This is a genomic window from Gordonia metallireducens, assembly GCF_021245825.1.
Lineage (GTDB): Bacteria > Actinomycetota > Actinomycetes > Mycobacteriales > Mycobacteriaceae > Gordonia > Gordonia namibiensis.
In genome coordinates this window covers 1-57671 of sequence record NZ_JAJQJP010000030.1, presented here as the reverse complement: position 1 = coordinate 57671, position 57671 = coordinate 1, and the positions used below count along the sequence as shown (strand labels likewise).

The 57671-nt window shown below is 67.1% G+C and carries 49 protein-coding genes, 1 tRNA gene and 1 other RNA gene (1 of these 51 running past the window's edge); 22 read left to right on the top strand and 29 right to left on the bottom strand.

The window, feature by feature from the left end; translation table 11 throughout:
- From LQD00_RS11670 to LQD00_RS11660, 3 genes are all read left to right on the top strand, one after another.
- Window positions 1-682: the final stretch of a nuclease-related domain-containing DEAD/DEAH box helicase gene (locus LQD00_RS11670; protein WP_232717357.1), read on the top strand. It extends 989 nt beyond the left edge of the window; the window shows 682 of its 1671 coding nt (coding positions 990-1671); its start codon lies beyond the left edge, outside the window; the stop codon is at window positions 680-682.
- A gap of 26 nt (window positions 683-708) precedes the next feature.
- Window positions 709-1389 carry a DNA alkylation repair protein gene (locus tag LQD00_RS11665; protein ID WP_232717355.1) on the top strand — a complete coding sequence of 227 codons (681 nt, stop codon included), beginning with the start codon at window positions 709-711 and terminating at the stop codon, window positions 1387-1389.
- Between the two features lie 220 nt (window positions 1390-1609).
- Window positions 1610-2455, top strand: a complete 846-nt coding sequence (locus LQD00_RS11660; protein ID WP_232717353.1) for a DUF5995 family protein — start codon at window positions 1610-1612, stop codon at window positions 2453-2455.
- Window positions 2456-2518: 63 nt separating this feature from the next.
- On the opposite strand, the gene LQD00_RS11655 is transcribed toward LQD00_RS11660, so the two are convergent.
- Complete coding sequence (locus LQD00_RS11655; protein WP_006867184.1) at window positions 2519-2743, bottom strand: amphi-Trp domain-containing protein; 225 nt, start codon at window positions 2741-2743, stop codon at window positions 2519-2521.
- A 124-nt stretch (window positions 2744-2867) separates the two neighbouring features.
- Here LQD00_RS11655 and LQD00_RS11650 point away from each other — a divergent pair, with 124 nt between their 5' ends.
- Entirely contained in the window at window positions 2868-4463 is a 1596-nt protein-coding gene (locus LQD00_RS11650) for an alkaline phosphatase D family protein (protein ID WP_232717351.1), read from the top strand.
- Window positions 4464-4491: 28 nt separating this feature from the next.
- On the opposite strand, the gene LQD00_RS11645 is transcribed toward LQD00_RS11650, so the two are convergent.
- The 17 genes from LQD00_RS11645 to LQD00_RS11565 all read right to left on the bottom strand — a co-directional run bounded on the left by LQD00_RS11645 (window position 4492) and on the right by LQD00_RS11565 (window position 24670).
- Entirely contained in the window at window positions 4492-6264 is a 1773-nt protein-coding gene (locus tag LQD00_RS11645) for a penicillin-binding transpeptidase domain-containing protein (protein ID WP_232717349.1), read from the bottom strand.
- An 89-nt stretch (window positions 6265-6353) separates the two neighbouring features.
- Complete coding sequence (locus LQD00_RS11640) at window positions 6354-7280, bottom strand: serine hydrolase (protein WP_232717348.1); 927 nt, start codon at window positions 7278-7280, stop codon at window positions 6354-6356.
- Window positions 7277-8158, bottom strand: a complete 882-nt coding sequence (locus LQD00_RS11635) for a LysR family transcriptional regulator (RefSeq protein ID WP_232717347.1) — start codon at window positions 8156-8158, stop codon at window positions 7277-7279. Before LQD00_RS11635 ends, LQD00_RS11640 begins: the two co-directional genes overlap by 4 nt.
- A gap of 116 nt (window positions 8159-8274) precedes the next feature.
- Window positions 8275-10038, bottom strand: a complete 1764-nt coding sequence (gene nuoN / locus LQD00_RS11630) for an NADH-quinone oxidoreductase subunit NuoN (RefSeq protein WP_232717346.1) — start codon at window positions 10036-10038, stop codon at window positions 8275-8277.
- A complete protein-coding gene (locus LQD00_RS11625; RefSeq protein ID WP_232717344.1) occupies window positions 10035-11672 on the bottom strand; it encodes an NADH-quinone oxidoreductase subunit M in 1638 nt (545 codons plus the stop codon). The genes nuoN and LQD00_RS11625 overlap by 4 nt, the downstream gene beginning before the upstream one ends.
- Window positions 11669-13582, bottom strand: a complete 1914-nt coding sequence (gene nuoL, locus LQD00_RS11620; protein ID WP_232717342.1) for an NADH-quinone oxidoreductase subunit L — start codon at window positions 13580-13582, stop codon at window positions 11669-11671. The genes LQD00_RS11625 and nuoL overlap by 4 nt, the downstream gene beginning before the upstream one ends.
- A 10-nt stretch (window positions 13583-13592) precedes the next feature.
- Window positions 13593-13892: an NADH-quinone oxidoreductase subunit NuoK gene (nuoK, locus tag LQD00_RS11615; protein ID WP_005200546.1), complete on the bottom strand. Its 300-nt coding sequence runs from the start codon at window positions 13890-13892 to the stop codon at window positions 13593-13595.
- Window positions 13889-14704 (bottom strand): NADH-quinone oxidoreductase subunit J, encoded by an 816-nt coding sequence (locus tag LQD00_RS11610; protein WP_232717340.1) that lies wholly within the window; start codon window positions 14702-14704, stop codon window positions 13889-13891. The genes nuoK and LQD00_RS11610 overlap by 4 nt, the downstream gene beginning before the upstream one ends.
- Complete coding sequence (gene nuoI / locus LQD00_RS11605; RefSeq protein ID WP_154881961.1) at window positions 14701-15270, bottom strand: NADH-quinone oxidoreductase subunit NuoI; 570 nt, start codon at window positions 15268-15270, stop codon at window positions 14701-14703. The genes LQD00_RS11610 and nuoI overlap by 4 nt, the downstream gene beginning before the upstream one ends.
- The gene (nuoH, locus tag LQD00_RS11600; RefSeq protein ID WP_232717339.1) at window positions 15263-16597 is read right to left on the bottom strand and encodes an NADH-quinone oxidoreductase subunit NuoH; all 1335 of its coding nucleotides are present in this window, start codon (window positions 16595-16597) and stop codon (window positions 15263-15265) included. The genes nuoI and nuoH overlap by 8 nt, the downstream gene beginning before the upstream one ends.
- Window positions 16594-19005 carry an NADH-quinone oxidoreductase subunit G gene (locus LQD00_RS11595; protein WP_232717338.1) on the bottom strand — a complete coding sequence of 804 codons (2412 nt, stop codon included), beginning with the start codon at window positions 19003-19005 and terminating at the stop codon, window positions 16594-16596. Before LQD00_RS11595 ends, nuoH begins: the two co-directional genes overlap by 4 nt.
- Window positions 19002-21053, bottom strand: coding sequence for an NADH-quinone oxidoreductase subunit NuoF (gene nuoF, locus LQD00_RS11590; RefSeq protein ID WP_232717337.1), 2052 nt, complete (start codon window positions 21051-21053; stop codon window positions 19002-19004). The genes LQD00_RS11595 and nuoF overlap by 4 nt, the downstream gene beginning before the upstream one ends.
- Window positions 21050-22414: an NADH dehydrogenase (quinone) subunit D gene (nuoD, locus tag LQD00_RS11585; protein WP_232717336.1), complete on the bottom strand. Its 1365-nt coding sequence runs from the start codon at window positions 22412-22414 to the stop codon at window positions 21050-21052. The genes nuoF and nuoD overlap by 4 nt, the downstream gene beginning before the upstream one ends.
- Window positions 22414-23103: an NADH-quinone oxidoreductase subunit C gene (locus LQD00_RS11580; protein WP_154881965.1), complete on the bottom strand. Its 690-nt coding sequence runs from the start codon at window positions 23101-23103 to the stop codon at window positions 22414-22416. The genes nuoD and LQD00_RS11580 overlap by 1 nt, the downstream gene beginning before the upstream one ends.
- On the bottom strand, window positions 23100-23654 hold the full coding sequence (locus LQD00_RS11575) for a NuoB/complex I 20 kDa subunit family protein (RefSeq protein WP_154881966.1): 555 nt from the start codon (window positions 23652-23654) through the stop codon (window positions 23100-23102). Before LQD00_RS11575 ends, LQD00_RS11580 begins: the two co-directional genes overlap by 4 nt.
- Before the next feature lie 39 nt (window positions 23655-23693).
- Window positions 23694-24101: an NADH-quinone oxidoreductase subunit A gene (locus LQD00_RS11570; protein WP_006866513.1), complete on the bottom strand. Its 408-nt coding sequence runs from the start codon at window positions 24099-24101 to the stop codon at window positions 23694-23696.
- Between the two features lie 158 nt (window positions 24102-24259).
- Complete coding sequence (locus tag LQD00_RS11565; protein WP_232717334.1) at window positions 24260-24670, bottom strand: hypothetical protein; 411 nt, start codon at window positions 24668-24670, stop codon at window positions 24260-24262.
- Window positions 24671-24928: 258 nt separating this feature from the next.
- On the opposite strand from LQD00_RS11565, the gene LQD00_RS11560 reads away from it, so the two are divergent.
- The 6 genes from LQD00_RS11560 to LQD00_RS11535 are packed head-to-tail and all read left to right on the top strand — an operon-like array spanning window position 24929 to window position 31938.
- Window positions 24929-26581 carry an ABC transporter substrate-binding protein gene (locus LQD00_RS11560; protein ID WP_232717333.1) on the top strand — a complete coding sequence of 551 codons (1653 nt, stop codon included), beginning with the start codon at window positions 24929-24931 and terminating at the stop codon, window positions 26579-26581.
- 1 nt (window position 26582) lies between these two features.
- Window positions 26583-27605, top strand: coding sequence for an ABC transporter permease (locus tag LQD00_RS11555; protein ID WP_232717331.1), 1023 nt, complete (start codon window positions 26583-26585; stop codon window positions 27603-27605).
- Window positions 27602-29311, top strand: a complete 1710-nt coding sequence (locus LQD00_RS11550) for a dipeptide/oligopeptide/nickel ABC transporter permease/ATP-binding protein (RefSeq protein ID WP_232717330.1) — start codon at window positions 27602-27604, stop codon at window positions 29309-29311. The genes LQD00_RS11555 and LQD00_RS11550 overlap by 4 nt, the downstream gene beginning before the upstream one ends.
- On the top strand, window positions 29308-30072 hold the full coding sequence (locus LQD00_RS11545; protein ID WP_232717328.1) for an ABC transporter ATP-binding protein: 765 nt from the start codon (window positions 29308-29310) through the stop codon (window positions 30070-30072). The genes LQD00_RS11550 and LQD00_RS11545 overlap by 4 nt, the downstream gene beginning before the upstream one ends.
- 7 nt (window positions 30073-30079) lie before the next feature.
- Window positions 30080-31435 (top strand): ThuA domain-containing protein, encoded by a 1356-nt coding sequence (locus LQD00_RS11540; RefSeq protein ID WP_232717326.1) that lies wholly within the window; start codon window positions 30080-30082, stop codon window positions 31433-31435.
- Complete coding sequence (locus LQD00_RS11535; RefSeq protein ID WP_232717325.1) at window positions 31432-31938, top strand: hypothetical protein; 507 nt, start codon at window positions 31432-31434, stop codon at window positions 31936-31938. Before LQD00_RS11540 ends, LQD00_RS11535 begins: the two co-directional genes overlap by 4 nt.
- A gap of 71 nt (window positions 31939-32009) precedes the next feature.
- Here the strand turns inward: LQD00_RS11535 and LQD00_RS11530 are convergent, their stop codons facing one another.
- The gene (locus LQD00_RS11530) at window positions 32010-33086 is read right to left on the bottom strand and encodes a D-alanine--D-alanine ligase family protein (protein WP_232717324.1); all 1077 of its coding nucleotides are present in this window, start codon (window positions 33084-33086) and stop codon (window positions 32010-32012) included.
- 357 nt (window positions 33087-33443) lie between these two features.
- Between LQD00_RS11530 and LQD00_RS11525 the strand changes: the two genes are divergently transcribed.
- Window positions 33444-34757 (top strand): UDP-N-acetylmuramoyl-tripeptide--D-alanyl-D-alanine ligase, encoded by a 1314-nt coding sequence (locus tag LQD00_RS11525; protein ID WP_232717323.1) that lies wholly within the window; start codon window positions 33444-33446, stop codon window positions 34755-34757.
- A 19-nt stretch (window positions 34758-34776) separates the two neighbouring features.
- Here the strand turns inward: LQD00_RS11525 and LQD00_RS11520 are convergent, their stop codons facing one another.
- From LQD00_RS11520 to LQD00_RS11500, 5 genes are all read right to left on the bottom strand, one after another.
- Complete coding sequence (locus LQD00_RS11520) at window positions 34777-35829, bottom strand: helix-turn-helix domain-containing protein (protein WP_232717322.1); 1053 nt, start codon at window positions 35827-35829, stop codon at window positions 34777-34779.
- A gap of 58 nt (window positions 35830-35887) precedes the next feature.
- Window positions 35888-36562: a hypothetical protein gene (locus LQD00_RS11515; protein ID WP_232717320.1), complete on the bottom strand. Its 675-nt coding sequence runs from the start codon at window positions 36560-36562 to the stop codon at window positions 35888-35890.
- A gap of 94 nt (window positions 36563-36656) precedes the next feature.
- Window positions 36657-38066 (bottom strand): glutamate decarboxylase, encoded by a 1410-nt coding sequence (locus LQD00_RS11510; RefSeq protein ID WP_232717318.1) that lies wholly within the window; start codon window positions 38064-38066, stop codon window positions 36657-36659.
- A gap of 112 nt (window positions 38067-38178) precedes the next feature.
- Window positions 38179-40056: a YhgE/Pip domain-containing protein gene (locus tag LQD00_RS11505; RefSeq protein ID WP_143933729.1), complete on the bottom strand. Its 1878-nt coding sequence runs from the start codon at window positions 40054-40056 to the stop codon at window positions 38179-38181.
- A 4-nt stretch (window positions 40057-40060) separates the two neighbouring features.
- Entirely contained in the window at window positions 40061-40792 is a 732-nt protein-coding gene (locus LQD00_RS11500) for an ATP-binding cassette domain-containing protein (RefSeq protein WP_006866521.1), read from the bottom strand.
- Window positions 40793-41462: 670 nt separating this feature from the next.
- Between LQD00_RS11500 and LQD00_RS11495 the strand changes: the two genes are divergently transcribed.
- Window positions 41463-42278: a tyrosine-protein phosphatase gene (locus LQD00_RS11495; protein WP_232717316.1), complete on the top strand. Its 816-nt coding sequence runs from the start codon at window positions 41463-41465 to the stop codon at window positions 42276-42278.
- Between the two features lie 23 nt (window positions 42279-42301).
- Here LQD00_RS11495 and LQD00_RS11490 read toward each other — a convergent pair whose 3' ends face one another.
- Both LQD00_RS11490 and LQD00_RS11485 read right to left on the bottom strand, forming a co-directional pair.
- A complete protein-coding gene (locus LQD00_RS11490) occupies window positions 42302-43099 on the bottom strand; it encodes a MerR family transcriptional regulator (RefSeq protein WP_308195961.1) in 798 nt (265 codons plus the stop codon).
- 49 nt (window positions 43100-43148) lie between these two features.
- Window positions 43149-43658 carry a hypothetical protein gene (locus LQD00_RS11485; protein WP_232717315.1) on the bottom strand — a complete coding sequence of 170 codons (510 nt, stop codon included), beginning with the start codon at window positions 43656-43658 and terminating at the stop codon, window positions 43149-43151.
- Window positions 43659-43775: 117 nt separating this feature from the next.
- On the opposite strand from LQD00_RS11485, the gene tgt reads away from it, so the two are divergent.
- From tgt to LQD00_RS11470, 3 genes are all read left to right on the top strand, one after another.
- The gene (gene tgt, locus LQD00_RS11480; RefSeq protein ID WP_232717314.1) at window positions 43776-45032 is read left to right on the top strand and encodes a tRNA guanosine(34) transglycosylase Tgt; all 1257 of its coding nucleotides are present in this window, start codon (window positions 43776-43778) and stop codon (window positions 45030-45032) included.
- Between the two features lie 286 nt (window positions 45033-45318).
- Complete coding sequence (locus tag LQD00_RS11475; protein ID WP_232717313.1) at window positions 45319-46743, top strand: hemolysin family protein; 1425 nt, start codon at window positions 45319-45321, stop codon at window positions 46741-46743.
- Window positions 46736-47746 (top strand): hemolysin family protein, encoded by a 1011-nt coding sequence (locus tag LQD00_RS11470; protein WP_232717312.1) that lies wholly within the window; start codon window positions 46736-46738, stop codon window positions 47744-47746. The genes LQD00_RS11475 and LQD00_RS11470 overlap by 8 nt, the downstream gene beginning before the upstream one ends.
- Window positions 47747-47749: 3 nt before the next feature.
- On the opposite strand, the gene gluQRS is transcribed toward LQD00_RS11470, so the two are convergent.
- On the bottom strand, window positions 47750-48667 hold the full coding sequence (gene gluQRS / locus LQD00_RS11465) for a tRNA glutamyl-Q(34) synthetase GluQRS (protein WP_232717310.1): 918 nt from the start codon (window positions 48665-48667) through the stop codon (window positions 47750-47752).
- A gap of 145 nt (window positions 48668-48812) precedes the next feature.
- On the opposite strand from gluQRS, the gene LQD00_RS11460 reads away from it, so the two are divergent.
- Window positions 48813-49865, top strand: a complete 1053-nt coding sequence (locus LQD00_RS11460) for an ATP-dependent DNA ligase (protein ID WP_232717308.1) — start codon at window positions 48813-48815, stop codon at window positions 49863-49865.
- A gap of 3 nt (window positions 49866-49868) precedes the next feature.
- Complete coding sequence (locus LQD00_RS11455) at window positions 49869-50951, top strand: DNA polymerase domain-containing protein (protein ID WP_232717307.1); 1083 nt, start codon at window positions 49869-49871, stop codon at window positions 50949-50951.
- A gap of 31 nt (window positions 50952-50982) precedes the next feature.
- Here the strand turns inward: LQD00_RS11455 and LQD00_RS11450 are convergent, their stop codons facing one another.
- Together LQD00_RS11450 and LQD00_RS11445 are read right to left on the bottom strand one after the other, a co-directional pair.
- Entirely contained in the window at window positions 50983-51939 is a 957-nt protein-coding gene (locus LQD00_RS11450) for a calcium/sodium antiporter (protein ID WP_232717305.1), read from the bottom strand.
- Between the two features lie 101 nt (window positions 51940-52040).
- Window positions 52041-52889 carry an NmrA/HSCARG family protein gene (locus tag LQD00_RS11445; RefSeq protein ID WP_232717303.1) on the bottom strand — a complete coding sequence of 283 codons (849 nt, stop codon included), beginning with the start codon at window positions 52887-52889 and terminating at the stop codon, window positions 52041-52043.
- An 80-nt stretch (window positions 52890-52969) separates the two neighbouring features.
- Here LQD00_RS11445 and LQD00_RS11440 point away from each other — a divergent pair.
- The 5 genes from LQD00_RS11440 to LQD00_RS11420 form a co-directional block, all read left to right on the top strand.
- Window positions 52970-53058: transfer RNA gene (locus LQD00_RS11440), tRNA-Ser, on the top strand.
- Window positions 53059-53216: 158 nt separating this feature from the next.
- Window positions 53217-53311, top strand: an RNA gene (gene ffs / locus LQD00_RS11435) — signal recognition particle sRNA small type.
- 71 nt (window positions 53312-53382) lie between these two features.
- Complete coding sequence (locus tag LQD00_RS11430) at window positions 53383-54657, top strand: aminotransferase class I/II-fold pyridoxal phosphate-dependent enzyme (protein WP_232717302.1); 1275 nt, start codon at window positions 53383-53385, stop codon at window positions 54655-54657.
- A 112-nt stretch (window positions 54658-54769) separates the two neighbouring features.
- Window positions 54770-56230 (top strand): glycosyltransferase 87 family protein, encoded by a 1461-nt coding sequence (locus LQD00_RS11425; protein WP_232717301.1) that lies wholly within the window; start codon window positions 54770-54772, stop codon window positions 56228-56230.
- A gap of 43 nt (window positions 56231-56273) precedes the next feature.
- The coding region (locus LQD00_RS11420) for a DNA polymerase III subunit gamma and tau (protein WP_232717300.1) at window positions 56274-57671 on the top strand (1398 nt) is incomplete at its 3' end.

Here is a 57671-nt window from a genome sequence, read left to right as displayed (position 1 = left end):
CGACTCGATAGTGGTCGACGAGGCACAGGACTTCGCCGACGACTGGTGGAAACCGATGCTCGCGTGCCTGCGCGACCACGAGTCCGGCGGCATCTACGTGTTCAGCGACGAAGCGCAGCGTGTCTTCGCCCGACAGGGGTCGCCGCCGGTGGACCTGGTGCCGCTGGTCCTCGACCACAACCTCCGCAACACCAAGCAGATCGCCGAGACCTTCAAACCGCTTGTGGGACAGCGAATGCAGTTGCACGGTGGCAACGGACCGGCCGTGACCTTCGTGCCGTGCGCGGCAGCCGACGCGCTCGACGCCGCCGACGACCAGATCGACCCGCTGCTCGACAAGGGATGGCGGCCCGAGGACATCGCGCTGCTGACCACCGGGAGCCGCCACTCCGAACAGAAAGCACGCCAGGCCGAGGGTACCCGGGAGTACTGGGAGTCGTTCTGGGACGGTGAGCAGGTCTTCTACGGTCACGTCCTCGGTTTCAAGGGACTGGAACGACGCGTCGTCGTGCTGGCGCTCAACGAGACGAAGGCGTGGGATCGGTCTCGCGAACGCCTCTACGTCGGATTGTCCCGCGCCCGTGATGAACTGGTGGTCTGTGGTGATCCCGAGTTCGTTCGGGAGGTCGGTGGACCCCAGGTCGCTCGCCAACTCGGCATCGCCGACACGGAACCGCAGTGATGACAACGGAAGAGTGGAGACCGGACATGGCAGCGGTGGACGACGTACTCGCGGAACTGGAATCCCTCGGTTCCGAGCAGACACGCAAGACCTACAGCCGGCACGGGGTCGGCGACAACCAGTTCGGTGTCAGCTACTCCGCGCTCGGGAAGCTCAAGAAGCGGATCAAGACCGACCACGAACTGGCTCTGGGGTTGTGGGAGAGCGGGAATCACGATGCGCGGGTTCTGGCCGCCATGATCGCCGATCCCGATAGAGCCGACCCGAAGCTCCTCGACGCCTGGGCGCACGTCGTCGACAACTACACGCTCTCCGACGCGGTGTCCGGGTACGCCTCGTCGACCCCACTGGCGAAGGACACTGCCGAGCGTTGGATCGAATCGGGCCACGAGTTCGTCGCCGCGATGGGATGGGGGATCCTCGCCACCATCGCGACGAAGGACAAGAAGCTGCCGGACTCCTACTTCCGACAACTGCTCTCGCGGATCGAACGCGACATCGCGAGCGGTCAGAACCGCGAGCGGTACTCGATGAACACAGCCCTCATCGCGATCGGGGTACGGAACGACGCTCTCGAATCGGAGGCGTTGGCTGTGGCTGCCCGGATCGGCACCGTCGTCGTCGACCACGGCGACACCAATTGCAAGACGCCGGACGCCGCGGCCTACATCGCGAAGACGAAAGAACACCGCGCGCGGAAGCGCTGACCCACTTACGACCGACTCTGGGGCCGCGTTGGCAGGCTTTCGACCAGGACATTTGCCCCACTTGCGGCCCGCTGTCTCGCGCGTCGGGACCTTGGTCCCGACCATAAGTGGACTTATGTCCCCCGGCTGTAGGGACCTAGTTACCCGAAGTGAGAAGATCTGAGCCGACCCCGTCTCAGACCGTTTGGTCCGGCTGAAGGCCTCCCTACGCTCCGCAGGCATGAATGCCAGACGCGCCCTCTGTGCGGGCCTCGCAGCAGTCGCTGTCCTCGTCGGTGGTGCCGGCGTACTGACCCCGGCGGCCACTGCTGCTCCCGCAAGTCGCTGTGCCCCCGCCTCGACCCCTGAGACGAAACAGCGGCTCTCGGAACTGACCGACACGTCCGAGATCAAGACGTTCGACGATGCGCGCTCCACGATCAGCGACTTGCGCAAGGAGCTCAGCAAGTCGGACAACTATCTCGGCACGTTCCCGATCGCCTTCGACAACATCCTCGAACTCGTCGGACCCAGCATCGAATCCGGAATCTATGAACATCCGGAGTGGGCGTCGGATCTCGCGGTGGAGGTCGTCCGCCTGTACGTCGGGAACCTTCACGAATACGTCACCGGCGGTGAGCCGCAGGCGCATTGGGCGCAGGCCTTCGCTCTCACGACCGCGTGCGACCGCAGTCCCGGACGGGTCCTGCTCGGGCAGATCTTCGCCCATCTCCTCGTCGACTTCCCCTACGCCCTGGAGAACATCGACACGACGGCCGGCCACACCCGGGACTTCTACACCTTCGGCGGTGCGCTCGTCGACGCCACACCGACGATCGTCAAAGACGTCAAGCACACCTACGGTGTCGACCTCGGCCCGCTCTTCACCGCGTGGTTCGTCGGAGACCTGATCGGCGACAGCCAGGCCACGACGCTCCTCTTCCAGTCGACCCAGACCGCTGCGCTCGTCAACAGTTTCGGCTTGCAGAACCCGGCAACCCGTGGCGTGACCGTGGCCGAGATCAATGCACTGTTCCAGACGGCAAATGGCGCGCTCGACGTGATGGAGAAGCTCGGCCAGATCTGAGAGAAGAACGCGAGCCGGTGACAACCGGTCACCGGCTCGCGTCTTGGTTCTCGAAGAGAAGAACTACCAGGAGATCTCGATCTCGATCTCGGATTCGTCCTCACCACGCTCGAACTCGACCTTCAGATTCACCTGCGCGGGGATGTCGATGCGCACGGTCTTGTCGTTCTCGACGTACGACACCTCGTTGTGCCGGGCGATCGCGTCGGCGAGGTCGTGAAGCCGTTGCGCCGCCTCTTCGCGGGTCAGCGTGGACTTGGTCTCGTGCTCGAACAGTTCGTCGCTCATACGTTCATCTGAGCGGATCGGGATGGGCCGGTCAAGCGTGCCGCATCGACAGGTCGACGGACGGGCATCCGGTCGTCACCCGCAGTTCTCCTGCGCGTCGAACCGTTGAGCAAATCTGACCCGAGTGACCTCAGCGCCCTTTCTCTCCCAGCATCTCTCCCGCCGCACGGTCCTACGCACCGCCGGGGCGGGGGCCCTCCTGATCCCGGTCGGAGCCGCGGCCGCATGCGGATCGCCGGACTCGGGTTCCGGTGCAGGTCTGATCAGGTCGCGTCCGACGCTCACCCACGGCGTCGCCGCCGGCGAGGTCACCAGCAGTGGCGCACTGGTGTGGGCACGATCGGACCGGACGGCGACGATGATCGTCGAGACCGCCTCGTCTGAGTCGTTCCGGGGTGCTCGACGCATCCGCGGACCTGTGGTGACGCCGGGTACCGACGGGACCGGTCGCGTTCGTGTCGCCGGCCTCGAACCCGGGCAGACCGTTCATTACCGTGTGACCCTCGAGGGTGAGGACGGCGCAGTCGGTGAACCGGTCGCCGGGACCTTCACGACTGCCCCGGTTCAGGCGCGAGACATCACCTTTCAGTGGTCGGGCGACGTCGCGGGACAGGGGTGGGGCATCAACCCCGACCTCGGCGGGATGCCGATCTTCGCCACGATGGCCGAGCGCAACCCGCTCTTCTTCATCCACTCCGGTGATGCCATCTACGCCGATGGGCCCATCAGCGCGACCCAGGAACAGAACAACGGCGAGATCTATCGGAACGTGACCAGTGCGGCGAAACAGCAAGTCGCCCAGAGCGTTGACGATTACCGGGGCAATTACGCCTACAACCTCACCGACGAGCACTTTCGACGGTTCGTCGCGTCGGTGCCCCAACTCGTGCAATGGGACGACCACGAGGTCGTCAACAACTGGTTCCCGGGCGAGAACCTCGCCGGTCAGGGGCGCGATGGTTACACCGAGACCGACGTCGATGTTCTGGCCCGCAATGCGCGACAGGCCTGGCAGGAGTGGCAACCCGTCGATGCGTCGAGGTCGAAGCGCCTGTACCGCAGGGTCTCCTATGGGCCCCTGCTCGACGTCTTCCTCCTCGACATGCGCACACACAAAGACCCCAATCCCGATGCGTGGTCGAGGGTCAATGTCGACGGTGTGCTCGGGGCGGAACAGACCCAGTGGCTCATCGACGGGCTGAAGGGGTCGACGGCGACCTGGAAGGTTGTTGCCAACGACCTCCCGCTGAGCATCGTCGTCGCCGACAAGAACACGACGCCCGAGAACGGCCCGACGGCGATGGAAGCTGTGGGCCAGGGTGATCCGGGTGCACCCCTCGGACGCGAGATCGCATTCTCACGCATCCTGTCGCAGACGAAGAACGTGCCGAACATCGTGTACCTCACCGCAGACGTGCACTACACGGCGGCGATCTCCTATGAACCCGATCGCGCTGCTTTCAAGGACTTCTCGCCGTTCTGGGAGTTCGTTGCCGGGCCGCTGCACGCGGGTGCGTTCCCGCAGAGCCCGTTGGACGAGACCTTCGGCGCGAAATACGAGTTCGTGCATGCGCCCACCGAGGAGAACGTGTCCCCGGCCGAGGGATACCAACACTTCGGCGAGGTGTCGATCGACGGAAGGACTCGCGTGCTGTCCGTCCAGCTCGCCGACGCCTCGGGAAGGGCTCTGTACACGAAGCAATTGGCGCCGGCGAGATAGGCGCGGCGTCGACGCGGGACGGACGCCGTCAGTTGGTCAGCGGCCGCAGGAATTCCCCGCTGACCTGAACCGCGGGCCCCGACGACCCGCCGCCGACGACCAGCGTCGCGAAGGCGAGGTCGCCGACGATGCCGGCGAACCAGCCGTGCGGGTTCTTGTTGTCGCCGTACTCGGCGGTGCCGGTCTTGCCGCCGAGGCCGGGGACATCTTGGAGCGCGGTGGCGGTTCCGCGGGTGACGGTGTCGCGCATCATGCTTCGCAGCGCACGGACAACGTCACCGGGGATCGGCTGGGAGTCGGTGTCACCGGTGGTCGCCTGTCCCTCGACCAGCGTCGGGGTGACGGTCTCGCCCCGAGCGAGACTCGCCTCGGCCAGCGCCAGTCCGAACGGGCTGACCGTGACCGTGCCCTGGCCGATGCCGTTCTCGACACGAAGCGCGGGGGAATCGGCCTTCGGCACAGAACCGGTCACGGTCGTCAGCCCGGGCACGGTGTAGTCGGCGCCGATGCCGAACTTGCGGGCCATCGAGGTCAACGCGTCGGCGGGGAGTTTGTTGGCCAGCGCGCCCATGGAGGTGTTGCACGATCGGGCGAATGCCGTTGGCAGAGGGACGGTCCCGAGATCGAAGTCGTTCTCGTTGGGGATCGTCCGGCCCTCGATGGTCGCGCGACCCGGACACGGGACCTGCGATGTCGGCTGCACCCCGCCCGACGCCAGGGCCGCAGCGGTGGTGATGGTCTTGAAGGTCGATCCCGGCGGGTACAACCCACTGAGGGACACTGCGCCGGACTTGTCGGCGGCGTCGTTCTGGGCGACGGCGACGATCCCGCCGGTCGACGGGGTGATCGCGACGATCATCGCGGGGCGTCGTTCTCCGTCGACGGCCCGCTGTGCCTGGGCCTGGATGTCGCGGTCGAGCGAGGTGCGGACCGGAGACGTCTGACCGGGCTGCGCCGAGTCCACGAGATGCGTTGGTGCGCCGTCCCGGTCGACGATCTGGATCGACCAACCGGCGGTGGCGTCGATCGCCTTGCGCCAGATGTCCTCGAGTCCTGCCATAGCCGGGGAGTGGAGTGCCTTGGTCGCGCTGAGGAGTGCGCCCTGCTCGGTGGTCGTGACACCGGGGATCGAACCGATACTGCGCTGGACGCGCTTGAGATCGCTTTCCCGCAATCTGATCACCGTCTGGCTCGGGGCGTTGTTGCCGTCGAACAGTTTGCGGATGGTTGCCGTCGTGATCGAGGGCTCGATCGGCCGCAGTGCGCGGGCCAGCTGACCGGCCGACGCGAGCTGTGCCCGTTCGAGATCGATCAGCGCCACCGGCTGCCAGGTCATCAGCGGCCGGGCGTTGGTGTCGAGCACGGGAGTGCGGTAGGCGCGATCGTCGCTGTAGGAGAAGGACTGTCCCTCGCGGAGTTGCCGGTGCATGACCGACGGCTGCCACCGAATGCGCCAACCCGAATCCGTCTCGGCGAGAACAACCGACGTCTGGTAGGCGGTGTTGGTGTCCCGGATCTGCCACTGATGGTCGAGAGTGCCGGTGACCTTCTTGTCATCGACGAGGTCGGGGGTGACCGACAGCTTCGGGGTGGAACCCATGCCGTCGAAGATCGACTTGATGGTCACGCGCGCCGCGACCGGATCGTCGGTGAGGTCGGCGGCAGCGTCGGCGTCGCCCCGCTGGAGCGCCTCCGCGAACGACTGCAAGGTGTCCTCCGGCGAGTCCTGGGTCAGGAAACACCCGGACAGCGTGCCGACCAGCACGGTTAGAACACTGAGGACGACCAACCACCGACGCATGTGGCCAGACAACCGACCCGGGGGCGTCCACGCAAAGTCGCGACGCGCAATGACCCGATAGCGATCCGCTATCGCGCCAGGCCGAGTGGCTACTCGGCGGGGACGCGGAGCTGAGTCACGACTGTCCGGGCCGCCTCGCCGATGGCGCGGTCGACCTGCGGCAATGATTGCTCCGACCGGGCGCTCAGGGTGAAGACGGCGGCCGCGACCGGAAGTTCTCCGGGGAACTCGACGACGCCGATCTCATTGCGGATCGCGACGAGGGTCCCGGTCTTGCCCGCCACGGTGACCCGCCGGAAGGGAAAGCTCGACGCCAGGCGGGCGGTGAAGACCTGGCGGCGCATCGTGTCCCTGATGAACGCGCACATCTCCGGCGACGCAGCGCGATCGGTCCAGACCGCGGACAACAGCGCCGTGCAGTCCCGGGGCGTCGAGGAACTCGAGTAGGCGGCGTCGTAAGCGCTCACCGATGCGTCGCTGTCCGGGTCGGCGAGGGCGGCGAAAGCCTCTGCCACCGTGCTGGTTCCGGTCTCGCGCTGGAGTCGTTCGTGTAGTTCTGCGACGCCGCCGACGATCCGCGTGCTCTCGGCGCCGAGGGAGACGAGATCCTCACGTACGCGGTCGAGGCCGAGCTCGTCGAGGAGGACGTCGGCAGCGACGTTGTCCGAGACGGTCATCATCGAGATGGCGAGGTCGCGCCGGCTCAGCGTGACCGGGTCGCCGAAGGCGGCCAGCCCCGTCGGGCCCTGCGCCCATAGCGTCGGGTCGACCGTGATCGAGGAGGCGAGGTCGATGTCACCGCGATCGGCACTGCGACACAACGAGATCAGGACGGCGAGCTTGTAGACCGAGGCCAGGACGACCGGTGCGTCGGCGTCGAAGGAGTACTCGATCTGCGGTGAGCCGATCGTCGTGGCATGTACCCAGCCGGAGCAGCCGGCGTCGGCGAGGGTTTCGGCGACCTCGCGATCGACTCGCTCCCGCACGTGGTCGGGGAGTGTGGCCGGGGCGCTCAACCGGACGCCTTGCTGATCTTCCAGAGTGCCGCCGTCGTCACGTCGGCCACCTCGGCGAGCGCCGGCTCCCGGTAGACGACCCGAAGCCGGAGTGCGGTGGTGTCACGCCCGAGAGGCAGGCATCGGACGGCATCGAGTGACGCGAGACGTTCTGAGTCGGCGGTCAAGCCGAATGCGCCACCGCCGGCGACGGCCGCCACCAGGTGCTCGGCAGACGAGACGGGAAGGACGTGTGGGTCGAGTCCGGATTCGCGGAGACGATCGATCAGCTGGTCGTGTGCGGGCGGGTTGGCTGCTCGTGGCGGATGGCAGAGGTCGAGTCCCGCGAGCTGGCGGAGCCGCGGCCGCGTCGCGGTGGTGACCGGATGACCGGCCGGCACGACCACCTGGCGTCGGAAGACGACAACCGGCCCGGTCGTGAGCGTGCCGGTGACGCAGGGGGCGTCGACGATGGCGAGGTCGAGGGTTCCCGCCGACACCTGCTCGACGAGACCCACCGTCGTGCCACTCACCATCTCCTGGCCGGAGGACACGTCGCCGAGGCGTTGTGCGACAGCGGCAACGGAGGCGGACCCGGCGAGAGGGACTGCACCCCAACGGAACACTTCGGACCCGTCATGAAGGCGTCGTGCCTCGCCGAGGAACCGCGCGGCGTCGTCGATCAGGAGTCGTGCGCGGGGTAGGAGATCACGGCCGGCGTCGGTGAGTTCGGCGCCACGGGAGGTGCGTCGGATGAGTTGGACCCCGAGCTCCTTCTCCAGGCGGCGCAACCCCTGTGAGACCGGCGGCTGTGTCATCTCCAGTCGGGCGGCAGCGTCCCCGAAGTGGCCTTCCTCGGCGACGGCGACGAAGAATCGCAGGTGCCTGACGAGATCCACGGGTTCCAGGATGGCACGCCGGCGACAATCGGCCTCGCAAACCCACCACGGATGGACAGACCCATCAGGTCGCGGGGTGGTGGAAGTGGCGAAAAAGGGTGGGTTTGCCTAGCAGGTCAGCGCAGGAAGGTCGCGGCGGCGTCGGCAAGATCGAGGAGCGGTTGCGGGAAGATGCCGAGTACGACGGTGACGAGCGTGCAGCACGCGATGCCCGTGGTGGTGAGGATGCTCGGTTTCACGACGTGGGGTGCGTCGCGGGTGGGGACGTCGTCGAAGAACATGGCGACGATGATGCGGATGTAGACGTAGGCGGCGATCGCGCTGCTGATGACGCCGATGACCACCAGGACTCCACCGCCGGTGCCGGCGACCGCGGCGAAGACATCGAACTTGGCGATGAAGCCACTCGTAAGCGGGATGCCCGCGAAGGACAGCAGGTAGACCGCGAACATGGCGCCGACCAAGGGATACCGCCGGCCCAGACCCGACCACTGGGTGAGGTCGGTGGCCTCGCGGCCGGACAGGTGCGGATTGCGGACCGTCGCCGCGGTGCCGTGGATCGCGGCGGTGCGTGCCGATGTACTCGTGTCCGTATCGGGTTCCCGGATGACCGCCACCATCGCGAAGGCGCCGAGCGTGGTGAACGCGTAGGCCGCCAGGTAGAAGAGGGTCGCGCCGAGACCTGCGTCGTCGAAGGCGATCAGACCGAGCAGGATGAAACCGGCGTGCGCGATCGACGAATAGGCGAGCATTCGCTTCACGTCGTTCTGGGTCACGGCCATCACCGACGCGATGACCATCGACGCGATCGCGACCGCCCACAGCGCCGGCGCCCACTGGTCGCGCAGCGCACCGAAACCGACGTAGAAGACGCGGAGCAGCGCGCCGAACGCGGCGACCTTGGTGGCCGAGGCCATGAACGCGGTGACCGGGGTCGGGGCACCCTGGTAGACGTCGGGAATCCACGAATGGAACGGCACTGCCCCGACTTTGAACAAAAGGCCGACCGCCAGCATGGCGAGACCGATCAGTGCCAGCGTGGTGTCCCCGCCGGTCCCGGCGACATCGGTGATCGACGCCCCGATCGTCGACAGGTTCAGCGACCCCGTCGCGCCGTAGACGAACGCGGCACCGAACAGGAAGAAGGCCGACGAGAAGGCGCCCAGCAAGAAGTACTTCAGCGATGCTTCCTGCGAGATCAGTCGACGACGCCGCGCCAGTCCGCACAGCAGATAGAGCGGCAGCGAGAAGACCTCCAGCGCAATGAACATGGTGAGCAGATCGCCGCACGCGGGGAACAGCATCATGCCGCCGACCGCGAGCAGGGCCAGCGGGAACACCTCGGTCGTCACGGCACCGGCTCGGGTCGCCTCGAACTCGGCGTCGGTGTTGGGCACGGACGCGCCGGACGGGGTGAACATGTCGGCGTCGACACCACCGTCGTTGAGACCTGTTCTGCCGGACTGGTCGTCGCCGACCCCGGCCCCGGCCAGGGTGCGCATGGTGACCGGCGCGACGACCCGTTCGAGTCGCCGTTCGGCCATGAAACCGACCGCGACGATCGCGATGATCAGCAGGAGGCCCTGAAGATACAACGTCGGGCGGTCCATCACGACGGCCCCCGACATCGCGAACTGGCCGTTCGCGCCGTCTGTTGTCTGCCCGGCCGTGACGGTGGCCAACGCCGCGAGAGCGACGACGAGCCCGCCCAGCGAAAGTGCCAGTTGCAGTGAGTACCTCACCCGGCGCGGGGCGAAGGCCTCGACGAGGACCCCGATGACTCCCGCACCGAACACGATCAGCATGGGGGACAGCGCCGCGTACTCGACGCTCGGGGCCTCGATCGCGGCCAGCGGGGTCGTGACGAGAGAGGTGGTCATCGGTGGGCCTCCGCATCGGTGGTCGCGCCGGCGGGCCGGCCATGGGCGGGGTCCGCGACCGCGGGTTCGGGATCGGTGACCCCGACCGTGGTCAACGTGCTCTGCACGGCCGGATCGATCAGGTCGATCATCGGTTTCGGATACACACCCAGGGCGATGAGCAGGGTGAGCAGCGGTACGACGACGGCCAGTTCGCGACCAGCGAGGTCGCGTATCGGCGACCGCTGCTCGTCGTCGGACCTCGCCGGCCCGCCCATCATCCGCTGGTAGGTCCACAGGATGTAGATGGCGGAGAGCACCAGGGCCGAACACGCGAGGACAGCGGCGATCGGATAGCGCGTGAATGTGCCGATGAGGACCAGGAACTCGCTGATGAACGGGGCGAGTCCGGGTAGCGACAGAGTCGCCAGACCCGCGACGAGGAAGGTCCCGGCAAGGACCGGGGCGACCTTCTGGACACCGCCGTAGTCGGCGATCAGGCGGCTGCCCCGCCGCGACACCAGGAACCCGGCGATGAGGAACAGTGCGGCGGTGGAGAGTCCGTGATTGACCATGTACAGCGCCGAACCGGTCTGGCCCTGATCGGTCATCACGAAGATGCCCAGGATGATGAAACCGAAGTGGGAGATCGACGTGTAGGCGATCAGGCGCATGACGTCGGTCTGACCGATGGCCAGGACCGCGCCGTAGACGATGCTGACGACCGCGAGCCCGCAGATCAGTGGAGCGAAATACTGGCTCGCATCCGGGAACAGCTGCAGGCAGAACCGCAGCATCGCGAAGGTCCCGACTTTGTCGATGACGGCCATCATCAGCACCGCCGATGTCGGGGTGGCGGCAACCGCGGCATCGGGGAGCCACGAATGCAGCGGCCACAGCGGGGCTTTGACCGCGAACGCGAACATGAAGCCGAGGAACAGCAGTTTCGCCAGGCCGGTGGTGTCGTCGATCTGACCGCTCGACACCGCGGCCACGATGTCGCCGAGCGCGAAGGTCCCACCGCCGTCTGCGCCGACACCGTTCTGCGCGGACACCACGTACAGGCCGATCACCGCGGCCAGTAACAGCAGACCGCCGAACAGGTTGTACAGCAGGAACTTCACCGCCGCGCCGGAGCGGTTGGGGCCGGTACCGAAGCCGCCGATGAGGAAGTACATCGGGATGAGCATGGCCTCGAAGAAGATGTAGAAGAGCAGGATGTCCAGAGCGACGAAGCTCATCAGCACCATCGCCTCGGTGGCGAGGAACAGTGCGAGGTAGATGTGCGGGCCCTTCTGCGCCCGTCCGCCTGAGTGATCCAGGGACCCGTCGGAGTCGGCGTCGTGCCAACCGGCGAGCAGGAGCAACGGCAGGAGAGCGGCGGTCAGCAGGATGAGGACCAACCCGATTCCGTCCAGTCCCAACGCATATCGGCTTCCCAGGGCCGGAATCCAGCTCACGTCCTCGGTGAATTGGTAGCGCTCGCCGGCGGGATCGAAACCGACCGCAAGGCCGACGGCCAGGACGAGGACGCCGACGGTGATCGCGAAGGCGAACCAGCGTGCCGCCGCGGGCCGATTGACCGGGATGGCGAGGACGAGAGCCGCGCCCACCGCGGGGGCCAGCCAGAGGATCGTCAGCCAGGGGATGTTCACAGCGCGTTCACCGCCATCACGAGTGCGACGATCAGGGTCGTCCCGGCGAACATCGACAGTGCGTAGGACCGCACATAACCGTTCTGCCAGCCACGTATTCGACGCGACGTGCGGGTCACGGTTTCCCCGACCCCGCTCGTCAACCCGTCGACGCCGTCGGACTCCACGGCGACGAGGCCGGCCGTGATCCGCTGTCCGGGTCGCATCAGCAACTCTTCGTTGATCGCGTCGCCGTACAGATCACGTCGTGCCGCGACGGTCAGCACCGACACGTCGTCGGGTGCGATGGTGGGGACGGGCCGGGTGGCGTACTGACGGTAGGCGACCGCGACGCCGGCCGCGACGACGACGAGAATGATCGCGGTCATCGCCCACACCGGGATCAGGTGGTGGGCGGTGTGCTCGCCGACCACGGGTTCGAGCCAGTGCTCGAGTGAACCGCCGATCGCGAGCAGTCCGCCGGAGACCACCGAACCCAGCGCGATGAGGACCATCGGCCCGGTCATCACCCGGGGTGACTCGTGCGGATGCGGCGCTGGGGCGTCGGTGCCGTCGTGCCAGCGCTTCTCGCCGAAGAACGTCAGCAGCATCACGCGGGTCATGTAGAAGGCGGTGATGCCCGCGCCGAGAAGCGCTGCACCGCCGAGGATCAGGCCCTTCGCACCACCCGCCCCGAAGGCGGCCTCGATGATGTGGTCCTTGGAGTAGAAGCCTGCGAATGGTGGGACGCCGATGATCGCGAGGTAGCCGACCCCGAACGTCACGAAGGTGACGGGCATCAGTGTGCGGAGTCCGCCGTACCGTCGCATGTCGGTTTCGTCATTCATCCCGTGCATCACCGATCCGGCGCCCAGGAACAGGCCGGCCTTGAAGAAACCGTGGGTGAGCAGGTGCAGGATCGCGAATGCGTAGCCGGCCGGGCCGAGTCCGGCGGCGAGCACCATGTAACCGATCTGGCTCATCGTCGACGCCGCGAGCGCCTTCTTGATGTCGTCCTTGGCGCAACCGATGATCGCGCCGAACAGCAGCGTCACGGCACCGACGACCACGACCCCGACCTGCGCGGTGGGCGCCAGGTCGAAGATCGGGCCGGAGCGCACGATCAGGTAAACGCCTGCGGTCACCATCGTGGCCGCGTGGATCAGCGCGGACACCGGGGTCGGACCCTCCATGGCGTCGCCGAGCCACGACTGCAGCGGCACCTGGGCAGACTTGCCGCAGGCGGCGAGCAGGAGCACGAAACCCAGGGCGGTGAGGGTTCCTTCGCCGGCCTGCGGGGCGCCATCGAAGACCGCGGTGAACGCCACCGACCCGAAGGTGGCGAACATGATCATCAGGGCGACGGCGAGCCCGATGTCGCCGACGCGGTTGACCACGAAGGCCTTCTTGGCCGCGGTCGCTGCGGTCGGTTTGAACTGCCAGAAGCCGATCAGCAGATACGACGCCAGACCGACACCCTCCCAGCCGAGGTACAGGCCGAGATAGTTGTCGGCGAGGACGAGGACGAGCATCGCCGCGAGAAACAGGTTGAGGTAGCCGAAGAACCGTCGACGATCGGGGTCGGCGGCCATGTAGCCGATCGAGTAGACGTGGATCAGCGATCCGACGCCGGTGATCAGGAGGACGAAGCACATCGACAACTGGTCCAGGCGGAAACCGAAGTCCACCTGCAGTTCTCCGACCGGAACCCAACTGAAGAGGGTGTCGGTCACCCCGCGGTCATCGGCGGGACGGGACACCATCCCGGCGAACATCACCAGCCCGACCATGAACGACGCGATCGCTGCGGCAGTACCGAGCAGGTGGCCCCAGCGGTCGGTGGTCCGACCACCGAGGAGGAGGATCACCGCACCGGCGAGCGGTAGTGCGGGCACCAGCCAGAGCAGTGACGCGGTCAGTTCGGCGTTCACCAATCCTCCTCTACCGCTTCAGCAGATCCGCGTCGTCGACCGACGCCGAACGGCGCGATCGGAAGATGGTCATGATGATGGCGAGACCCACGACCACCTCGGCCGCGGCGACGACCATCGTGAAGAAGGCGATCACCTGCCCGTCGAAGGACTGGTTCATCCGGGCGAAGGTGACGAAAGCGAGGTTCGCGGCGTTGAGCATCAGCTCGATGCACATGAAGACGACGATCGCGTTGCGTCGCAGCAGCACTCCGGCGGCACCGATGGTGAACAGCAGCGCCGAGAGGTAGAGGTAGTTCTCCGGGTTCATGAGCGGCCCCCCGAATCCTGGCCTCCCAGGTTCTCCGGGGCCTCCGTGTTCTTCTGGCGCAGGGTGCGGGCGGCCAGGATGGCGTTCACCGAGAGATCGGAGGGACTGCCGTCGGGGAGTCGTGCGGGGACGTCCACCGCGTTGTGCCGGGCGTAGACACCGGGACTCGGGAGCGGGGTGATGTTGATGCCGGTGCGGAATCGCGCCTGCGACAACTCCTTCTGGGTGAGGCGCGGACCGAACTTCTCCCGGTGGGCCAGGACCATCGCGCCGAGGGTCGCGGCGATGAGGAGCGCACCGGTCAGCTCGAACGCCCACAGATACCGGACGAAGATGAGTTCGGCGATGGCCTCGATGCCGTAGTTGGTGTCGTCGGCGAGGGCGCCGGGCGCGGTCGCGCCGGAGGTGACCGCGATGGTGGCGTTGCCGATGCCGGCGATCATCAGGACGCCGAAGCCGAGACTGATGAGCATCGCGGCGACACGTTGCCCTCGCAGGGTCTCTTTGAGAGAGTCCGAGGAGTCGACGCCGATGAGCATGAGGACGAAGAGGAACAGCATCATCACCGCGCCGGTGTAGACGACCACCTGCACGACGCCGAGGAACACCGCACCCTGCGCCACGTAGAAGACCGCCAGCACGATCATCGTGGTGGCCAGGAAGATCGCGGAGTAGACCGCCTTGGTGGCGAAGACGACGCCGAGCGCGCCGGCCACCGCGATCACTCCGAGGACCCAGAACTGCACGGCCTCACCGGTCGAGGTGCGGACCACCTCGTCGGCCAGGATCGCGGTCACCGGCCCGGGCGTCATGGTCGCGGCTCCCGGGCACCCTCGCGCACCGTCGGTGTCGGGAGAGGTGTGACCCGGCCGTCGGAGGTGATCTCGCCGCGGTAGTAGTTCTCCTCGGTCGAACCGGGCGCCATGGCGTGCGGCGGCGGTTCGACGCCCGGTAACAGAGGCGCCAGAAGCCGGTCCTTCTCGTATATGAGGTCGGCGCGGTTGTCGTCGGCGAGCTCGTAGTCGTTGGTCATCGTCAGCGCACGGGTCGGGCAGGCTTCGATGCAGAGTCCGCACCCGATGCAACGCAGGTAGTTGATTTGATAGACGCGGCCGTATCGCTCACCGGGCGAATACCGTTCGTCCGGCGTGTTGTCGGCTCCCTCGACGTAGATGGCGTCGGCGGGGCAGGCCCACGCACAGAGCTCACAGCCGATGCACTTCTCCAGCCCGTCGGGATGACGGTTCAGTTGGTGCCGGCCGTGATAGCGGGGCGCGGTCGGCCGTTTCTCCTCGGGATACTGCTCGGTGATGCTCGGCTGGAACATGCCACCGAAGGTGACGCGTAATCCACTGACCGGCTTGAGGAAATCAGGCATCGGTGGTCTCCCTGCTCGGCTTCTCTTCGGCGGGAAGGGGCGGCTCGGGATCGATCCGGACGGGCTGGGATCTCGAATCCGTCGAGGGCATCGGCGGCACGGGGAAGCCGCCGGCCATGGGGTCGAACTCGGTCGGGCTCTGTGGTTCGGACGAGGCGTCCGGCACATCCGGTACCCGCATCATCCGCCAGATCGCGTAGCCGATGAGTGCGGTCACGGCGAGACCGGCGCCCGCCGAGACGAGTGCCCGGATGAGGCCGGCGTCGTCGCCGCCGATGGAGGCGCGGATGATCGCCACGACCATCACCCATGTCAGCGAGATCGGGATGAGCACCTTCCAGCCCAGGTTCATGAACTGGTCGTAACGCAACCGCGGCAGGCTCGTCCGGAGCCAGATGAACACGAACAGGAACGCCCAGACCTTGATGGTGAACCAGAGGATGGGCCACCACCCCGAGTTCGCCCAGTCGAAGGCGCTCAGCGGCCACGGCGCCTGCCAGCCGCCCAGGAACATCGTGGTGGCCAGGGCGGAGACCGTCACCATGTTGATGTACTCGGCCAGCATGAACATCGCGAACTTCAGCGATGAGTACTCGGTGTGGAAACCGCCGACCAGCTCGCCCTCGGCCTCCGGCAGGTCGAACGGGGCACGGTTCGTTTCACCGACCATCGAGATCGCGTAGATCACGAACGACGGCAGCAGCAGGAGGAAGTACCAGTGGTGCTCCTGCGCCGCAACGATTCCCGAGGTCGACATCGTCCCGGCGTCGAGGAACACCGCGGCGAAGGTGAGGCCCATCGCGATCTCGTAGGAGATCACCTGGGCGGTGGAGCGGAGTCCGCCCAGGAGGGGATAGGTCGAACCGGACGACCAACCGGCCAGCACGATCCCGTACACGCCGACCGAGGTCACGGCCAGGACGTAGAGCACCCCGACCGGCAGATCGGTGAGCTGCAACGGGGTTTGGTGACCGAACACCGACACCATCGGTCCGAACGGGATCACCGCGAACGCCATCACCGCGGGGACGACCGCGATGATCGGTGCGAGGAGGTAGATGACCTTGTCGACGCCGGACGGGATGATGCCCTCCTTCAGCGCGAGTTTCACACCGTCGGCGAGACTCTGGAGGATTCCGCGGGGCCCGACGCGGTTCGGCCCGATCCGGGACTGCATGCGCGCCATGATTTTGCGCTCGAGCAGGATCGCGACCAACGGGTTGACGACGAGGAACGCGAAGACGGCGACCGCCTTGACGACGACGAGCCAGATGGGGTCGTGGCCGAAGTCGGCGAGGTCGGGGTAGTCGATGGCGAGAGCGGTCATCGCACACCTCCCGCGACATCCGCCGACGAGGCCGGCGCCAGCGCGACGAGATCACCCGCGCGGGCCCGGAGGTCGGCGTGCACTCGGGAACCGGGCGAGTTGAGCGGAACCCACACGACGCGGTCGGGCATGTCGGCGTACTCGACGGGCAAGGCGATCTCGCCGTCGGCGGTGCTGATCCGGACCCGCCCGCCGACCGCGACGCCGGCCTCGGCGGCGGTCGTCGGCGACATCCGTGCCACCGGCGGACGTGCGGTCCCGGCGAGGTGCGGCTCGCCGTCCTGCAGACGTCCGAGGTCGAGCAGCAGGTGCCAGGTGGCCAGGACGGCCTGACCGGCCGCCGGTGCGCGCTGGGAACGTTCATGAGCGACGACGGCCGGGCGCTCACCTGCCCACGCTCCGATGCGGCGCAGATCCATATGGATGGTCTGCGGCCCATCACAGCGCAGGTCGACGCCGAGACGCCGTGCGAGCGCATCCAGGACCCGATGGTCGGGAACATGTCCGGACTCGGTCAGCGCGGCGGTGAAGCTGCGCGGACGGCCCTCCCAGTCGACGAACGTGCCCTCCTTCTCGGCGACCGTCGCCACCGGGAACACCACGTCGGCGTGCGGGGTCACCGTCGAGTGCCGCTGTTCGAGACTCACGACGAAGGGTGCGGCGGCGAGTGCGTCGCGCGCAGCCGCGGGATCGGGGAGATCGTCGAGGTCGACGCCTGCGACGATCAGTGACAGCCCGTGGTAGCGGGCCGCGTCGAGGATGCCGGTGGTGTCGCGACCGGGCAGGGTCGGGATGCCAGGACCCCACACCTCCGAAACAGCTTCGCGCGCCGCGGTGTCGGTGATCGGCCGTCCGCCCGGCAACAACCCGGCGAGAGCGCCGACCTCGAGTGCGCCCCGCTCCCCCGCACGCCGCGGGATCCAGGCGAGGCGGGCGCCCGTGCGGTCGGCGAGGTCGGCGGCGGCCTGCAGGCCACCCGGGACGCCGGCCAGTCGCTCCCCGACGACGATGACCGAACCCGCTTCGCCCAGATGGTCGGCCACCTCGTCGGAGGCGAGGATCTCCCGCTCGGCGCCCGGCGCGACGGGGAACAGTCGAGCATCGAGTTTCTGCGCCCCGCGGCTCGAGAACGGGGCCACGGTGGCCACCCGCTGCCGGTTCGTCCGCACCGCCCGGCGAAGACGGAGGAAGACGATCGGGGATTCCTCTTCGGGTTCGAAACCCGCGAGGAGCACCGCCGGCGCGGCGGACAGGTCGTCGTAGGTGGTCTCGAGTCCCCGACCGGCCACCCGGCTCGCGAGGAAAGACGCCTCCTCGGTGCTGTGAACACGGGCGCGGAAGTCGATGTCGTCCGACTTCAGAACCGTGCGGGCGAACCGTGCGTAGGCGTAGGCGTCCTCCACGGTGAGGCGACCGCCGGCCAGGACTCCGACGTCACCCGCGGCCGTCGAGATCCCCTCGGCGGCAACGCGGATGGCGTCCGCCCACGACGCCTCCCGAAGATCGCCGTGCCGGTCGCGAACCAGGGGAGACGTCAGGCGGTCGGCCTCGGTCGCGTAGGCGAAGGCCCACCGCCCCTTGTCGCAGTTCCACTCGGAGTTGACCTCTGGGTCGTCACCGGCGAGGCGCCGGAGCACCTTGCCGCGCCGGTGATCGGTGCGCTGGGCGCAACCGCTCGCACAGTGCTCACAGACACTCGGCGTGGAGACGAGGTCGAAAGGCCGCGCACGGAAGCGGTACTGGGCACCGGTCAGCGCGCCGACCGGGCAGATCTGGACGGTGTTGCCGGAGAAGTACGAGTCGAACGGCTCGTCGGAGTAGATGCTGACCTGTTGCAGCGCACCGCGATCCGCCAGTTCGATGAGCGGATCGCCGGCGACCTGCGTGGAGAAGCGCGTGCACCGGGCGCACAGGACGCATCGCTCGCGGTCGAGCAGGACCTCCGACGACAGCGGGACCGGCTTGGTGAACGTGCGTTTGACGCCGTCGAACCGGGACTCGCTGCGACCGGCCGACATGGCCTGGTTCTGCAGCGGGCACTCACCGCCCTTGTCGCACACCGGACAGTCGAGTGGATGATTGATCAGCAGCAGCTCCATCACGCCGCGCTGCGCATCCGCGGCGATCTGCGAACTGAGTTGGGTCCGGACCACCATGCCGTCGGTGGCCGTGGTGGTGCACGACGCCAGGGGCTTCCGCTGGCCCTCGACCTCCACGAGGCACTGGCGGCAGGCACCGACCGGGTCGAGCAACGGGTGATCGCAGAAGCGGGGGATGGTGATCCCGATCTGCTCGGCGGCGCGGATCAGCAAGGTGCCCTTCGGCACCCGCAGCTCGACGCCGTCGATGGTGATGCCGACGAGATTGTCGGCCTGGGTCGTCGGATCACTGCCGTGAGTGAGGGTCATCGGGCATCTCCCGTCGGCTCGGAACCGAGGACGGTCGACAGCGAGTGGTCGAACGGGCAACCGTGATCGAGGTGGGCGAGGTATTCGTCTCGGAAGTACTGCAGCGACGACACGATCGGGCTCCCCGCGCCGTCGCCGAGCGCGCAGAACGACTTCCCGACGATGCTGTTGGTGACGTCGGAAAGGGTGTCGAGGTCGGCGGCGGTGCCGCCCTCGTGCTCGAGCCGATGGAGCAGCTGCACCAGCCAGTAGGTGCCCTCCCGGCACGGCGTGCACTTACCGCACGACTCGTGCGCGTAGAACTCGGTCCAGCGCAGCACCGCACCGACGACGCAGGTCGTCTCGTCGAAGATCTGAAGAGCCTTGGTGCCCAACATCGATCCCGCGGCGCCGACCCCTTCGTAGTCGAGGGGGACGTCGAGATGCTCCGGTGTCAGCAGCGGCGTCGACGATCCGCCCGGGGTCCAGAACTTGAGTTCGTGCCCGGCGCGGACACCGCCGGCGCGTTCGAGGAGTTGCCGCAGGGTGATCCCGAGCGGCGCCTCGTACTGACCGGGATGGGTGACGTGGCCGGACAGGGAGTACAAGGTGAATCCCGGCGACTTCTCGGTGCCCATCGACCGGAACCAGTCGACGCCGTTCCGGATGATCGACGGCACGCTGGCGATGGATTCGACGTTGTTGACCACGGTCGGGCTCGCGTAGAGGCCGGCGACCGCCGGGAAGGGCGGGCGGAGGCGCGGCTGGCCCCGACGACCCTCGAGTGAGTCGAGCAGCGCCGTCTCCTCGCCGCAGATGTAGGCGCCCGCCCCGGCGTGCACCACCAGGTCGAGGTCGAAGCCCGAGCCCAGAATGTTCTTCCCGAGATAGCCTGCGGCATAAGCCTCGTCCACGGCGGCACGCAGCCGTCGCAGGACCGAGGCGACCTCCCCGCGGACGTAGATGAACGCATGGTGTGCGCGGATCGCATACGCCGCGATGATGACCCCCTCGACGAGGGTGTGCGGCGTCGCGAGCATGAGGGGCATGTCCTTGCACGTGCCGGGCTCGGATTCGTCGGCGTTGACCACGAGGTAGTGCGGAATCGACGGTTCGGCGTCGGCGGACTTCTCCTGCGGGATGAACGACCACTTCATGCCGACCGGGAAGCCGGCGCCGCCGCGTCCTCGCAACCCGGAGGCCTTCACCATCTCGATGACGTCGTCGGGCGGGGTGTCGAGCGCGGTCCGCAGGCCGAGGTACCCGTTGTGGCGCAGGTAGTTCTGCAGAGACCAGGACTCGGGCTCGTCCCAGTGCCGGGACAGCACGGGGGGTTCCGGTGGGTCGGGTTCGGCAGGTTCGCTCGTCGCCTGGTCAGCCGGCAGAAGGGGATCGGCCGACGAGGGTGCGGCCCCGGCGAGTTCGAGCTCGGTCTGGCGGAAGGAGCACACGCGCCCGGTGCCGCGGGCGGGTTCGACCGAGACGCCGGCACGGAGGTCCTCGATGAGTTCGATCGTCGACTCCGGGGTCTGGTTGTCGAAGAACTCCCAGTTCACCATCACCACCGGTGCAAAATCACATGCGGCGTTGCACTCGACGTGTTCCACCGTGATGCGTTCGTCGGCGGTGGTGTCACCGGGGCGAACACCGAGGTGGTCGCAGACCGCGCGGAGGATGTCGTCGCCGCCGAGGGTGGCGCAGAGCGTGTTGGTGCAGACCCCGACGAGGTACTCGCCGGTCGGCGAGCGGCGGTACATCGAGTAGAAGGTGGCCACCGAAGCGACCTGGGCGGCGGTCAGATCGAGCTGCGCCGCGCAGAACTCGATGCCCGCGCGGGTGATGTATCCGTCCTCGGACTGCACCAGATGAAGCAGGGGGAGAAGGGCCGACCGCGACTGTGGGTAGCGCGCGATGATCGGCGCCGCCTGCTCGGCGAGGCGTTCGGTGGCCTCGGCCGGGTAGGCGGAGGGGCCGCCGAAGGTGATGGTCGGCGCCGGGATGCCCTGGGCCGGCGCGGCATCTTCGGTGGGCGGCGAGGTGGACAGCTCCACGAACACGGGATCGGTCATCGGTCCACGCCTCCCATCACCGGGTCGATACTGGCGACGGCCGTGATGACGTCGGCGACCATGCCGCCCTCACACATCGCGGCCACCGCCTGCAGATTCGTGAACGACGGATCGCGGAAGTGGACCCGATAGGGCCGGGTGCCGCCGTCGCTGACCATGTGGACACCGAGCTCACCGCGCGGGGACTCGACCGCGACGTAGCACTGCCCGGCCGGTACCCGCATGCCCTCGGTGACCAGCTTGAAGTGATGGATCAGCGCCTCCATCGACGTCCCCATGATCCGGGCGATGTGCTCGGGGGAGTTGCCGAGACCGTCGGGGCCGAGGGCCAGATCGGCCGGCCAGGCCAGCTTGCGGTCGGCGACCATGACCGGACCGGGCCGGAGCCTCTCGAGGCACTGTTCGACGATGCGGATCGACTCGCGCATCTCCTTGACGCGGATCAGGTAGCGGCCGTACGAGTCACAGGTGTCGGCGGTGATGACGTCGAAATCATAGGTCTCGTACCCGCAGTACGGCTGCGTCCTTCGCAGATCGTGCGGATAACCGGTGGACCGCAGCACCGGTCCGGTGATGCCGAGAGCCATGCAACCCGTCAGGTCGAGGTATCCGACGTTCTGGGTGCGCGCCTTCCAGATGTAGTTGTCGTTCAGCAGGTCTCCGAGCTCGTCCAGGCGACCGGGTAGCTGGGCGATGACCTCGGCCACCTGTTCCGGCCCGTCGGGTGGCAGATCCTGCGCGACGCCACCCGGTCGGACGTAGGCGTGATTCATCCGCAGGCCGGTGATGAGTTCGAAGAGGTCGAGGATCAGTTCCCGTTCGCGGAAGCCGAGGAACATCGCGGTGACGGCACCGAGCTCCATTCCGCCGGTGGCCAGGGCCACGAGATGGCTGCTGATCCGGTTCAGCTCCATCAGCATGACGCGGATGACGGTGGCCCGTTCGGGGACGTCGTCGGTGATCCCGAGGAGCTTCTCGACGCCCAGGCAGTAGGCGGTCTCGTTGAAGAACGGCGACAGATAGTCCATTCGAGTCACGAACGTGACGCCCTGCGTCCAGTTGCGGTACTCGAGGTTCTTCTCGATCCCGGTGTGCAGGTAGCCGATTCCGCAGCGCGCCTCGGTGACCGTCTCGCCCTCGATCTCCAGGATGAGGCGGAGCACGCCGTGGGTCGACGGGTGCTGGGGACCCATGTTCACGACGATGCGTTCGTCGCCGGGTTGCTGTTCGGCGCGAGTGCGGACGTCGGAGACGATGGAGTCCCAGTCCTGTCCGGAGACGGTGTAGATGCGGGTCGGGGTCTCCTCCTCGCGGGGCGTCGCGGCGCGGGATTTCGACGATCCGGTGGCTGTGTCGGTCATCAGCTGTACGACCTCCTCCGGTCCGGTGGGTCGACGCGGGTTCCCTTGTACTCGATGGGTACTCCGCCGAGCGGGTAGTCCTTGCGCTGCGGATGGCCCTCCCAGTCGTCGGGCATCTCGATGCGGGTCAGCGAACGGTGGCCGTCGAAGACGATGCCGAAGAAGTCGTAGGTCTCGCGTTCGTGCCAGTCGTTGGTGGGGTAGATGTCGCAGATGCTCGGGATGTGCGGATCGGTGTCGGGCGCCGACACCTCGAGGCGCACGCGCCGGTTGTGGGTCAGGGAGGCGAGGGGATAGACGGCGTGCAGTTCCCGGTCGGCGTCCCCGGGATAGTGGACCCCGTTGACGCCCAGGCACAGTTCGAAGCGCAACGCGGGTGCGTTGCGCAGGGTCAGCGCAACCGTGCGGAGGTGTTCCCGCGCGACGTGGATGGTCATCTCGTCGCGGAAGACGACCACCTTCTCCACCGCCGCGTCGTAGGACTCTCCGAGTTCGGCCTGCAAAAGATCGGCGACCTCGTCGAAGTAGCTGCCATAAGGTCGAGAAGAGCTGGGCGGCAAGGTGATCGGATCGATCAGACCGCCGTATCCAGAAGTGTCACCGGTGCCCGGTGCGCCGAACAGTCCGTGCCGGACGCCGATGACCTCGGGATCGGGCGGTTTCGGGTCGGGCATGCCGAGGTCGGTCATCGCAGCAACCCCTTCATCTCGATGGTCGGAGTGGCCTGCAGGGCAGCGCGTTCCGCCGCCCAGATGGCCTCCTCGCGGTTCACCCCGAGCGGCATCTCCTGGATCTTCTCGTGCAGCTTGAGGATCGCGTTCAGCAACATCTCTGGTCGGGGAGGGCAACCCGGAAGATAGATGTCGACCGGCACGACGTGGTCGACGCCCTGGACGATCGCGTAGTTGTTGAACATCCCGCCGGACGAGGCGCAGACCCCCATTGCCAGAACCCATTTGGGTTCGACCATCTGGTCGTAGATCTGCCGGAGCACCGGGGCCATCTTCTGGCTCACGCGGCCGGCGACGATCATCAGGTCGGCCTGCCGCGGAGACGCCCGGAACGCCTCCATGCCGAATCGGGCGAGGTCGTAGCGACCCGACGTCGTGGACATCATCTCGATTGCGCAGCAGGCGAGTCCGAAGGTGGCCGGCCACAGCGAACCCTTGCGCATGAAACCGGCGAGATCCTCGACGGTGCTCAGCAGGAAACCGCTGGGGAGTTTCTCCTCGAGTCCCATGACTGACCTCCTTGCAGACGGTTACCGGTTGAAAAGTCCTCAGTCCCAGCTCAGTCCGCCGCGACGCCATTCATAGGCGTAGGCAACGGAGACATTGACGATGAACAAGAGCATGGCCGCGAGGCCGAACCAGCCGAAGGAGTCGAAGGCGACGGCCCAGGGGTAGAGGAAGACGATCTCGATGTCGAAGATGATGAACAGCATCGCGGTGAGGTAGTACTTGACCGGCACCCGCTGGACCGGGCCGCTGAACGTGGGGCCCTCGCCCCCGCGACGGGAGGCAGGAGTCAGGAGGCTCTGGCCGACCGGCTCGATGCCACACTCGTACGCCTCGAGTTTGGCGCGGTTGTACCGTTTCGGGCCGATCGCGACGCCGATGAAGACGCTGAAAACGGCAAACGCCACGCCGATTGCCCCGAGGATCATGATCGGGACGTAGGCGTTCAAAGCGTGGACTCCTCCTCGCTCCGGGCGGCCGAAACGCCTGGTGGGCGGTTCCGGCTCGGCGATTGTCCTGCCCGTGCCAGTGGTTCGGTCAGAACCTCCCGACGCGGTTGTGAGCTACAACACAAGCCTAGGTGGTCGTCCCGCGGGAGTCACCCGTTTCAGGCAGTTCGGCGTTTCTCGACCATCTCGACGAAGGCTTCCGGGAGGGCGATCGGATCGACCGGGAGCGTGGCGACGGCATCGGCCCGCGACCATTCGGCGAGCCAGCGATCGTCGGCGCGGCCGAGCAGCACGAGCACCGGTGGACTCGGGTCCAGTTCGTCCTTCATCTGTTTGGCGATCCCCATCCCGCCGGCCGGAGAGGCCTCGCCGTCGGCGATCACCGCATCGACGACTCCGGCGTCGAGCTGGGCGAAGACCATTGGAGCCGTGGCGACTTCGATGAAGCTGAGTTCGGGGATATCCTGGGACGGCCGGGTACCGAGCGCACCGATGACCTGGGCCCGGGTATCGGAATCGTCGGAATAGACCAGCACGCGCAGCGACCGGGCAGCCTGGGGGTGGGTCACGCGTGCGATGTTACCGGTGGGGGCGTCGGGGTGACCCGGTTTTGCACTTCGTCCGGTGGTCCGTGCTAATGCCGAGCTGCTCGCGAAAGTTTTTGTGGAGAAACGTTATTGGTATGCCGACGCACAGTTGTGGCCGCCTACCGGCAGGCCAGGTCAGGGCAACTGTCCGAAAAGTCGGGGTTTGCGTGACGATCGGGTTACCCATAAGGTAAGCCGAACCTTACTTAGGTAAGTACACCCTGATAGAGAGTTGCCGAGATGTCGTACCCGCTTACGCGGCTTCGGCGGTCAGTCGCCGCCCTGTCCACGCTCCTCGTCCCCGTGCTCGTCGTGACGGCGTGCGGCGACGGAGGCTCCGACGCCGACCGTGCCAACGGGCCGGAGACCGCGACGACGCTGACCGTCGCGACCAACAAGGACTCCGGTCCGCTCAACATCTTTGCTGGTCAGACCGATCAGATGGCCGAGATGGTGTACGACAAGCTGCTGGCTCCGTCGCCGTACGTCGCCGAACCGCAGCCGTGGCTCGCGACCTCCGTCGAGCAGATCGACGCGACGACGTGGGAGGTCGCCCTCCGAGACGACGTGAAATGGCACGACGGTGAGCCGTTCACCGCCGATGACGTCATGTTCAGCTTCCACTTCATGCATGCCGCGCCGACGGGCCGTTTCACCCATCACATCAATGACACGCCGTCGATCTCGACCGTGGTCCCGACCGCCGACGGCGTCCGTTTCGTCTGCGACTACGCCTGCCCTGAATTGGGTACGGTGACCCTGGCCGACCTGCCGATCCTCCCGGAGCACGTCTGGTCGAAGATCGATCCCGCCGACGTCAAACAGGTGACAGACCTGCCGATCGGCACCGGGCCGTTCAAGCTCGTCGACTACAACCCGACGTCGGGTTACCGCTTCGAGGCCAACACCGACTACTTCGCGGGCAAGCCCACCGTCGACGAGATCGTCATGCCGGTGATCCCGGATGCGTCGGCCACCTTCACCGCGCTGCGTTCGGGTGAGATCGATGCGACGACACGTCCACTCAATCCCGAACTCGTCGAACAGTTCCAGGCGACGCCGAACATCGGGGTCATCGAGGCCTCACCGCTCCAGTACCCCGAACTCAAGCTGAACTTCCTCGAAGCCCCGTTCACAGAGGCCCGCTTCCGTACCGCGATGAGCCGTGCGGTCAACCGCGACCAACTGCTCGAAGTGGTTGCCCTCGGACGAGGCCGCCCCGCGACGCAGGGCTACGTCCACCCCGACGCGCCGTACGCCAAGCCGGACACCAACACCCCGTACGACGCCGACGAAGCGCGCACCATCCTCGACGAGCTCGGTTACCGCGACGTCGACGGCGACGGCAAGCGGGAGAAGCCCACCGGTGAGAAGCTCTCGCTGACCCTGTACGTCGACGGTGGGCTCGCCCCCGACGTGCGGGCGGCCGAACTCCTCCGGGAGGACTTCGGCGCTGTGGGCGTCGACGTGTCGATCAAGGCCCTCGACGCGGGTTCCATTTCCGAGGTCAGCTCGGACAAAGCCTACGACATGCTGATCACGACGAACTCCCCGCACGCCGTTGCCGATTCGACGCAGTTCATCATGTCGCACCGTTCGGGCAACCTGTGGAAGCACCCGACCCTGCCCTATCCCGAGTTCGATGCGCTCTACGAGGAGTGGAAGGTCACGGAGACCAACGAGGACCGGATCGAGGCGCTGTACAAGATCCAGGACGTCTTCAACAAGCAGCCGACGGCCATCGGCCTGTACTACCCGGAGGAGTACTGGGGCTACCGCTCGGACAAGTTCGGTGGCTGGGTGGTGACGCCGGGCTACGGCATCGTGCAGAAGTGGTCCTTCCTGCCGCGCGATGTTGCCGAGAAGGCTCACGCGATCGCCCCGACCGACTGACATGTACGCAGATCGACTGTGGCCGCTCGTCCGACGGGCCGGCCAGTACCTGCTGGTGCTGTGGGCGGCGGTGACGCTGAACTTCGCGCTACCGCACCTGGCGCCGGGCGACCCGGTCGTCTACCTGTACGGCGGTGAAGAAGGCAACCTCGCGCCGGAATACGTCGAGCAGATCCGCGCCGAGTACGGACTCGATCACAGCATCTTGGAGCAGTACCTGTCCTTCTGGACAGGTCTGCTCCGAGGTGACCTGGGCATGTCGGTGTCGATGAACCGACCGGTGTTCGACGTCCTGATGGACAAGCTGCCGTGGACGGTGGCGCTCGTCGGCCTGGGCCTGCTGTTCGCCGCGGTCCTGGGCACCTTCCTCGGAACCTGGGCGGCATGGCGTCGTGGATCCAGGCGGGAGACCGCGACCGTGACGGCGACGCTTGCCGTGGACTCGATGCCCGGTTTCTGGGTCGGCATGATCCTCATCGCGATCTTCTCCGTGGGGCTCGGCTGGTTCCCGTCCTACGGTGCCGCCACCATCGGGTCGTCGGGTTGGGCCTGGTTCGGCGAGGTGATCTCACGGCTTGTCCTGCCGGTCGCGACCCTGACGATCGCCGGCGTCGGCGGCTTCTTCCTGCTTTCCCGGGCCTCGACCGTGGTGGTGCTCGACGAGCCCTATCTCCGTCTCGCCCGTGCCAAAGGGTTGCGCGAGCGGCAGGTGGCCCTGGGCCACGCGATGCGTAACGCGTTGCTGCCGGTCTTCACCACTCTCACGCTCGCCGTGGGCACCATGCTGTCCGGTGCGGTGGTCGTCGAGACCGTCTTCTCGTATCCGGGTCTGGGAAAACTGACCTACGACGCGGTGACCACCCGCGACTACCCGCTGCTGCAAGGTGCGTTCCTGCTCACGACGATCGGCATCATCGGGGCCAACATCATCGCCGATCTCACCTATCCACTGATCGACCCGCGGGTCCGGCGCCGACGTCACGAGACGGCCGAATCGGAACTGCAGGAAGCGGTTACACCATGAATCGGGCAACCGCCGTGGGCAGCGGCCCCACCGTGTCGTCCAGGTCGCAAACCTCGGCCATCGTCGGCGCGAGCATCCTCGGGCTCTTGGCGGTGTGCGCGATCTTCGCGACGTGGATCTCGCCCTATGACCCCGGCGAACGCGTCACCCGACCGTTCGCGCGGCCTTCCGGTGACCACTGGCTCGGCTCCGACGACGCCGGCCACGACCTGTTCTCCATGCTGTTGCACGGCGCCGAGATCTCGTTGATGGTAGGCATCGTCGCGGCGCTGGCCGCCACCCTGATCGGGGCACTGGTCGGAGTCGTCGCAGGCTACTGCCGCGGCCCGGTCGACTCGGTGCTGATGCGCGTCACCGACGTCGTCCTGTCCCTACCTGTGCTGCCGCTGACGATCGTCGTCGGCGTGTTCATCGGCCCCGGATTGTCCACGCAGATCCTGGTGATCTCCTCGGTCCTGTGGGCGGGCCTGGCTCGCGAACTACGATCCCAGGTGCTGTCGCTGCGTGAGCGCGACCATCTGCAGGCCCTGCGGTCGATGGGCGCGACCACTCCCTACGTGCTCCGGCGTCACGTGCTCCCGGCTGTTGTGCCGCTGGTGATCCCGCAGTTCATCTTGGCCACCAAGACCGCGGTGCTCCTCGAGGCGTCGCTGTCCTTCCTCGGTCTCGGCGACATCTCGGCTCCGAGTTGGGGATCGATGCTTTCGCTGGCACACAAGCGCAGCGCATTCCTCACCGACGCCTGGATGTGGTGGGTGGTGCCGCCGGGAATCGCCATCGCCGCAACCGTCCTGGGCTTCGCACTGATCGGCAACGCATTGGAAGATCGGTCCCGGCCGATGCTGGTGCGGCGGAAGAAGTCGTCGAAGAAGCCCACGGTCCGACACTCCCCGCCGGCCGCCGATGCTCCGCCGATCCGGATCTCGCACCTCTCGGTCACCTACCGTGAGGACGGGAAACACACGGTCGACGACGTGAGCCTCACGGCGAATGCCGGCGAGATCGTCGCCCTGGTAGGGGAATCGGGAAGTGGCAAATCCACTGTGGCCGCGGTCGCCGTCGGCCTACTGGCACCGGCCGGTGAGATCACCTCGGGTTCGGTGGAGATCTGCGGGACCGACGTCACCTCCATGCGTCCCGATGAACTACGGACCATGCGCGGCAACGACATCGCCTTGATACCGCAGGAGGCGATGAGTGCGCTCAATCCGGTGCAGCGCATCGGTGACCAGCTGATCGAGGCCATCCGGGTTCACCGCGACGTGACCCGGGCGTCGGCACGGGCGCGTGCTCTCGACCTTCTCGGTTTCGTCGGTATCGACGAAAACCGGATCGACGCCTACCCGCACGAACTCTCCGGCGGGATGCGTCAGCGGGTGGTGATCGCCACCGCCCTGGCCAACGACCCGACGGTGCTGATCGCCGACGAACCGACCAGTGGGCTCGACGTGCTCGTGGAGGCCGAGGTCCTCGACCTGCTGTCTCGTCTGCGGAACGAGCTCGGACTCACCGTACTGCTGGTGTCCCACAATCTCGCGGCGGTCGAGAGGGTCGCCGACACCATCGCGGTGATGTACGACGGCAAGATCATCGAGTCCGGACCGACAGCCGAGCTGATGGCCCATCCGCAGCAGGAGCACACCCGCGAGTTGCTGGGTTCGATCCTCCGGTTGGGACCCGCCACAACGGAACTGGTGACCACATGAGTCTTCTCGAGATCTCCGGACTGTCCGTGCAGTTCGGTGAACACACCGTCGTCGACAAGGTGGACCTGCGCGTCGACGCCGGCGAATCCGTTGCCCTGGTGGGCGGCTCGGGGGCAGGGAAGTCGACGGTCGCGAAGGTCGTCGCCGGCCTGGTCCCCGCATCTGCGGGTTCGGTTGTTTTCGACGGCACCGACCTGCTGTCGCTGTCCCGACGGAAGGCCCGACCCCTCCGTCGAGACATCCACCTGGTGTTCCAGGACCCGTATTCCTCACTGCCGCCCACGATGCGGGTATCCGACATCGTTGCCGAACCTCTGGTCATCCACGGGATCGGTGATCGGCAGGAGCGTGCCGACGCGGTGGTCCGCGCGCTCGAAGCCGTGAATCTGTCCCCGGCGCAGGATTATCTCGACCGGTTCCAGCACCAGCTGTCCGGCGGCGAACGGCAACGGGTGGCATTCGCACGGGCGGTCGTGGCCGCGCCCCGGCTCATCCTCGCCGACGAGCCGACGAGCGGCCTGGACGCATCGTTGCGGATGGAGATCATCGATCTGATGGACCGTCTGTGTCGCATCGACGGTATCGCCATCGTCCACATCACCCACGATCTCGCTCTCGCACAACGCGGTTCGAAACGCGTCGTGGTGATGAAAGCCGGTCGTGTGGTGGAATCCGGCTCGGTGGACGAGGTGCTGTCGGCACCCCGAGATCCCTACACCGCACGACTCGTGTCAGCCGCGAGTCGGCCGCGGAACGATTGAGAGAAGGATGATGACAAAGTTCGCCATGGTGACGATGTATCCGACAGGGGAAGGGTCGCCCTTCGCCGAGGGGAGACTCGGCTTCGACGTCACCGGTATCGACTGCTACGCCCTCGACGACGCGACCCTCGCACCATTCGACGTGCTCGTCTTCTCCTCGACCGTCGACCAGGAGCATCTCGCGCGGCGTCGGGACGTGATCCGCCGCTTCCTCGACGCGGGCAACGTGGTCATCTTCGGTGGACATCTGCACCGCGACTGGCTGCCCGGTACCGAGCCGTTCGTGCCTGCCCTACCGCAGCGCCGCGCCACGTACGAGGTCGCCGAGGTCGCGGAGCACCCCATCTTTGCCGGGGTGACGAAGCTCGACATGGACACCCGCCGCGGGGTCCGAGGATTCTTCGCGCGCGGTCACCATCCGGTGCCCGACGGCGCCGAGATCCTCGTGCGGCTCATCGGTGGACAGCCGGTCACCTACATCGACCGCGTGTCGACCGCAGGCACCGTTTTCGTCCATGCGACGGCTGACCTGTTCGCCTACTCCTCGGGGATCGAGGACAGTACCGCCGCGCAGATCCCGTCGCAGCTCGCACGATGGGCGTGCGACGAGGTCGCCGACCTGCGTGCGAGACCGCGTCCGGCAGGTAACGCACCCACCGACCCTCGGGAAGAGTTGCCCGAGAGTCCCTCCACGGGAACAGGTTCCGGGGTTGCCGCGGTTTACGGTGGTAATGCCCACCACCATCGGGCGTTGACCATCGAGAAGTACGGCCAACACCTCACTGGTGGTCTGCTGTATCTCCCCGAGCTCGCCACCACCGACCTGCGCGGCTACGACGCCGTCATCATCCCGGAGCGGATTCATCGCGGACACCTGAACGCGGCGGCGCCACGAATCCTCGAGTTCCTCGAATCGGGTGGCACCGTAGTCGCTTTCAGTGGCGGGGAGCCCTTCGCGGACTTCCTTCCCGGCGTGAGGTGGGCGCATCGTCCGACCAATTACTGGTGGTGGCTCGAGGACGGTGCCGACATGGGGCTGCGATCCCCCCGACCGGACCACTCCCTCTTCGGTCGGCTCGATCTGAAGGCCTGCACATGGCACTACCACGGCGTCCTCGAGCCACCCGCCGGTGCGGAGGCGCTGGTCAATCTGCCGACCGGGGAGACGTTGCTCTACATCGACGAGGTGACCACCCCCGGCACACTTGTGGTTTCCACACTTGATCCGATGTCGCACTTCGGTGCCTACTTCATGCCCGCGACCGAACGGTTTCTCGACGGGTTCATGCCATGGCTCCCGCAGTTCGCGGCCGCCCAGGCGCGCACGTCGCGCCCGCTCAACGACCAGGAGGTCACCAGATGACAGATCTGACACTCGTCGACCAGGGAAAGACGTTGTCCTACAGCATCGACGACGTCATGCTCTACCACGGCCCGGGCTTCCCCGGCGGAGTGGCGCACGCGTACAAGGTGCTCGAACGCGCACTGCCGATGCTCGGTGCCGACGGAACCGTCGAACGCCGAGACATCCACGTGGCGACGGCCCACCGGGGTCCGGGCGTCCGGGACACCATGGAGATGGTGACGCGCGCGGTGACCGAGGACCGGTACTCCGTCGACTCGTCACTGGAACGCAACGATCGCGGAGAGACGCTCGAGCGCTACGTCTTCGAACTCTGCTACCGCGACAGGCGCGTCCGGCTGGAGATCCGTGAGGGCTTTGTCACCGACGAGTTCATCCGACTGGGTCGTCAGACCTCCCGGACCGAGACCGAGGAACGACGGCTGACGGTCCTGAAGCAGGAGATGGCCGAACGGCTTCTTTCGGCGCCCGCCGAGGACGTCTACGACGTCGTCGACGTCTGACGAAAGCGTGGATCGGTAGCGAAAAAGCCCCTGCAGCGATGCCGACCGCTGCAGGGGTCGCCGTGCCGGCCTCAGTGCTCGGTCGAGAACCCGACGCGGCGCCGGTGGACCTCGAGCGCGAAGGTGACGAGCTGATCGATGAGATCGGCGTAGGGCACGCCGGTGGCCTCCCACAGCTTCGGGTACATCGAACCCGGGGTGAACCCGGGGATGGTGTTGACCTCGTTGAGCAGCCACCCGCGGCCGTCGGCCTCGTAGAAGAAGTCCACCCGGGCCATACCGGTGCAGCGCATCGCCGTGAAGGTCCGGGCCGCGAGCTCCCTGGCCTCCGCGATCACGGCGTCGGGCAGGGCGGCCGGGATGACGAGCTTCGCCGCGCCGGTGACGTACTTGTCCTCGTAGTCGTAGAACTCGCTGCCGGGTTCGATCTCGCCGGGCACCGACGTCTCGGGTGCCGTGTCGCCGAGGACGGCCACCTCGATCTCGCGACCGGTGACGGCCTCCTCGATGATCACCACGTTGTCGTAGCGCAGGGCCAGGTTGATCGCGGCGTCCAGCTCGCGCTCGTCGTGCGCCTTGGAGATGCCGACCGACGATCCGAGGTTCGCGGGCTTGACGAACACCGGTAGTCCGAGGTCTTCGACAACCCGGGAGACGATGGTGTCCGGGTCGTCGACGCCGTCGCGGAACTCCACCCATTTGCACTGCGGGATGCCGGCCTGGGCGGCGACGATCTTCGCCATCGCCTTGTCCATGCACAGCGCCGACGAGAGCACCCCGGCGCCGACGTACGGCAGCTTGAACAGCTCGAGCATCCCCTGGATGGTGCCGTCCTCGCCGTGCGGACCGTGCAGCAGCGGCAACACGACGGTGATGGCCTCATCGGCGTGACCACGGAGTTCGGTCAGCGGGTCGACGACGCTGCCCGCCACCTCCAGGACGTCCGGGAGCGGGGTGCCGTCGGCGATCGCGGCCATGGCCTTGTCGTTGCGCAGCCAGGTGCCGTCCTTGGCGATCCCGATGGGGACCAGGTCGTATTTTGCCCGGTCAGCGGCGGCGAGAACGTGCGCGGCTGTGACCCGTGACACATCATGTTCGGCGGAGACCCCGCCATAGAGGACCACAAGACGCAGGAGCCGCGAAGACATGCATGTCACGATACGGCCCCCGGCAACCGAGTTCTCGGGGTGGACTGGCCGGTTGTGGGTTTCGACACGGCTCCTCGCTGCGCTCGTCGCCTGCTCAACCAGCGAGGGCACCCGGCCCCTTGTGCGCTCGTCGCCTGCTCAACCAGCGAGGGCACCCGGCTCCTCGCTGCGCTCGCCGCCTGCTCAACCAGCGAGGGCACCTGGCTCCTCGCTGCGCTCGTCGCCTGCTCAACCAGCGGGGGATGGCCCTCTGCCGGCCGAGTAGCGACGACCGAACGGAGTGAGGCCGCCGCGTATCGAGGTCAGCACCATGACGGCTCGGGAAGCCGGTCGACCGCCGTCGGCTAGCGTGAGGTCGTGCATTTCTTGGCGAGTGAGGTCGCAGCATCCGTCGGCGGCGAGTTGATCGGTCCCGACGTGCAGATCGACGGGGCGAGCATCGACTCGCGCAACGTCCGGCCGGGGCAGCTGTTCGTGCCGATCGTGGCCGAGCGGGACGGTCACGACTTCATCCCGTCGGCCCTCGAGAGCGGCGCGGCGGCCTACTTCACCTCCCGCGACGAGGTCGCCCGCGGTACTGCCATCCGCGTCGCCGACACCGCCCTCGCCCTCGCCGACCTCGGTCGCGCGGTCCGCCGCCGCATCCCCGACCGCGTCGTGGGCATCACCGGCTCGGTCGGCAAGACCTCCACCAAGGATCTCCTCGCCGGCGTCCTGCAGACCACCTACCGCACCGCGGCGAGCGAGAAGTCCTTCAACAACGAACTGGGCCTCCCGCTGACCCTGGCCGGTGCAGCCGACGACGTCGAGGCCGTGGTCCTCGAGATGGGTGCACGGGGGATCGGCCACATCGACCTGCTGTGCTCCATCGCGAGCCCGACCGTCGGTGTGATCACGCGCGTCGAAGGCGTCCACCTCGAGTTGTTCGGGGACATCGAATCGGTGGCCCGCGCGAAGGGGGAGCTGGTCGAGTCCCTCCCGGCCGACGGGATCGCCGTTCTGAACGCCGACCACCGGTACGTCGCGGCGATGGCGGATCGCGCCTCGGCGCGGGTGCTGCGGTACGGCCTGTCGCCGGATGCCGACGTGTACGCGTCGGACATCGTCGTCGACGACGAGCTGCGAGCATCCTTCCGGCTGCACACGCCGTGGGGTTCGACCGACGTGCGACTCGGCGCGCGAGGGGAGCATCAGGTGCCCAACGCGCTCGCGGCCGCTGCGGCCGGCGGCGGTCTCGGAGTGTCCGTCGAGGACATCGCGAACGGCATGTCGGCCGCCGAATTGTCCGGTCTGCGAATGGAACTCGCCAAGACCGCGGACGGCACGATCGTGCTCAACGATGCCTACAACGCGAACCCGACGTCGATGTCGGCGGCTCTGAAGTCGCTTGCCGCGCTGCCGGCCGGGCGGCGGGTTGCCGTTCTCGGCACCATGGCGGAACTCGGATCGGATTCCCCGGCCCAGCACCACGCGATCGCGCTCGAGGCGCACGAGCTCGGCATCGAGGTCATCGCGGTCGACGAACCCGACTACGGCGACACCGCGCGCCACACCTCCGGAGTCGACGAGGCGGTTGCCGCGCTGGGCGACCTCGGCGAAGGAGATGCAGTGCTGGTCAAGGGAAGTCGCGTCGCCGCGTTGGAGCGGGTGGCGCAGGCCCTGCTCAGCTGAGGTCCGCCTCAGCCGGGCGTCACGAGGTCGGTGATCCCCAGTCCTCCACGGCGTCGGCCTCGGCGGCCGCCCGGGCACGATACTCGCTCGGTCCGATTCCGAGTTCGGCCCGGAATCGGTTGCGCATCGTGGGACTCGACGGGAAACCGGAGACCCTCGCCACCTCGGAGACCGCCATGTCCGGACGCGTCCGGAGGAGTTCGCAGGCGGTCTTGAGTCTGCGGTCGGCGATGCGTGCGGCCAACGAGTCCTCGGTGTCCTCGAAGTGCCGGTACAGCTGACGGCGGCTGATGTGCAGGTAGCGGGCGATCGCGTTCGGGGTGAACGACGGGTCGCGATGGTGACGCTCGATGAGGTCGGAGACCGCCTCCCGCACGAACAGGGCGTTGTCGGTGATCTGTCGGTTGTCGTAGTCGAGCTGTCCGAGCGCAGCGCGAACGAGTTCGATGGCGGCCATCTCCGTGTCCGGGTCGGGTTCGGTCACGCCGACTGCGGTGTCGGACGCGAACTGCAGGATGAACGAGGCGGTCGCGCGCGCCAGGAGGGTGTGGGAGGCGACCGGCCGGCGGGCCTGTTCGGCGACACGGCGCTGGTTCCCGAGGAGTTCGAGCGGGATCACCAGGCCCGCAGGGTCATTGATCTCGAAGGTCCGCTCGAGATAGGGGGAGGCGTTGCTGACGAAGGCGAGTTGTCCGGGGCCATAGGCGAAATCGCGTGACCCCTGGCGGATGATGTGCCTGCCCTCCAGGGTGTGAACCCCGATGACCAGGTCTTCGGAGGGCTGCTCGGAGATGAGGCGCGGGTTCCGCGACACCTGGAGCGGGGTGTGCAAGCTGCAGAAGGTGCCGATCATCGAGAGCTGACGTACGTACATCAGCGAGTCGAACGAACCGGGGTCATCGGTCTGCACCTCGACGTGCTGCCCGAAGTCGCGCATGCCGTCGGGTCCGGTGAGTCGGATCGGTTCGGCAGGTATGTTGCTGCGGTGCACGCCGACCCGTCGCTCCCACGCCGCGATCACCTTCGGGGGCAGGGGTGCCGACGAGACGTCGTTCCGGAACAACTCGGTCATCCCCGGCTCCCCGGTGCCGCTGCGCCCCCGCCGGGATCCGGTTGTGTACGTGATCCGGTCATGCCGACTCACCCGAGGAGTTCCGGTTCCAGGCCGGGAGGACCACGAGGGACGCCAGGAAGAAGCAGATCGCCCCGATGAAGGTTCCCCAGTTCGCCATCGCCGTGTCGACCGTGACTCCGCCCTTGGACACGTAGGCGCCCACCGCGGCGACGCCGAAGGCGACGCATCCGATGAGGTTGATCTGCACCGACCACCAGCCGGCCGAACCCGGATCGAAGAACTTGTGTGCGTGCCGGTAGCCGCGAACGGCCATGAAGCCGCTGACGAGGAAGAGGATCGATCCGCCGGCGTCCGGAGACCAGACGAACTCTCTCTGGGAGGGAATCGAATGCGCGGTGAGTGCCGCGGTGGTGCTCACGTTGAACAGGATCGTTCCCAACGACTGGGTCGACGCCGCGAGCCAGTCGGCGCGCACCATGATGCCGCTGCCGTAGTCGACCTTGGTCGTCACGGGGCCACTCAGGATCAGCTGGATCAGCCCGGCGGCGGTGAAGAACCACGCACCGATGAAGCAGCACAGATTGACGGCCGACGCTCCGGCCCAGCTGCCGAAGCCCGGCGCCGCACTCAACGCGAAGAGCGCGGACCCGATCATGAAGCCCCAACACTGTTTGTTCAGGGTCGGGATGAAGAACGTGCTGCGCCTGGGGGCTGACGCGGCAATACTCATTGTCTACCTGTCTGTGTATGCGACGATGCGTCCCCGGCCTGGAAGGGGATGCCAGGCCGGGGACACGTCGGGGGGTCGCGGAAGAGCTACGCGATCAGTGGTGGAAGTGCGAGCGCTCGCCCTCGACCGGCATGGGGCCCTCGAGACGATCGAGGAAGTCGACCTCGGTCTGGATGTCGGCGATGAGTGCACGAGCGAGGTCGTGGCTCAGGCCGGCGCGGACGACGATGCGCTGCACGGTCAGGTCGGCGAGGTCGTCGGCCATCGGGTAGGCCGGGACCAGCCAGCCCTTCATGCGCAGGCGATCCGACAGGTCGTAGAGGTTCCAGTTGTCGGTGTGACCCGACTTCAGGCGCCATGCGAAGACCGGGATGGTGTCGCCCTTGCTGACGAGTTCGAAGGCGTCGATCTTGGCGATCTCCGACGACAGCCACTGCGCGACGTCGAGCGAACCCTGCTGGACCTGGCGGTAGCCCTCACGGCCGAGGCGCAGGAACTGGTAGTACTGCAGCAGCACCTGGGCGCCGGGGCGCGAGAAGTTCAGTGCCAGGGTGGGCATGTCGCCACCGAGGTAGCTGCAGTGGAAGACCATGCTCTCCGGCAGGGCCTCGGTGTCGCGCCACACGATCCAGCCGACACCCGGGTAGACCAGGCCGAACTTGTGGCCCGAGGTGTTGATGGAGACGACGCGGTCGACGCGGAAGTCCCACTCGAGGTCGGGCTGGCAGAACGGAGCGATCATGGCGCCCGACGCGCCGTCGACGTGGATCTTCACGTCCAGGCCGGTGTCGGCCTGGATCTGGTCCAGCTTGGCGGCGATCTGCTTCACCGGCTCGTACATGCCGGTGTAGGTCTGGCCCATGATGGCGACGACGCCGATGGTGTTCTCGTCGACGTACTTCTCGAGCTCATGGCCGTCGAGGACCATGTGCTCGGGACTGATCGGCACCCAGCGCGGCTCTACCTCGAAGTAGTTGCAGAACTTCTCCCAGCAGACCTGAACAGCGGTGGACAGCACCAGGTTCGGGGTCTCGGTGGACTTGCCCTCGGCCTTGCGGCGGGCCTGCCAGTGACGCTTGAGGGCCAGGCCGCCGAGCATGCAGGCCTCCGACGAACCGATGGTCGAGGTGCCGATGGCGTTGTCGACGTTCGGGTTGTGCCACAGATCGGCGAGGATCTTCCAGCAGCGGTCCTCGATGGCGGCCGTCTGCGGGTACTCGTCCTTGTCGATCATGTTCTTGTCGACGGTCTCGGAGTAGAGCTTCTTCGCCTCGTCGTCCATCCAGGTGGACACGAAGGTTGCGAGGTTCAGGCGGGCGTTGCCGTCGAGCATCGCCTCGTCGTGGACGATCTGGTAGGCGGTCTCGGGCAACAGCATGTCGTCGGCCATCGAGAACTTGGGCAGATCGGTGGCCTCGCCCGGGCGTGTGAAGACGGTCCGCAGGTTCAGGTTGTCGCCGATGTTGGTCGTGGCGCGGGCTTGCGAGTTCGATTTAGGTGTCATGTATTCCTCCTGGTGTTCAGATGCTAAGGCGCTCAATACCGAAAATGGGGGCGGTTGAAGCGATCTACTCGAGGTAGACGACAGTCACGGGGGCTTGTCTGTCTTGACCTCCCTAGACTTCCACCGGCGGATACAGACGGTCCATCGTGTACTGGCGGTTTCGGCGGGCGGCCCACGACGAGATGGCCAGGCAGCCCAAGGTGATTCCGCTGAGGACACCGATGGCGAGCCACAGTCGGTAGTCGATGCCGCCGACCGTGAGTTGTCGGAGGCCCTCCACCGTGTAGGTCATCGGGTCTACGTAGTGGATGTACTGGAACGGCGTGGCCGTGGTCGGCACGGGATAGATACCACCGGCGGACACCAGCTGGACCATCAGGAACGCCAGTGTCACAACACGTCCGACCGCGACGTCGAAGACGGCGTTGAACATCTGGATCATCGCCATGAAGGTGGCGACCACGAGCAACAGATACAGGAACGTGGCTATCGGGTACTCGGCACGGAGACCGACCGCGAAGGTGACCACCGTGTACAGCACGGTGGCCTGGATGAAACCGATGGCGAAAGCGGGTGTGTACGAGGCCAATACGACGCGCAGCGAGGAGAAGCCCTGAACGATCGGGCGGGATTGGAGCGGAGTCAACAACATCCAGGTGATGATGCCGCCGACGAACAATGCCAGGGACATGAAGAACGGAGCGAAGCCGGTACCGAAGGTCGGGGCCTCGTGCGTGTAGTCCTCCTGCAACTCGACGGGCTGCGCCAGCGTCTTGGCGATCTCCGTCTTCTCCTGGTTGGTCCAGGACGGGATGGCCTTGACCCCTTCTTCCAGACCGGACGCCAGTTCGTCGGCACCCGCGCTCAGCTCACCGAGGCCAGAGCTGAGTTCGGCTGAGCCGCTCTTCAGTTCGTTGGCGGCACCGCGTGCGGCGAGGATGTCGTTGCGAAGGCCGCCGTTCTCGACGAGGGTGAGGCCGAGGCGGAGGGGGCTGTTCGGATTGCCGAGCTGCTGCGAGAGCACGTTGGCGTCGTTGTTCAGCTGGGTGAGCTGGTTGTTCGCGTCCGGTCCGAGTCCGCTGGTGCGCAGGAACTGTTGTGCGGGGGAAAGGGCATTGGCGAGAGATCGCATCGTGGGATCCGGCGACGAACTCAGCTGGGCGATGACCGAGTCGAGGCCCTTGCTGGCCTGCGACTGCTGATTCGCGGCGGTCGTGAGTTCGTTCGACGCCGCTCCGGCATTGCGGGCGAGTCGATCTGCGGCCGCATTCACCTCGGCTGAGGACAGACCGGTCTGGTCGGCGCCGAGTGCGTTGAGCAGGGGATCGGTGGCCTTGATCAGTGCGGAGTCGAGTTGGCCGAGACCGGACGCGAGCTCCTGAGCGCCCGAGTCGGCGGTCTTCAGACCGGCGGCAAGTTCGTTCGCGCCGTCGGCCGCTTCCGTCAGCTTGGGCGTGAGGTCCCCGACCTCGTTGAGGACGATCTCGAACGTCTGCGCGCCGACCTGTGCGCTGACCTTGTTGACGACCTGCTGGGCGGCGTCCTGACCGATGATCGTCGCCAGGTAGTTGTTGGCGTCGTTGTAGGTGAACACCAGCGGCGCCGAACGCGGCTTGTCGCTCGTGGGTGAGGCGATCGCCTTGCTGAAGTCGGCGGGCAGCGTGATCGAGAAGTAGTACTTGCCGTGCGCGACGCCGTCGGCGGCCTCGGCGGCGGAGACCTCGTGCAGGTCGAGCTGCTTGGACTCGATCAGTCCGGCGGCCACCTGGGAGCCGGCGTCTAGCTTCTGCCCCTCGACGACCGCGCCGGTGTCCTCGTTGACGAGTGCGACCGGGATCTTGTCGGCGGCGGCGAACGGATTCCAGAACGCCCACAGGTACATCGCGCCGTAGAGGAGAGGCATGAGCATGATGACCACGAGCGCCAGCCGGGGCATCCGGCCCCGGTAGTAACGCTTGATGTCGCTGCCCGGCGAGAATGCGGCAAACATGTTCCTACGTCCGATCTTCGTGCTCGAGGCCGACGAACTGGCCATCTGTGAGGTTGTCGACGGGGATGACGTCGCGGACGCCGCCGGCCGGGGACACGGCGTTGATGTCGGCGGTGATCACCGTCTGGGCGCGGCCCAGGTCGACCAGCCGGTCCATGAGATGGACCTGGTTCTCGCGACGGGTCAGGTTGTCCACCCCGCCGACGACCAGCAGCGGCGGGCGCCGCAGGTTGCCCACGGCGATCCGGAAGAGCGCGGCGGTCAGCTCGGGGAGCTCCTCGACGAACGATTCCATCGCGGGCAGGGGATAGGGCCCGAAGACGGGCCGACAGATGCGTTCGAGGTCTTCCTCGCGTGCGGGCGTGACCCACTTGTACCAAGGCGCCGACCACCGGATCTGCTCGGTGATGACGTCGCTGACCCGGATGGTCTGCTCGATCTCGTCGACCTCGTCGATCCATGCGACGGCGGCGTTCTTGAACAGATGGTGGGCGTCGTTCGACCGGTCGAAGGCGACGAGTTCACCCTTGGTCGGCTTCATGCGACCTGCGAGAGTGAGGAGCAGTGCGGTGCGGCCTCGACCTTCCGGTCCGGCGAGGACGGTGACCCCGCCGGACCGGATCTGGAAATCGACCGGGCCGTAGATGTGGCCCCAGGAGGCATCCACGGAGAGTCCGTGGGCTTCGATCAGGGTCGCGTCAGAGGGGGTGCCGCCAGGCTCCGGGGCATCACGCATCGCTGCCGCCCGATCCGAAGACCACATCGTCCAACTTTCTGTCGTTGTGTCGGCATAACCGACTTGCCTGCCGTACCGCCGGTGAGCAGTACGACAGGCTGGGGGTGAATTCAGAGGTTCTTGAAGATTCGCGCGGCTTCGCCCTTGATGAGTGGGTCTGTGCCGTCGACCAGTCCTTGGGACGTCCCGTCGAATACCCGAGTGACTCGGATGAGTGTGCGACCGTGAACAGTCACTTTGCTGGACATACGTTGGAACTTAGCCCAGGCATATCCGGCATATCAATGCGAACGCGCAGGTCACAGAGGGCGAACCTGGCACGAAATTCGCCCCGGCAACCTGTAACGGCTCCGGGGTCCGGTTCGAAGTGCCCGCTACGTCCGCGAACAGCACGTTTGGGGTGAACGGCCGTAATCCTCATGATGTGTCCGGAATCCCGCGGACTGGGTTTCGGTGTCCCCTTTCCGGGGGAAAGAATGGCTGGGCCAGGGCAATCTCCGAAGACGGCACGATATTGCCGTTACCCGGGAGTAACACCATAGTTCGCGTTAACTTCTCGTCGTCGCGACGCCACCGAAGTGCCTCACCAGGTTTGCGGTGTGTGAATCGGTGCCACATTTCGGTCGCTGGACCCAATCGTCGTCGGATCGGCCTGTCAGAATCTCTCGTCATGACCGACCTCACCCACGCCCACGCCTTGTCTCTTTCCACCGTGCCGAATCTCCGGGACCTCGGCGGATGGACGACCGCCGATGGACGCCGGGTCCGACCCGGTCTGGTCTTCCGGTCCACCGAGCTCCACCGACTGGCCGGTGACGACCTCGCCAAGTTCGACGCGCTGGGTATCACGGCCGTCTACGACCTCCGCACGGTTGCCGAGCGTTCGGCTGCGCCGGACCCGGCACTGCCCGGCGTCGCAGAGGTCCCCTTGGACGTGCTGGCCGATTCGTCGACCGCGATCCCGGCCCGTCTCAACGAGGTGGTCGCCGATCCGGCCGCGGTCGCCGCGGTGAGCGATGCGCTCGGTGGAGGTAAGGCGGCGGAGCTGATGGAGGCCACCTACCGACAGATCCTGACCCTGCCCAGCGCCCATGCGGCCTACCACCGGCTGTTCAGCGCACTCGCCGAGCCCGTGCAGCCGGGAGCGGCACTGTTCCACTGCACGACCGGCAAGGACCGGACCGGCTGGGCCGCTGCCACCTTCCTCTCTGTGCTCGGTGTCGGACGTGACGAGGTGTTCGAGGACTACCTGCTCACCAACGACGAGCTCATCCCGGCACTGCACCCGGTCTTCGCCGCGTTCCAGACGGCCGGCGGCGACCCCGAGGTGTTGAAGCCGATCCTCGGCGTCCAGCGGAACTACCTCGAGGGAGCTTTCGAGGAGATGACCGTGCAGTTCGGCGACATCGAGGGTTACTTCCGCGACGGCCTGGGGCTGGATCCCGCTGTGCCGGAATTGCTCCGGAAGCGCTACCTGGACGAATGACCGGAGACCGGGCGGCGTCGTGATCAGAGGTGTTTCTCGGCGTTGGCCCGGATGACCTCGCGCAGGTAGACGGCGAGCCCGGGCGCCTGTTCGTCGTAGTGCGCGGTGAAACGCGGGTCGGCGACGTACATGTCGGCGAGCCCGACGTGCATCTCGTGGGTGCAGTCGTAGAACCGGCCGATCTGTGCGCGGTGCTCCTCGGCGAGGGCATCGGCTTCGGCGGAACCGGGTGTGAGTCCGCGGAGCATCGCGTCGGCGAGGCGCCGTTCGAGGTCATCGGCGTCGGCCTTGATCTGCCGCCAGTCCTCCTTCGAGAACCGGGCGACGCGCTTGCGGCTCTCCTGCCACGCGTCGGTCTCGCCCCACCGTTCCTCGGCCTCCGCCGCGTACTCCTCGCCGCGCCAGTCGTCGCCGAAGATCTCGCGTTGCTCGGCCGCGGACAGCTGGATCCCCTGCTTCTTCGACATCATCATCTCCTCCACCGCTGCGACCATCCGGTGCAAGTGATCGATCCGGTCGGTGAGCAGCTCGTGCTGCGCGCGGAGTTGATGCAGTTCGTCGGCATCGGGATCGTCGAGCAGGGTCGCTATCCGCCCGAGTGAAAAGCCCAGCTCGCGATAGGTGAGGACACGGTAGAGCCGTGCGACGTCGGCGTCGTCGTAGACGCGGTATCCCGCAGGCGTGCGGCGCGACGGCGTCACCAGACCGATCTGGTCGTAGTGGTGCAGTGTGCGGACACTGACTCCGACCATCCCCGCGACGACGCCAACGGTCAGGTCCGACGCAGGAGTGCGGAGCGGGTGGTGCTTCTCTTCACTCACATGAGCAACCTTGGGGTCTGACGTCGCGTGAGGGTCAAGCGAGTTGGGGTCAGGGAGCGAAACCGATGACCGTCGTGTCCTTCTGGCAGGCGGCGAGCACGCCCTGTAGTGCCGACGGCCCACAGGTCCAGCCGCTCACCGACTGCTGCGTGCCGCTGACGATCTTGGGGCCGTACTCGTCGGCGATCGACTTCGCCTGGTCGCAGTCGACGTCGCCGGCGAGGACCAGAACACGCAGCGCGCCGTCGGGGCCGGGGATGCTGCCGCAGGTGGTGCCGGGGCCGCCCTGAGTCGATTCGTCCGCGTCGGCACCAGAGGTGACCGAGTTGGGACGGGCCGACGCGGGCTTGCGACCCGGGACGACGGGTGCGGAGGTCGACCGGGCGTCGGCGGGTTGCTCCGCCGAAGCGACAGCGCCGTTCCCGCCGCTCGCGGAGGTGTCGGTGACATCCTGTTCCGAACCGCACGCGGACAGTGTGAACAGGGCCAACGACAGGCCGAGTGCGGTGGTGGCGACCCTGGCCCCGGAGGCGATGGCGCGGCGCGTTCTGCACGACATGGTCCCCACCGTATCGAATGCCGGAACGCCGGAGCGATAGGTCGTCGAGGGCGCAGACGGGGCCGACGGCGGCGTCGTCGGTTTGGGTGGAGGCCACCGACCTGGGAGGATGCACCGGTGAGCAGTACCGGAACCGAAGTCGCCGACCCCGCCTACACCGTCGGCACCACCCTGCCCGGCACCCGCGGCCGCACCGGGGTGATCAGCACCCCGCACGGCGCGATCCAGACCCCCGCCTTCGTGCCGGTGGGTACCAAGGCGACGGTGAAGACCGTTCTGCCCGAGTCGGTGGCCGAGTTGGGTGCGCAGGCCGTCCTCGCGAACGCGTACCACCTGTACCTGCAGCCGGGCCCCGAGATCATCGATCAGGCCGGCGGGCTCGGTGCCTTCATGAACTGGTCGGGCCCGACCTACACCGACAGCGGCGGATTCCAGGTCATGTCGCTCGGCGCCGGCTTCAAGAAGGTCATCGCGATGGAGGTCAGCCCCGACGACTCGCTCATCGCCGAGGGCAAGGAACGTCTGTCGCGAGTCGACGACGACGGGGTGACCTTCAAGTCGCACCTCGACGGTTCGTCGCATCGCTTCACCCCCGAGGTGTCGGTGCAGATTCAGCACCAGCTCGGTGCCGACATCATCTTCGCCTTCGACGAGCTCACCACGTTGATGAACACCCGTGCGTACCAGGAGAATTCGCTGGAGCGTACCCGGCTGTGGGCAATCCGGTGCCTGGCCGAGCACAACAGACTGAGTGTCGAGCGTGCACATCGGCCCCAGCAGGCGTTGTGGGGTGTGATCCAGGGAGCCCAGTACGAGGATTTGCGGCGCAAGGCGTCCCGCGATCTCGTCGCGCTGAGCGAGGCCGACCGGGAGGCCGGCGGCAAGGGCTTCGGCGGCTACGGCATCGGCGGCGCGCTCGAGAAGCACAACCTGGGCACCATCGTCGGGTGGGTCAACGACGAACTGCCCGAGGACGCGCCCAAGCACCTGCTGGGCATCAGCGAACCCGATGACATCTTCACCGCCATCGAGAACGGCGTGGACACCTTCGACTGCGTGTCACCGACGCGCGTCGCCCGCAACGGTGCGATCTACTCGCTCGACGGTCGTTACAACATCACGAATGCGAAGTACCGCAACGACTTCCGGCAACTCGATCCCGAGATCGAGAATTACAGCTCGCAATACAGCCGCGCCTACCTGCATCACCTGTTCAAGGCGAAGGAGGGTCTCGGCCCGACGCTGGCGACCCTGCACAACGTGTCGTTCATCGTCACGCTGGTCGACCGCGCCCGACAGGCGATCGAGAACGGCACGTACGTCGAGTACCGCGACGAGTTCCTGCGGCGCTACTACGGTTCGACGCGGGACTGAAGGGTCGACAATCGGCGTGGGGTGGGTCACGTGCCGGAACCGTGCGCCACGGTGATTCGTTGTGAACCCATCGCAACGAGGTTGCGAACACCCCCGAACACTCGGCACCCTGTAGGGGTATTCGAGTACCAGCGAGAGAGACGATGAGACGCGCAAAGCGCCGAAAACGCCGACGACACCCGTCCGCACCCTGCCCCGAACCGGACCCTGATCCGGACTCCGGCCCCGCAGTCCTCTGCGAGTCCCCTCCCGGCGCCCCAGGCGTCGGCGCTGATCGGATGGCGACATGCTGACCGTTCTCGGAATCTTCCTGGGAATTCTCGTGGTCCTCGCGATCACCGCCGTCACCGGTTATTTCGTCGCCCAGGAATTCGGCTTCATGGCGGTCGACCGCTCCCGCCTGAAGGCGCGCGCCGAATCCGGTGACGCCGCCGCCGAACGCGCACTCTCCGTCACCCGGCGCACCTCCTTCATGCTGTCCGGAGCCCAGCTCGGCATCACCGTCACCGGCCTGCTCGTCGGCTACGTCGCCGAACCACTGATCGGTTCCGGCGTGGGCGACCTGCTTGGCAACGTCGGCATTCCCGTGGGCGTCGGTGTCGTGATCGGCACGATCATCGCGATCCTGTTCTCCACCGTGGTGCAGATGGTCTTCGGTGAGCTGTTCCCCAAGAACCTCGCGATCGCCCGACCGGAACCGGTCGCGCTGTGGCTCGCCCGGTCGACCACGATCTATCTGGCCGTCTTCGGCTGGCTGATCGCACTGTTCGACAAGGCATCGAACCTGTTGCTTCGCGCCCTGCGCATCGAGCCGGTCCACGACGTCGAGCACTCGGCGTCGGTCCGCGACCTCGAACACATCGTCGCCGAGTCCCGCGACGCCGGTGAGCTGCCCGAGGATCTGTCCGTACTACTCGACCGCGTGTTGGAGTTCCCCACGCGCACAGCCGAACACGCGATGATCCCGCGTCCGCACACCGACCAGGTGGATGCGTCGCTGCCCGCGTCCGAGGTGCTCGCGCTGATGAGCACCGGGCATACCCGCTACCCGGTCGCCGGGGACGACGACGAGGTGCTCGGCGTCGTCCATCTCCCCGACCTCCTCGAATGGTCCTATGCGCTCAAAAAGGAACCCTCGAAGGCCGTTCCGACGGCCACCGCGGGTGATCTCTGCCGCCGCGCCGTCGTGGTGCCGTCGACCCTGCCGTTGCCGGAGGTCCTGGAGAACCTCGCCACCGCCCATGAGGAGATGGCCATCGTCATCGACGAATACGGCGGTTTCGCCGGCGTCGTGACCGCCGAGGACATCGCCGAGGAACTGGTCGGCGAGATCGACGACGAACACGACCCGGAGACCTCCGCGGCGATCGAGAAGACCGCCGACGGCTGGCGGGTCCGCGGTGACGCCCACGTCGACGAGGTGTCCCGGGCGATCGGATGGGAACTGCCCGAGGGCGATTACGAGACGATCGCCGGCCTGGTGATCGCCGAGTTCGTGGGACTACCCGAGGTCGGGGAGACCGTCGAGATCACGATCGATCCCGATCCGGCCTCGCTCCTCGACGACGAGGAGGCGCCACCCCGCGTGGTGCACGTCGAGGTGCTCGAGGTGGACAAGCATGTGCCGGCTCTGGTGTCGATGTCACTCGGGACCGAAGTGAGCACCGACGCAACGGCATCGGACACCGGACGGGAGACCGACAATGGATAACCCGTGGGTCATCGGGGTGATCACCGTCGCGCTGATCGCGGCGAGTGCCTTCTTCGTCGCCGTCGAGTTCGCACTGATCGCGGCCCGACGCCACCGTCTGGAGGACGAGGCTGCGACGAGCAGCAGCGCCCGTGCCGCCCTGCGCAGTGCATCGGAGCTGTCCGTACTCCTCGCGGGTTCACAGCTCGGCATCACGATCTGCACACTCGCGCTGGGTTCGGTCACCAAACCCGCAGTCCACCACTGGCTCACGCCGCTGTTCGAGAACTGGGGCCTGCCGTACTGGTCCGCCGACATCGTCGGCTTCGTGCTGGCGCTCATCATCGTGACCTTCCTGCACCTGGTGGTCGGCGAGATGGCCCCGAAGTCATGGGCGATCGCGCACCCGGAGCGGTCGGCGATCGTGCTGGCCCTGCCGATGCGCGCCTTCATGTGGCTCACGAGGCCGATCATCGTCCAGCTCAACCATCTGGCCAACTGGTGTCTGCGGCGCGTCGGCGTCGAACCCGTGGACCAGGTCGCGACCGGGCAGGACAGCGACGCGCTGCGTCACCTCGTCGAACACTCGGCGACGGTCGGGACTCTCGACGAGCGCTATCTCGCGCATCTGACCAGCGCGCTCGAACTCGAATCGCTCACCCTCGGCGATGTGGTCACGCCCAGTGACACGCTGGGTGCGGTGCTGCCGACCGCGAGTGCCGACGAGATCCAGACGGCCGGACGGATTTCGGGACATCTGCGGCTGCTGGTGCGCGACGCCGATCGGGGCCCGGTTCACGGTGTCGTACACGTGCGCGACAGCCTGCGCGCGGCGCCGGACGCGACAGCCGCCGACCTCATGCGTCCGGTGCTGAGGTTCGAGTCCGGGCAACCGGTCTACGAGGCGCTCGCCGCCATGCGTGAACGCCGGGCCCACCTCGCGCTGGTCACCGACTCCGGTCGGGCCATCGGATTGATCACGCTCAACGACCTGCTCCAGAGGTTGCTGGCGACGACCGCTTAGCGGTCAGGACGACCACTCCGTGGGCCCCAGTAACCAGGGCTCGCGGGGGAGTGCGTCTGGGTCGAAACGGCTTGCGAGCGTGTGGAGATCGACGGTCTCGCCGGGGTCTGCGAGGTCCAGCGACCGCGCGATGTGCGACAGAACTGTCGTGGCCGGAACCCCGTCGGCCGCAAGATCGGCGAGGGTCACCGCACCGTCGCGCTTGGAGAGTCGGACGCCGTCGGTGTTGAGCACCATGGGTACATGGGCGTAGGTCGGCGTGGTCTCGCCGAGCAGCGTGGCGAGGTAGGCCTGGCGCGGAGCCGACGACAGCAGGTCGTCGCCGCGGACGACCTGATCGACTCCCTGCGCGGCATCGTCGACGACCACGGCCAGGTTGTAGGCGGGGGTGCCGTCGTTGCGCTGGATCACGAAGTCGTCGACCATTCCGGTGAACGTGCCGTGGAGCAGGTCGGTGACGGTGAACTCGGTGGTGTCGGCCAGGATGCGGATCGCGGGCGGCCGGCCGGTGGCGATCTTCTCGGCGCGTTCGGCGTCGGTCAGGTTCCGGCACGTGCCGGGGTAGGCGCCCTGCGGTGCGTGGGGAGCGGACGGGGCCTCGAGGATCTCGCGACGCGTGCAGAAGCATTCGAAGGTCCGGCCGCCCTTGCGGAGACGGTCGATGATCCGGCCGTAGATGTCCCGTCGTTGCGTCTGATAGACGACGGGGGTCTCCCAGTCCATGCCCAGCGAGGCGAGGTCGGCGAGTTGCCGGGCGTCGGCGCCGGCGACCGCGCGGTCGAGATCCTCCATGCGGATGAGGAACCGCCGACCCGTCGTGCGGGCGAACAACCAGGCCAGCAGGGCGGTCCGCAGGTTGCCGACGTGGAGGTCGCCCGACGGGGACGGCGCATACCGGCCCGCTGCGTGCTGTGTCGACATCGCGTCGAGGTTACCGCGTCGCTCCGACGACCCGCGATGAGAACCGATCTCGCCGGTGGTCTGTCTCTGCGCCAGACCCGGCGGTCGGCCCGGACTTCCGGGCGGGTCGTTGCCAGCGCCCGGAGAAGTGAGGAACAGTGAAGCCATGGATCTTCCGGTCATGCCGCCCGTAGCCCCGATGCTGGCCAAGGCGGTCACCGCCGTGCCGCAGCAGCCCGACGGTGACACCGCCTGGTCGTACGAGCCGAAGTGGGATGGATTCCGCGCGCTGCTCTTCCGCGACGGCGACGAGGTGCTGATCGGTTCCCGCGGCGGGAAAGACCTGGCCAGGTACTTTCCGGAGGTCGTGGCCGCGGCAAAGGCCGAGCTGCCGGACAGGGTCGTCCTCGACGGCGAGATCGGGGTGCCCGCACTCATCGGCGACACGCACCGGCTCGACTGGGATTCGCTGGCGCAGCGGATCCATCCCGCCGAATCGCGGGTCAACATGCTCGCCGAGAAGACACCGGCGATCTTCATCGGATTCGACGCACTCGCACTGGAATCGACGTCGGTCAAGGACGAGCCGTTCGAGGTCCGCCGGGAGGCGTTGCTGCGTGCGGTCGGACCCGGTGGCCGGGATCGACGGATGCACGTCAGCCGGGTGACCGGCGACCCGTCGGTTGCCGAGGACTGGTTCTCCGCCTTCGAGGGCGCAGGCCTCGATGGCGTCGTCGCCAAGCGGCTCGACGGACTCTACGTCGAGAACAAGCGCGAGATGCTGAAGATCAAACACAAGCGGACCGCGGACTGCGTGATCTTCGGCTACCGGATCCACAAGTCGGGCAGAGGGATCGGCTCGATGTTGCTCGGGCTCTACGGCGACGACGGCGAGTTGCGCATGGTCGGGGGAGCGGGAGCGTTCTCCGACGCCAAACGCGTCGAGCTACAGGAGATGTTCGAGCCGATGCGCCTCGACCCGGACAAACCGTCGCCGGGTGAGCCCACCCGCTGGCGGTCGGAGAAGTCGGGGGAGTGGATTCCGATCCGCCCCGAACTGGTCGCGGAGTTCGCCTACGACCAGATGGAGAACCAGCGCTTCCGCCACACCGTGAAATTCCTCCGCTGGCGTCCGGACCGGGACCCGGAGAGTTGCGGTTACGACCAGCTCGAGGTCCCCCTCACCTACGACCTGCACGACGTCCTCGAAGGAGAATGACCGATGGCATCACGTTCTCCCGCAGAAGAGCTCGACGTCGACGGGGTCGCCGTCCGTCTCAGCAACCCGGACAAGATCTACTTCCCCGAGCTCGGCAAGAACGGTGGCCGCAAGCGGGATCTCGTCGGCTACTACCGGACGCTCGCGCTCGGCGTCGACGACAGTGGTGACGGTCCGCTCATGCGCGCGACGCGCGACCGGCCGACGTTCCTGCAACGCTTCCCCGACGGCGTCGAGGGGGAGGAGATCTACCAGAAACACATCGCGAAGAAGCGGCCCGAGCATGTGCAGTCCACGCCGATCGTGTTCCCGTCCAAACGAACCGGGGACGCCATCCGCCCGACGGTGCCGGCCGACCTGGTGTGGGCGGCGAACCTGGGGACGGTCACCTTCCACACCTGGCCGACCCTGCACCCGGACAACGACCATCCCGACCAGCTCCGCATCGACCTCGACCCGCAACCCGGCACGACCTTCGACGACGTCCGGAACGTGGCGATCGACGGGCTGAAGCCGCTTCTCGACGAGCTCGGCTTCACGGGCTACGTGAAGACCTCGGGTGGGCGCGGGATTCACGTCTACGTCCCCATCGAGCCGCTGTGGGATTTCATCGCCACGCGGCGCTGTGTCATCGCGATCGCCCGTGAACTGGAACGCCGCGACCCGGACCGGGTCACCACCTCGTGGTGGAAAGAGGAACGCGGGGAACGGATCTTCATCGACTACAACCAGAATGCCCGCGACCGCACGATGGCCTCGCCCTACTCCGTCCGCCGCAGCGCGATCGGACGGGTCTCGACGCCGGTGACGTGGGACGAACTGGCCGATGTCGATCCCGACGACTGCACCATGGCCACCGTCCCGAAGTTGCTGGAGGATCGCGGTGATCCGTGGGCCGACATCGCCGACCACCGCCGCGGAGTCGAGAAACTGCTCGAGATGGTCCAGGAGGACGATGCGAACGGGCTGGCGGACATGCCCTATCCGCCCAGCTATCCGAAGATGCCGGGCGAACCACCGCGTGTGCAGCCCAGCAAGAAGGTCGCCGAGCACTGGGACGAGAAGGGCAACCGGATCGGGGACTGAGACCCCGATGGCCTTCGCCTGTCCCGGGGCTCTAGGTCCGAAAGGCGATGAGCAGACCGAGATAGACCGCGTAGAGCGCGACGAAACCGATTCCCTCCCACCGGGATACACGACGCCCGGAGAGGAACACCGGTACGCAGAGGATCGCGGCCGCCGCCATGAGCGGGATGTCGACCCGGATCAGCTCGTCGGTGACGTCGATCGGTTTGATCACGGCGGTGAGCCCCAGGATGAACACGATGTTGTAGACGCTGGAGCCGATGAGGTTGCCGATCGCAAGATCGCGGTCGCCGCGGATGGTCGACATGATCGTGGTGGTGAGTTCGGGTGCCGACGTGCCGATGGCGACGATGGTGAGACCGATGAACGCCTCGCTCACACCGAGGTCGGTGGCGATCGAGACCGACCCCCGCACCAGCCAGTCGGCGGCCAGGACGATGACCCCGATCCCGCCGAGCAGTTGGAGGAGCCGGCTCCAGAGCGGCCCGCCGGTCGCCGGGAGTTCCTCGGCGATCTCGGTTTCGACGGCCGTGGCCCGCTGCTTGAGTTCCCAGCGGATGGCGGCGGCCGTGTAGACGACCGCGAGAGACAGCAGGAGGAGGCCGTTGAGCCGGCCGAGAGATCCGTTGAGGCTCAAGACCAGCAGCAGCAGGCCGCTGAGGCACATCGTCGGCAGGTCCATGCGGAGCGTCTGGCGACCCAGCGCGAGCGGCACCATGGCCGCCGAGAGTCCGAGGATCAGCAGGATGTTGACGATGTTGGTGCCGGCGACGTTGCCGACCGCGAGTGGCCCGGCGTCGCTGAACGCGGCATCGATGCCGACCGCCAGTTCGGGCATGCTCGTCCCGATCGAGACGATGGTGAGTCCCACCAGGAGGGGAGAAACCCCGAGTCGGGTGGCGATCGCCGAGCCGCCCCGCACCAGGAGTTCGGCGCCGAGGACCAGCCCGGCGAGCCCGACGAGAACGAGACCGGCGTCTAGGAGCACTCGGGCATTCCTCTCGTCACCCGGGAGAGGTCGCTAATGCGCAGCACCCGATGATCATGCGGCATCGGCGGGTCGGAGGGTGGCCGGGTTGGGTCGCGGGGTCACCGCCGGAGTGACTCGCCCGCCCACTCCGCGAAGGTCTGCCAACCGACACCGGGGAACCGGCGGTGCAGTGCGTCGATGTCGACCTCGTAGCCGCGATCGCCGAGGAAGCGGAACATGGTGCTCATGTCGGGTGACGGGATGCGTTCGGGATCATAGGATTCCGCGCTCACCCTGGTCCCGAGGACGTCGCCGGCGATCTGCGCCATCTCCGCCGGCGTCGGCTGGTCGGAGGCGAGGTCGATGCGTTCACCGGTGTACGCGCCCGGGTCCCCGAACAGCGTCGTGACGAACCGGCCGAGATCGCGGCGCGAGAGCTGTTGCAGCGGTTTGTCTGCGGGCATCGCGATCGGCATCACGCCGGCGGCGAGTGCGTCGGACCCGGCGAGCAGGTTGTCGTAGAAGTAGGCCGGCCCGACGATCGTGTGCGGGATGTCGGTGGCGGCGAGCATCCGCTCGACCTCGAACTTGGAATCGAAGTGGGGGACTCCGGTGTCGCGGTCGGCCGAGGCCACCGACGAGAAGACGAGATAGGGGAGGGCGGACGCGGTGGCCGCCTCGATCAGCGCGGTGCCCTGTGCGACCTCGGCGCCGACGCCGGACTCGAACGGCGTCGTCAGCGCGAAGGCGCCCGCCGCCCCGGTGAACGCATCGGTGAGTCCTACGCCACTCACGATGTCGCCGACGGCGAGTTCGACACCGCGGTCGGCGAGCGTCGCAGCCTTCGACGACACGGCGTCGCGGACGACCGCGCGCACCGTGAAACCGGCGTCGAGCAGCGCGTCGAGGACGGCGCCGCCCTGACCGCCGGTCGCTCCGATCACGACGATGGGAGAGGAATCGGACATGCCCCCGACCCTAGTGCCGACCGAGGTCCTGGCAAGCGGGTTTGGGTGTGGGAGCGCCCGGCGGCTATCATCTCGACGTTGGAGGATTCGCCTAGTGGCCTATGGCGCTCGCCTGGAACGCGGGTTGGGTTAACAGCCCTCAGGGGTTCGAATCCCCTATCCTCCGCCACCGAAGGTCCGTGGTGCACAACCCCGCAAGGGAGTCGCACCGCGGACCTTCGTCGTATCCCCGGGTGCCTAACACCCGCATCGCCTGCGCAGACCGGGGCCGCCGAGGGGTGGTGACCACCCGGTGTCACCCGTCTGTGAACCCTCGCTACACTGGACGACGGATCCCGCGCGGCGTGCATCCTGTGAACTCCCCCAGGGCCGGAAGGCAGCAAGGGTCAACGGGCTCTCTCGGGTGCGCGGGGTCCCCTATATCCCAGATTCATATTTCAGGTCTGCGGCGTCGGACACCCGCACCGGCGTCGTGCCGCGGAAGGTCCAGACGTTGAACTACCACTCGATGAGTGCCGACCAACTACGTGACACCCAGGCGGATCTGAAGAAGCGTTATGACGAGCTGGCCGCTCTGGGTCTGAAACTCGACCTCACCCGCGGCAAGCCCGCTCCCGAACAGCTCGATCTCTCCAACGCGCTGCTCTCGCTCCCCGGCGACGACTACCGCGACGGCAAGGGCACCGACACCCGCAACTACGGCGGCCTCAACGGCCTGCCCGAGCTGCGTGAGATCTTCGGTGAACTGCTCGCCGTCGATCCCGCGAACCTGATCGCGTTCGGCAACTCGAGCCTCGAGCTCATGCACGACCTCACCGTCTTCGGCCTGCTGCACGGCACCGCCGACTCCGACGAGCCGTGGGGCCGCCAGAAGATCAAGTTCCTGTGCCCGGCCCCCGGTTACGACCGTCACTTCGCGATCACCGAGAGCTTCGGCATCGAGATGATCCCGGTGCCGATGCTTCCCGACGGCCCCGACGTGCGCCTCTGCGCCGAGCTCGTCGCCAACGACCCGAGCATCAAGGGTCTGTGGGCGGTACCCACCTACTCCAACCCGACCGGTGTCACGTTCTCCGAAGAGGTCACCCGCGGTCTGCTCGAGATGCCCGCGGCACCCGACTTCCGCATCTACTGGGACAACGCCTACGCGGTGCACACCCTCGTGGAGGCCCCGCCGACGCCGCTGCGCGTCCTCGAGATGGCCGCCGAGGCCGGGCATCCCAACCGCGTGTACGTCCTCGGCTCGACGTCGAAGATCACCTTCGCCGGCGGCGGCGTGTCGTTCTTCGGGTCGTCGGACGAGAACCTGGCGTGGTTCAGCAAGTACCTCGGCTTCAAGACCATCGGCCCGGACAAGGTCAACCAGCTGCGTCACCTCAAGTTCTTCGGCGATGCCGACGGCGTGCGCGCCCACATGGCGCGCCACCGCGAGATCCTGGCGCCGAAGTTCAAGCTGGTGCTCGAGATCCTCGACGACCGGCTGGCCGAGTCGAAGGTCGCCTCGTGGTCGAAGCCGGAGGGTGGTTACTTCATCAGCCTCGACGTCGTCGACGGCGCCGCCCGACGCACCATCGAACTGGCGAAGGAAGCCGGGATCGCGCTGACCGGCGCCGGTTCGGCGTTCCCGTACAAGACCGATCCGCACGACCGGAACATCCGCCTCGCGCCGACCTTCCCGAACACCGACGACCTGCGGGCCGCGATGGACGGGGTCGCGACGTGTGTGCTCCTCGCCTCGGCCGAGACCCTGCTGGCGGAGCGCAGCTGAGCCACTCGTCTCGCCGACACGCCGCTCTCAAACGCCGAATCGGCGTTAGATAGCTCTCATTCGGCGGCGAGTGAGCGGGTATGCACCGACTCTTATGCCACTCTTGTAAATCGTGAATCTGCCCAGGCCGGTTCTTCTCGCATCCGGTTTCGCCATCGTGGGGGTCATCGCACTCGCCCTCCAGGACGTTGTCGTGCCCTGGGGAGCCCAGTTCTGGGGTCTGCTGAACAACCAGATCGATCTCGCCGTGTATCGGCAGGGTGCTCAGGCGGTCACCGAGGGCGCCAGTCTGTACGACGTCAAGATGGTCGGCGACCTCGACTACACGTATTCGCCGTTCTCGGCGTTGCTGTTCACCCCGCTGGCGTGGATCTCGTTCGACGTGGCGCGATGGTTGTGGACCGCGGGCATCGTGGTCGCCCTCTATCTCGTGGTCATGCTGAGCTTCCGCAGCCTGGGCCGGTCGGTGACCTGGCCGTTGCGGGTCATCGCGATGTCGCTCGTCGCGGTGGCGATGCTGCTCGAGCCCGTGCGCACCACCATCTGGTACGGCCAGATCAATGTCTTCCTGATGCTGCTCATCCTGGCCGACCTCACCCGTCCCGACACCAGCAGGACCAAGGGAGTCGGTGCCGGCATCGCCGCCGGGATCAAACTGACGCCGCTGATCTTCGCCGGTTACTACGCGGTGCAACGCAACTGGCGAGCGTTCTTCGGTGTCATCGGCGGCTTCGTCATGACGGTGGCGGTCGGGTTCGTCATCCTGCCGCGTGACTCATGGGCGTACTGGACCGGCAAGTTGTTCCAGTCCGAACGCGTCGGCTCGGCGCAACTGCGCGGCAACCAGTCGATCCGCGGGATGCTCGCCAACCACCTCGACACCGACCACCCGTCGACTCTCTTGTGGGGAGCCCTGGCGCTGACCGCCCTCGTCGCGGGATTCGCGGTCGCGACCTACGCCCACCGCAGGGGCCAGGAGTTGCTTGCGATCAGCATCGTCGGCATGACCGCATGCGTGGTGTCGCCGATGTCGTGGGGGCACCACTGGGTCTGGTTCACCCCGATCGTGGTGATCGGGGTCCACCTGGCCCTCGACCTGAGACGAAGCCAGGTCGAGCGGGGCCTGGCGGCGGTGGGTGCGGTGGCGCTCGTCCTGCTCGCGTTCGCGTGGCCGACCCACGTCCCGGCGCTCGTGCCCGACGGTTACTACACCGGGCTCTACGTGAAGACGCGGGTCACCTGGCTCAACTGGTTCACCGTCAGTCCCTATCTGTTCGCGTATGTCGGAATCCTGATCGCGACGGTCGTCGCACTTCGGCTCTTCGGCTCTCGTTCGACCCCCACGGCCGATCCGGCCGCGGTCATCGCACCCGGGGTCGCGGCCGCGGTCATCGCCGACGGCGGCCTGCCCACCGAGCCGGCCGAGGGCGGGGGTCCGCGGGTCGCCGAACCGTCGGTACGCGCAGATGCCGAGCGGATGAACCAGGTCGACGAGATGGCCGATGACCTGGTCGGAACCGCGGGCGAGTCGATGGGTGAAGCACCCGACGCAGGGGCGTCGCCCACAGTGTGAGGCAGGCGCATCCGATGTCACGGGTCGCCGGTACTCTCGACGCGTGGCTCTGTATCGCACCTATCGCCCGGCTACCTTCGCCGACGTCGTGGGGCAGGAGCATGTCACCGACCCGTTGAGCCGTGCCCTCGACTCGGGGCGCATCAATCACGCGTACCTCTTCTCCGGTCCGCGCGGGTGTGGCAAGACGTCGTCGGCGCGAATCCTGGCGCGCTCGTTGAACTGTGTCGAGGGCCCCACCTCGCGTCCCTGTGGCACCTGCACATCGTGTGTGGCCCTCGCCCCCGGCGGTCCCGGCAACCTCGACGTCATCGAACTCGACGCGGCCAGCCACGGCGGCGTCGACGACACCCGCGAGCTGCGCGACCGCGCGTTCTATGCGCCGGCCGAGTCGCGCTACCGCGTGTTCATCGTCGACGAGGCGCACATGGTGACCAACGCCGGCTTCAACGCGCTGCTCAAGATCGTCGAGGAGCCGCCGGAGCACCTCATCTTCGTGTTCGCGACGACCGAACCCGAGAAGGTGCTGCCGACGATCCGCTCGCGAACGCACCACTACCCGTTCCGTCTGCTCGCCCCGCCGGTCATGCGTGGGCTGCTGGAGAAGATCTGTGAGCGGGAGGGCGTCACCGTCGCGCCCGAGGTCTATCCGCTGGTCATCCGTGCCGGCGGTGGTTCGCCGCGTGACTCGTTGTCGATCCTCGATCAGCTCCTCGCCGGCGCCGACGACCAGGGCGTCGCCTACGAGCGTGCGCTGGCGCTGCTCGGCGTCACCGACGTCGCGCTCATCGACACCGCCGTCGAGGCGCTGGCCTCGGCGGACGGCGCCGCGCTGTTCGGCGCCGTGGAGAAGGTCGTCGACGCGGGTCACGATCCACGACGCTTCGCGGTCGATCTCCTCGAACGGCTCCGCGACCTGATCCTCCTGCAGGCCGTTCCTGATGCCGCCGACCGCGGCCTGGTCGAGGCGCCGGGTGATCAGCTCGCACGCATGCGGGGCCAGATCGAGACGCTCGGCCCCGCCTCGTTGACGCGCTTCGCCGAGATCGTGCACGACGCCCTCGGCGAGATGCGCGGAACCACGTCGCCGCGGCTCCTCCTCGAGGTGATGTGCGCGCGCATGCTGCTGCCCGGAGTGTCGAACGACGACGCGGCCCTGTTGCAGCGGCTCGAGCGTCTGGAGTCGGGGATCGGCACCACCTCGATCCCCGTGCCCGCGAAACCCGCTGAGCCCGAACCGGAACCGAAGTTCGTGCGTCCGTCGCAGCGCAAGGCGATGGAGGAGGCGAAGGCCGCAGAGGAGGCACGTCGCGCTGCGGCCGAGGCCGCCGAGGCCGACACCCCGGTCGCGCCGGCCGCATCCGCCCCGGTCGCACCGGCCGCATCTGCCCCGGTTGCCCCGGCTGCTGCTCCGCCGCCGATGCCGACCGCACCGGAACCC

What these genes read in the sequence shown, in the direction of transcription:
- LQD00_RS11560 (WP_232717333.1), top strand. Translation starts at nt 24,929, where the DNA reads ATGTCGTACCCGCTTACGCGGCTTCGGCGGTCAGTCGCCGCCCTGTCC.
- nuoF (WP_232717337.1), bottom strand. Translation starts at nt 21,053, where the DNA reads ATGACCGATCCCGTGTTCGTGGAGCTGTCCACCTCGCCGCCCACCGAA.
- LQD00_RS11645 (WP_232717349.1), bottom strand. Translation starts at nt 6,264, where the DNA reads ATGCGTCGGTGGTTGGTCGTCCTCAGTGTTCTAACCGTGCTGGTCGGC.
- nuoI (WP_154881961.1), bottom strand. Translation starts at nt 15,270, where the DNA reads ATGCCTGATTTCCTCAAGCCGGTCAGTGGATTACGCGTCACCTTCGGT.
- LQD00_RS11655 (WP_006867184.1), bottom strand. Translation starts at nt 2,743, where the DNA reads ATGAGCGACGAACTGTTCGAGCACGAGACCAAGTCCACGCTGACCCGC.
- LQD00_RS11495 (WP_232717316.1), top strand. Translation starts at nt 41,463, where the DNA reads ATGACCGACCTCACCCACGCCCACGCCTTGTCTCTTTCCACCGTGCCG.
- LQD00_RS11540 (WP_232717326.1), top strand. Translation starts at nt 30,080, where the DNA reads ATGATGACAAAGTTCGCCATGGTGACGATGTATCCGACAGGGGAAGGG.
- nuoK (WP_005200546.1), bottom strand. Translation starts at nt 13,892, where the DNA reads ATGAACCCGGAGAACTACCTCTACCTCTCGGCGCTGCTGTTCACCATC.
- nuoN (WP_232717346.1), bottom strand. Translation starts at nt 10,038, where the DNA reads ATGACCACCTCTCTCGTCACGACCCCGCTGGCCGCGATCGAGGCCCCG.
- LQD00_RS11500 (WP_006866521.1), bottom strand. Translation starts at nt 40,792, where the DNA reads ATGCGTGATGCCCCGGAGCCTGGCGGCACCCCCTCTGACGCGACCCTG.
- LQD00_RS11515 (WP_232717320.1), bottom strand. Translation starts at nt 36,562, where the DNA reads ATGAGTATTGCCGCGTCAGCCCCCAGGCGCAGCACGTTCTTCATCCCG.
- LQD00_RS11445 (WP_232717303.1), bottom strand. Translation starts at nt 52,889, where the DNA reads ATGTCCGATTCCTCTCCCATCGTCGTGATCGGAGCGACCGGCGGTCAG.
- LQD00_RS11575 (WP_154881966.1), bottom strand. Translation starts at nt 23,654, where the DNA reads ATGGGACTCGAGGAGAAACTCCCCAGCGGTTTCCTGCTGAGCACCGTC.
- LQD00_RS11510 (WP_232717318.1), bottom strand. Translation starts at nt 38,066, where the DNA reads ATGACACCTAAATCGAACTCGCAAGCCCGCGCCACGACCAACATCGGC.
- LQD00_RS11530 (WP_232717324.1), bottom strand. Translation starts at nt 33,086, where the DNA reads ATGTCTTCGCGGCTCCTGCGTCTTGTGGTCCTCTATGGCGGGGTCTCC.
- LQD00_RS11460 (WP_232717308.1), top strand. Translation starts at nt 48,813, where the DNA reads ATGGATCTTCCGGTCATGCCGCCCGTAGCCCCGATGCTGGCCAAGGCG.
- LQD00_RS11660 (WP_232717353.1), top strand. Translation starts at nt 1,610, where the DNA reads ATGAATGCCAGACGCGCCCTCTGTGCGGGCCTCGCAGCAGTCGCTGTC.
- LQD00_RS11550 (WP_232717330.1), top strand. Translation starts at nt 27,602, where the DNA reads ATGAATCGGGCAACCGCCGTGGGCAGCGGCCCCACCGTGTCGTCCAGG.
- LQD00_RS11545 (WP_232717328.1), top strand. Translation starts at nt 29,308, where the DNA reads ATGAGTCTTCTCGAGATCTCCGGACTGTCCGTGCAGTTCGGTGAACAC.
- LQD00_RS11665 (WP_232717355.1), top strand. Translation starts at nt 709, where the DNA reads ATGGCAGCGGTGGACGACGTACTCGCGGAACTGGAATCCCTCGGTTCC.
- LQD00_RS11580 (WP_154881965.1), bottom strand. Translation starts at nt 23,103, where the DNA reads ATGACCGACCTCGGCATGCCCGACCCGAAACCGCCCGATCCCGAGGTC.
- nuoH (WP_232717339.1), bottom strand. Translation starts at nt 16,597, where the DNA reads ATGACCGCTCTCGCCATCGACTACCCCGACCTCGCCGACTTCGGCCAC.
- LQD00_RS11555 (WP_232717331.1), top strand. Translation starts at nt 26,583, where the DNA reads ATGTACGCAGATCGACTGTGGCCGCTCGTCCGACGGGCCGGCCAGTAC.
- LQD00_RS11595 (WP_232717338.1), bottom strand. Translation starts at nt 19,005, where the DNA reads ATGACCCTCACTCACGGCAGTGATCCGACGACCCAGGCCGACAATCTC.
- LQD00_RS11520 (WP_232717322.1), bottom strand. Translation starts at nt 35,829, where the DNA reads ATGACCGAGTTGTTCCGGAACGACGTCTCGTCGGCACCCCTGCCCCCG.
- LQD00_RS11475 (WP_232717313.1), top strand. Translation starts at nt 45,319, where the DNA reads ATGCTGACCGTTCTCGGAATCTTCCTGGGAATTCTCGTGGTCCTCGCG.
- LQD00_RS11455 (WP_232717307.1), top strand. Translation starts at nt 49,869, where the DNA reads ATGGCATCACGTTCTCCCGCAGAAGAGCTCGACGTCGACGGGGTCGCC.
- LQD00_RS11485 (WP_232717315.1), bottom strand. Translation starts at nt 43,658, where the DNA reads ATGTCGTGCAGAACGCGCCGCGCCATCGCCTCCGGGGCCAGGGTCGCC.
- LQD00_RS11610 (WP_232717340.1), bottom strand. Translation starts at nt 14,704, where the DNA reads ATGACGCCCGGGCCGGTGACCGCGATCCTGGCCGACGAGGTGGTCCGC.
- LQD00_RS11470 (WP_232717312.1), top strand. Translation starts at nt 46,736, where the DNA reads ATGGATAACCCGTGGGTCATCGGGGTGATCACCGTCGCGCTGATCGCG.
- LQD00_RS11535 (WP_232717325.1), top strand. Translation starts at nt 31,432, where the DNA reads ATGACAGATCTGACACTCGTCGACCAGGGAAAGACGTTGTCCTACAGC.
- nuoD (WP_232717336.1), bottom strand. Translation starts at nt 22,414, where the DNA reads ATGACCGACACAGCCACCGGATCGTCGAAATCCCGCGCCGCGACGCCC.
- gluQRS (WP_232717310.1), bottom strand. Translation starts at nt 48,667, where the DNA reads ATGTCGACACAGCACGCAGCGGGCCGGTATGCGCCGTCCCCGTCGGGC.
- LQD00_RS11505 (WP_143933729.1), bottom strand. Translation starts at nt 40,056, where the DNA reads ATGTTTGCCGCATTCTCGCCGGGCAGCGACATCAAGCGTTACTACCGG.